We start from the raw sequence: 55,206 nt of genomic DNA on the forward strand, positions 1-55,206 counted from the left end.
TCTGCGTCTGTACCCGGACCCGAACAGCGACTTGCTCAAACAAGCGGTGGCCAAGTACTACGGCGTGCAGGGTAATCAGGTGTTCCTCGGTAACGGTTCCGACGAAGTCCTGGCACACATCTTTCACGGCTTGCTGCAGCACGATAAGCCGCTGCTGTTCCCGGATATCAGCTACAGCTTCTACCCGGTGTACTGCGGCTTGTATGGCATCACGTTTGACGCCGTACCGTTGAATGAGCAGTTCCAGATCGATCCGTCGGACTACACCAAGCCGAACGGCGGGATCATCTTCCCCAACCCGAACGCGCCGACCGGCTGCCTATTGGCCCTCGAGGCGGTGGAGCAGATCCTTAAGGCCGGTCCGGACTCAGTCGTCGTGGTGGACGAAGCCTATATCGACTTCGGTGGTCAGACGGCGATCGGCCTGGTGGACCGTTATCCGAACCTGCTGGTAACCCAGACCCTGTCCAAGTCGCGCTCGCTGGCCGGCTTGCGGGTTGGCCTGGCGGTGGGGCATCCGGACTTGATTGAAGCGCTGGAGCGGATCAAGAACAGCTTCAACTCCTACCCGCTGGATCGCTTGGCCATCGTCGGCGCGGCGGCGGCTTTTGAAGACCGCGAGTACTTCGAGAGCACCTGCCAGCGAGTGATCGACAGTCGCGAACAGGTCATCGCCCAGTTGCAGGAGAAAGGCTTCGAAGTGCTGCCGTCGGCGGCCAACTTCATCTTCGCCCGCCACCCGCAGCATGACGCAGCCGGTCTGGCAGCCAAGTTGCGCGAGCAGGGAGTGATCGTGCGGCACTTCAAGCAGGAGCGGATTGCCCAGTTCCTGCGTATCTCCATCGGTACGCCGGAGCAGAACCAGGCGCTGATCGATGGCTTGGGCGACCTCTGAATCGCTGATAACCCTGCTGTGGGAACCCTAATGTGGGAGCGGGCAAGCCCGCTCCCACAGGTTTTTACAGGGCTGAGATCTTAGTTCTCTTCTTCCTTGGCCATCGGTGCCGGCGGTGGGCGCAGGCCGATTTCCGCGGTCAGCTTCAGCTCCTTGCCGTTGCGAATAACCACGATGTTGACCTTGTCGGTAGGCTTGATCCGCGCCACCTGGTTCATCGAACGGCGGCCATCGCCGGCCGGTTCGCCATCGATGCTCAGAATCACATCACCCAATTGCAGGCCGGCTTTTTGCGCCGGACCGTCGCGGAAAATTCCCGCCACCACAATCCCCGGACGACCAGACAGGCCGAATGACTCCGCCAGTTCCTGGCTCAGCGGCTGTACCTCAATCCCCAGCCAGCCACGAATCACCTGGCCGTGCTCGATGATCGACTTCATCACTTCCATGGCGAGCTTGATCGGAATGGCGAAGCCGATGCCCTGGGATCCGCCGGATTTGGAGAAGATCGCCGTGTTGATTCCGGTCAGGTTGCCATTGGCGTCCACCAGCGCACCACCGGAGTTGCCGGGGTTGATCGCCGCGTCGGTCTGGATGAAGTCTTCGTAGTTGTTAAGGCCCAGTTGATTGCGCCCGGTGGCGCTGATGATGCCCATGGTCACGGTCTGGCCGACGCCAAACGGGTTGCCGATGGCCAGTGCGACGTCGCCGACGCGGATGCTTTCCGAGCGGCCGACGGTGATTGCTGGCAGGTTCTTCAGGTCGATTTTCAACACTGCCAGGTCGGTTTCCGGGTCGCTGCCGATGACCCGGGCGAGAGTCTCACGGCCGTCCTTGAGGGCGACCACGATCTGGTCGGCACCAGAGGTCACATGGTTGTTGGTCAGCAGGTAACCTTCCGGGCTCATGATCACGCCGGAACCGAGGCTCGATTCCATGCGCTTCTGCTTGGGCGCGTTGTCGCCGAAGAAACGCCGGAACTGCGGGTCTTCAAACAGCGGGTGGCTGGTTTTGTTGACCACTTTGGTGGTGTAGAGGTTGACCACCGCCGGTGCGGCGATTACTACCGCGTCGGCGTAGGACACCGGACCCTGTTGCGTCAGCGTGGTCTGCGGGGCCTGCTGGAGGTTGACGTCCAGGCTTGGCAGCCCGACCCATTGCGGATAACGCTGGATAATCAGCAACGCAATCAGCACGCCGGCCAACAGCGGCCAGCCAAAAAAACGCAGACCCTTGAGCATTGAACAAATCCTGGGAGGTTACGAGGGGCCCGAGACGGCCCATAATGTCGCGCATTATACGAGGCCGCGCGCGCCTCTGAACGGGATATTTAGGAGTCTTTGATGGCCGTTGCCCTGAGCACCCTGGTAGAAGAAGCAGATCGTTATCTGGGCAGTTCGCGAATTGCCGATTATTGCCCCAATGGCCTGCAGGTCGAGGGCCGGCCGCAGGTCATGCGGATCGTCAGCGGGGTCACCGCCAGTCAGGCCTTGCTCGATGCTGCGGTGGAGGCCAATGCCGACCTGATCCTGGTCCACCACGGTTATTTCTGGAAGGGCGAAAACCCCTGCATCACCGGCATGAAACAACGTCGGCTGAAGACCCTGCTCAAGCACGATATCAGCTTGCTGGCGTATCACCTGCCGCTGGATCTGCATGCGGACGTCGGCAACAACGTGCAACTGGCCAGGCAACTGGACATCACCGTCGAAGGCCCGCTGGACCCGGATAATGCCAAAGTGGTCGGCCTTGTGGGTTCGTTGGCTGAGCCGATGACCGCGCGCGACTTCGCTCGGCATGTGCAGGAAGTGATGGGCCGTGAGCCGTTGCTGATCGAAGGTGAGGCGATGATTCGTCGCATTGGCTGGTGCACCGGTGGCGGCCAGGGTTATATCGATCAGGCGGTGCAAGCGGGTGTCGATCTGTACCTGAGCGGCGAGGCTTCCGAGCAGACCTTCCATAGCGCCCGGGAAAATGGCATCAGCTTCATTGCCGCTGGTCATCACGCCACCGAGCGGTATGGCGTGCAGGCGTTGGGCGAGTATCTGGCGCGCCGGTTTGCCCTGGAGCACATCTTCATCGATTGCCCGAATCCGATCTGACGGCCAAACAGGCAGGTATATTGATATACCCTTTCGATCTAGTTGGCGTCCTGATTAGAAGAGGACGCTGTGCTAGGATTTCCCGCTCGAACACGGCCCGCTGGCCGTTCATAAGAAAGTTTTCGTGAGTAGCCATGGTCGACAAACTGACGCATCTGAAACAGCTGGAGGCGGAAAGCATCCACATCATCCGTGAGGTGGCCGCCGAGTTCGATAACCCGGTGATGCTGTACTCCATCGGTAAAGACTCCGCCGTGATGCTGCATCTCGCGCGCAAGGCATTCTTCCCGGGCAAGCTGCCGTTTCCGGTGATGCACGTCGACACCCAGTGGAAATTCCAGGAGATGTACCGCTTCCGCGACAAAATGGTCGAAGAGCTGGGCCTGGACCTGATCACCCACGTCAACCCGGACGGCGTGGCGCAGGGCATCAACCCCTTCACCCACGGCAGTGCCAAGCACACCGACATCATGAAGACCGAGGGCCTCAAGCAGGCGCTGGACAAGCATGGTTTCGATGCAGCCTTCGGTGGTGCCCGCCGCGACGAAGAAAAGTCCCGAGCCAAAGAGCGCGTGTACTCGTTCCGCGACAGCAAGCACCGCTGGGATCCGAAGAACCAGCGCCCTGAGCTGTGGAACGTTTACAACGGCAAGGTCAACAAGGGCGAGTCGATCCGCGTATTTCCGCTGTCGAACTGGACCGAGCTGGACATCTGGCAGTACATCTACCTGGAAGGCATTCCGATCGTCCCGCTGTACTTCGCCGCCGAGCGTGAAGTCATCGAGAAGAACGGCACCCTGATCATGATCGACGACGAGCGCATCCTCGAACACCTGAGCGATGAAGACAAAGCCCGCATCGTCAAAAAGAAAGTGCGTTTCCGTACCCTTGGTTGCTACCCGTTGACGGGCGCGGTGGAGTCCGAGGCTGAAAGCCTGACGGACATCATTCAGGAAATGCTCCTGACGCGAACTTCCGAGCGCCAGGGCCGTGTCATCGACCACGATGGCGCCGGCTCGATGGAAGATAAGAAACGTCAGGGTTATTTCTAAGGGGTTGTCATGTCGCACGTATCTGATTTGATCAGCGAGGACATCCTCGCCTACCTGGGCCAGCACGAACGTAAAGAGCTGCTGCGCTTTCTGACCTGCGGTAACGTCGATGACGGCAAGAGCACCCTGATCGGGCGCCTGCTGCACGACTCCAAGATGATCTACGAAGATCACCTGGAAGCCATTACCCGCGACTCGAAAAAAGTCGGCACCACCGGCGACGATATCGACCTGGCATTGCTGGTCGACGGCCTGCAGGCCGAGCGTGAACAAGGCATCACCATCGATGTCGCGTATCGCTACTTCTCTACCGCCAAGCGCAAATTCATCATCGCCGACACCCCCGGCCATGAGCAGTACACCCGCAACATGGCCACCGGTGCATCCACCTGTGACCTGGCGATCATCCTGGTCGACGCTCGTTACGGCGTGCAAACCCAGACCCGTCGCCACAGCTTCATCGCCTCGTTGCTGGGCATCAAGCACATCGTTGTCGCCATCAACAAGATGGACCTCAAGGGGTTCGACCAGGGCGTGTTCGAGTCGATCAAGGCCGACTACCTGCAGTTCGCTGAAGGCCTGAAATCGCAACCGACCAGCATGCACTTCGTGCCGATGTCTGCCCTCAAGGGCGACAACGTGGTGAACAAATCCGAGCGCTCGCCGTGGTACACCGGTCAGTCGCTGATGGAAATCCTTGAGACCGTGGAAGTGGCGGGCGATCGCAACTTCACCGACCTGCGTTTCCCGGTGCAGTACGTCAACCGTCCGAACCTGAACTTCCGTGGCTTCGCCGGCACCCTGGCCAGCGGCATCGTCAAGAAAGGCGACGAAGTCGTCGTTCTGCCATCAGGCAAGAGCAGCCGCGTGAAATCCATCGTCACCTTCGAGGGTGAACTGGAACACGCCGGCCCTGGTCAGGCAGTGACGCTGACCATGGAAGACGAGATCGACATCTCCCGTGGCGACCTGCTGGTCCACGCCGACAACGTGCCGCCGGTGACCGACAGTTTCGAAGCCATGCTGGTATGGATGGCTGAGGAGCCGATGCTCCCGGGCAAGAAATACGACATCAAGCGCGCCACCAGCTACGTGCCGGGTTCGATTGCCAGCATCGTCAACAAGGTCGACGTCAATACCCTGGAAGAAGGTCCGGCCAGTGCCTTGCAATTGAACGAAATCGGCAAGGTCAAGATCGCGCTCGACGCGCCGATTGCCCTCGACGGTTACGACAGCAACCGCACCACTGGCGCCTTCATCATCATTGACCGCCTGACCAACGGCACCGTCGGCGCCGGCATGATCGTCGCCCAGCCACTGGCGCACGGCAACGCCACGCACCACGGCAAGTTGGCCCACGTGGCCACCGAAGAACGTGCCCAGCGCTTCGGCCAGCAACCGGCCACCGTGCTGTTCAGCGGCTTGTCCGGCGCTGGCAAAAGCACCCTGGCCTATGCGGTCGAGCGCAAGCTGTTCGACCTCGGTCGTGCGGTGTTCGTGCTGGATGGCCAAAACCTGCGTCACGACCTCAACAAAGGTCTGCCACAGGATCGCGCCGGACGTACCGAGAACTGGCGTCGTGCTGCTCACGTGGCGCGTCAGTTCAACGAAGCGGGCCTGCTGACCCTGGCCGCGTTCGTTGCGCCAAGCGCAGAAGGTCGCGAGCAAGCCCGTGACTTGATCGGCAAGGAGCGTCTGTTGACGGTCTACGTCCAGGCCTCGCCAGCGGTCTGCGCGCAACGTGACCCGCAAGGCCTGTACGCGGCAGCCGGGGATAACATCCCGGGCGAATCCTTCCCGTACGACGTGCCGCTGGATGCCAATCTGGTGATCGACACCCAGTCCGTGTCACTGGAAGAGGGCGTCAAGCAAGTGCTGGATCTGCTGCGCCAGCGTGGGGCGATCTAAGCCTTAGCGGTTAAAGAAAAACCCGCCGATGAGTGATCATCGGCGGGTTTTTTTGTGTCTCTTGGATTGCCCGCGATTGGGCCTGTACCGGCGCCTCAGGACTTTGCCGGATATTCTCGATGCATCTGCGCGAGCAGAGCATCCTTGTCCTGCCACAACTGGTTAATCCAGCCCTGGAACTGCAGGCGGTAGTCGCCGTCCTGGTCGTAGTTCTTGCCGATGAACTGCGGAGGGATCTTCAGTTCTTCGAGGTGCACCACCACGTCTTCAACATTGCCGCACAGCAGGTCCCAGAAGCCGGGGCGGCCGGCGGGGTAGTGGATGGTCACGTTGACGATGGATTCCAGTTGCTCGCCCATGGCATCGAGAACGAAGGCAATGCCGCCGGCCTTGGGTTTGAGCAGGTATTTGAATGGCGATTGTTGTTGCTTGTGCTTGCCCTCGGTGAAGCGTGTGCCTTCGACGAAGTTGAAAATACCCACGGGATTGTTGCGAAACTTCGCACAGGTTTTGCGGGTGGTTTCCAGGTCCTTGCCTTTCTTTTCCGGGTGCTTCTCCAGGTAGGCCTTGGAGTAGCGCTTCATGAACGGAAAGCCCAAGGCCCACCAGGCCAGGCCGATCACCGGGACCCAGATCAATTCCTGCTTGAGGAAGAACTTCAGCGGCTGAATGCGCCGGTTGAGCACGTATTGCAGCACCAGAATGTCGACCCAGCTCTGGTGGTTGCTGGTGATCAGGTAGGAGTGCTGGTAGTCCAGGCCTTGCAGGCCGCTGACGTGCCAGCGGGTGCGCCGGACCAGATTCATCCAGCCCTTGTTGAGGCTGATCCAGGCTTCGTGGGTGTGACTCATCAGCCAGCCGGCAATGCGCTGGGTGAATGCGAACGGCAAGGCCTTGACCAGCGCCACGCAGAACAGGAACGAGCACAGCAGGATAGTGTTGAGTGCCAGTAACAGCGCCGCAATCACGCCGCGGACAGGAGCAGGGAGAAAATCCAGCATTTAGACATCCACAGGTCGGTTGGCGGCTTGAATCGCGGTCAGGGCGATGGTGTAGACGATGTCGTCGACCTGGGCGCCGCGCGGCAAGTCATTCACCGGTTTGCGCAGGCCTTGCAGCATTGGGCCAAGGCTGACGCAATCGGCGCTGCGCTGCACGGCCTTGTGGGTGGTGTTGCCGGTGTTCAGGTCCGGGAAGATGAACACTGTGGCGCGACCGGCCACCTGGCTGTTGGGCGCCAGTTGCCGGGCCACGTCGGCATTGGCGGCGGCGTCGTACTGCAGCGGGCCATCGATCAGCAGGGTACGTTGCGCCTCATGGGCCAGCAGGGTCGCTTCGCGGACCTTCTCGACTTCCTCGCCACTGGCGGAATCGCCGCTGGAATAGCTGAGCATCGCCACCCGTGGGCTGATGCCGAACGCGGCTGCAGAGTCGGCGCTTTGCAGGGCAATTTCCGCCAGTTCGCTGGCGCTCGGGTGCGGGTTCATGATGCAGTCGCCGTAGACCAGCACTTCTTCCGGAAACAGCATGAAGAACACCGACGACACCAGGGTACAGCCGGGCGCGGTCTTGATCAGTTGCAGCGCCGGGCGAATGGTATTGGCGGTGGAGTGGATGACCCCCGAGACCAGGCCGTCGACCTCATCCAGCGCCAGCATCATGGTGCCGATCACTACCGGATCTTCAAGCTGCTGTTCGGCCATCGGGGCGTTGAGGCTCTTGGTCTTGCGCAGGGCCACCATCGGCTCGACATAGCGCTCGCGGATCAGGTCCGGGTCGAGGATTTCCAGCCCCGGTGGTAATTCAATGCCTTGGGCGCGGGCCACCGCTTCGACGTCGGCCGGCTTGGCCAGCAACACGCAGCGGGCAATGCCTCGGGCCTGACAGATCGCCGCCGCTTGCACGGTCAGTGGTTCGCTGCCTTCAGGCAGGACGATTCGTTTGTTCGCCGCCTGGGCGCGCTGGATCAACTGGTAGCGGAACACCGCTGGCGACAGACGCATCTCCCGCGGCGTGCCGCAGCGCTGGTGCAGCCAGTTGGCGTCGAGGTGACTGGCGACGAAATCGGTGATGATTTCCGCCCGCTCGCGGTCGTCGATCGGGATTTCCTTGTTCAGGCCGTTCAACTGGTTGGCGGTGTCGTAGGAACCCGTGCTCACCGACAACACCGGCAAACCGGCCTGCAGGGCTCCACGGCACAGCTCCATGATGCGCGGATCGGGCAGGGTGTCGCTGGTCAGCAACAGGCCGGCCAGGGGTACCCCGTTGAGTGCAGCCAAGCTGACAGCCAGGATAATGTCGTCGCGATCGCCCGGGGTCACCACCAGCACGCCGGGCTTGAGCAGCTCAACGGTGTTGCGCATGGTTCGAGCGCAAATGATGATCTTGGTCATGCGCCGTGTTTCGTAGTCGCCGGCATTCAGCACTTGTGCGCCCATCAGGTCGGCCACGTCGCGGGTGCGCGGGGCATTCAGTTCAGGCTGGAACGGAATGCACCCGAGCAGGCGGAAATCACCACTGCGCAGCAGAGGCGAGTGTTCTTTCAGGCGTGCGGCGAAGGCTTCCATGCTTTCATCGGTCTTCACCTTGTTGAGGATCACGCCGAGGACTTTCTGGTCTTTCGGCCCGCCGAACAGTTGCGCCTGCAATTCAACCCTGCCGGACAGCTCGGTGAGCACTTCGTTTTCCGGGGCCGAGACCAGGATCACCTCGGCATCCAGGCTTTTCGCCAGGTGCAGGTTGACCCGCGCGGCGTAACTGGCGCTGCGGGTGGGCACCATGCCTTCGACGATCAGCACGTCTTTGCCGATCGCGGCTTGCTGGTACAGGGTGACGATTTCTTCCAGCAACTCATCGAGCTGGCCGTCGCCGAGCATCCGCTCGACGTGCGCCAGGCCCAGGGGTTGCGGTGGTTTCAAACCGTGGGTACGAGCCACCAGTTCGGTGGAGCGTTCCGGGCCAGTGTCGCCGGGGTGGGGCTGGGCAATCGGTTTGAAGAAGCCGACTTTGAGGCCGGCCCGTTCGAGGGTGCGCACCAGTCCGAGGCTGATGGAGGTCAGGCCCACACCAAAGTCGGTGGGTGCAATAAAAAAAGTTTGCATGCGAATTCTCTGCGGGTGCATGGCAAGGTGTCGGCCCAAGCCTGGCCGACGACCGAAATTCAGACGACAAGGTTAGCGCTAACCGCGCCTTGAGCGCACCAACCGCACGCGAAGGGCTGGCCAATTTTTTCCTGGCGTTGCAGCGGGTCTTCGACCCAGGCCCGGGATTGCCAGGGTGGCTGGTGCCGCAGGTGCTGGGTGTGGCCACAGGATAGCTCGGCCACCCAGTGGCCTTCTTCGTCCTGATGGAAACCGGTGATCATCGATAGGGTCGACGCGGGCCGTTGGTCCGGGTTCCGTTCGCTTTCGGGCGATTGCTTCGCTAAACTTGTCCATTCTTTATTCTTCTGCAAAAGGTCTCGCCCCATGCTGATCGCCGCCAATAAGGCTGTCTCCATCGACTATACCCTGACCAACGACGCTGGTGAGGTCATCGACAGCTCCGCCGGCGGCGCACCGCTGGTCTACCTGCAAGGCGCAGGCAACATCATTCCAGGCCTGGAAAAAGCCCTGGAAGGTAAAGCAGTCGGCGACGAGCTGAAAGTGTCCGTTGAGCCTGAAGACGCTTACGGCGAGTACGCTGCTGAACTGGTCAGCACCCTGAGCCGCAGCATGTTCGAAGGCGTCGACGAACTGGAAGTGGGCATGCAGTTCCACGCTTCCGCGCCGGACGGCCAGATGCAAATCGTCACCATCCGTGACCTGGACGGCGACGACGTCACCGTTGACGGCAACCACCCATTGGCTGGCCAGCGCCTGACGTTCGAAGTCAAGATCGTGGCTATCCGTGACGCCAGCCAGGAAGAAGTGGCTCACGGCCACGTTCATGGCGAAGGTGGTCACCACCACTGATATCTGCGCTAAGCTCAGATATCTGGAGAGGCGCCCGAGGGGCGCCTTTTTAGTCGGCGACGTTCAACGGACGCCGGAGCATAGCGTGCTAAGGGCTTTTCGAGAAAAACACGGGATATCTGGAGTTTGCCATGAGTGCTTTTCACGACCTTACATTGAAAACTCTGGACGGTGCGGCATTGCCGCTGGCGCCTTTCAAAGGCCATGTCGTACTGGTGGTCAACGTCGCGTCCAAGTGTGGTCTGACCCCACAATATGCTGCTCTGGAAAACCTCTATCAGCAATATAAGGGGCAGGGTTTCAGCGTCCTCGGTTTGCCGTGCAACCAGTTTGCCGGGCAGGAGCCGGGCACTGAGAGCGAGATCAAGGATTTTTGCAGCCTCAACTATGGCGTGAGCTTCCCGTTGTCGAGCAAGCTGGAGGTCAACGGTCACGAGCGTCACCAACTGTATCGGCTGTTGGCCGGCGAAGGAGCGGAATTTCCCGGGGACATCACCTGGAACTTCGAAAAATTCCTGCTGGGTAAAGACGGCCGCGTTCTGGCGCGTTTCTCACCGCGCACTGCTCCGGATGATCCTACGGTGGTGCAAGCTATCGAGAAGGCGTTGCGCTAGTTTGCCTTTGCTGGCGCCGGGATTCCGGCCCAGCAAATTCTCCCTTCGTTTTAAACCTTAATCATTCAAATCAATAGTGCTACCCAAAGCATTCATCGCTCCATATTATGCTCGTCATAAACCTCGCGTCCCTGTGGAGTGCCGCATGCCTGTTCAAGCCTTGTTCAAACCTTTCCACCTCGCCAATCTTGAGCTGCCTACCCGTGTGGTCATGGCGCCGATGACCCGTTCGTTTTCCCCGGGTGGCGTGCCGAATTCCAAAGTGATCGAGTATTACCGTCGTCGTGCGGCGGCTGGCGTGGGTTTGATCATCACTGAAGGCACTACGGTGGGTCACAAGGCAGCCAATGGCTACCCGAACGTTCCGCAGTTCTATGGCGAAGCGGCTCTGGCCGGCTGGAAGAAAGTCGTCGACGCGGTGCATGCCGAAGGCGGCAAGATCGTCCCGCAACTCTGGCATGTCGGTAATGTGCGACGCATAGGCACTGAGCCGGACGCCAGCGTTCCAGGCTACGGCCCGTCGGAAAAACTCAAGGACGGGCAGGTTGTGGTGCACGGCATGACCCATCAGGATATCCAGGACGTCATCGCGGCCTTCGCCCAGGCGGCCAAGGATGCGCAAAGCGTCGGCATGGACGGCGTGGAAATCCACGGTGCCCACGGTTATTTGATTGACCAGTTTTTCTGGGAGCAGAGCAACCAGCGTACCGATGAATACGGCGGCAGCCTGGCCAACCGCTCGCGCTTTGCCATTGAGCTGATCCAGGCGGTGCGCGCTGCGGTGGGCGAAGGTTTTCCGATCATTTTCCGTTTCTCACAGTGGAAGCAGCAGGACTACAGCGCGCGACTGGTGCAGACGTCCGAGGCACTGGGTGAATTCCTCAAGCCGTTGTCCGACGCCGGTGTGGACATTTTCCATTGCTCGACACGGCGTTTCTGGGAGCCGGAATTCGAAGGGTCTGACCTCAACCTCGCTGGCTGGACTCGCGTGTTGACCGGCAAACCGACCATCACCGTTGGTAGCGTTGGTCTGGACGGCGAGTTCCTGCAGTTCATGGTCAACACCGACAAAGTCGCGCAACCGGCTAGCCTGGAAAACCTGCTGGAGCGCCTGAACAAGGACGAGTTCGATCTGGTGGCGGTGGGGCGTGCGCTGCTGGTCGACCCGGATTGGGCACAGAAAGTCCGTGACGGACGCGAAGGCGAGATTCTGCCATTCAGTCGCGAAGCGTTGATGACACTGGTGTAAGCGGCGTCTCAACGGACGTTGGCGCGGGGCCCTGGCAGGCGCCGCGCAACTGCCCCTCGAACTGCTCGATGATCGCCGCCCAGCCCTGACGGCTGGCGTGCTGGCGGGCATTGAGGCGGATGCAGCGCAGGGTTTCCGCTTGTTCCAGCATCCAGCTGGCGGCGTCGCAAAAAGCTTCTTCATCACCCGGCATCGCCAACACCCCGTTGTAGCCATGGCGGATGTGCTGCGCGGCGGCGGCCTGATCGTAGGCCACCACGCCCAAGCCTGAGGCCAGCGCCTCAAGCACCACATTGCCAAAAGTTTCGGTCAGGCTGGGGAACACAAACACATCCCCCGAGGCGTAGTGGCAAGCCAGCGCTTCGCCACGTTGTGAACCACAGAAGATTGCCTCTGGCAGTTCTTTCTCCAGCGCCGCCCGTTGCGGACCATCGCCCACCACAATCAGCTTCATCCGCCGTTGTGGATAACTCGCGAGCAGGTGCTCGTAACAGCGTTTGAGCAACCCCAGATTCTTCTCCGGTGCCAGTCTGCCGACGTGGATCACTGCGATATCGTCAGCGCCAAGCCCCCAACTTTCCCGCAACGACGCCAGCCGTTTGGCCGGATGGAACAACTGACTATCGACACCTCGGGACAGCAGCGATAGGCGCTCGAAATGCCGCCGTTCCAGTTCCAGTTGCTGGCTCGCGCTGGGCACCAGGGTCAGGGCCGAGCGATTGTGGAACCAGCGCAAATAGTGGGTCAGCAGGCGCGTCAGCAAACCGAAGCCATATTGACTGGAGTACTGCTGGAAGTTGGTGTGAAAGCCGCTGACCACGGCGATTCCCAGGCGCCGTGCGGCGCGCAACGCAGACAGGCCCAAAGGCCCTTCAGTGGCGATGTACAGCACGTCCGGACGCTGACGTTTCCAGCGCCGCAGCAACTTGTGCATCGACGACTGGCCCCACTGCAGACCGGGGTAGCCCGGCAGTGGCCAGCCTCGGCACAGCAACACGGCATCGTCGCTGGTGGCTTGTTGGTCGCAATCCTGGCGCGGGCGGACCAACTCTACCTGGTGTCCCCGCGCGCGCAAGCCATCGCACAGGCGGCCCAGAGTGTTGGCCACGCCGTTGATTTCCGGTGGAAAGGTTTCTGTGATCAGGGTGATATGCAGGGCTGTCGTCATGACCTCAGTGTCGGCTGAGGCCATGTCGTCATTGTGACGAGGTGATGACGAATAGGTGACCGACTCAGCGCTGGCGAGCGACCAGATTCTCCGCCCCACGCTCACGCACCCAGAACAGCGTGGCCCCGGCCACGGCCGCCGGCATCATCAGGATGTTGACCACAGGAATCAGCAGCACCAGGTACACGCTGCCGCCGAAACTCATGCTCTGCCAGCGCTTTTCCCGCAGCCAGGCGAGCATCTCGTTCCAGCCCAGTTTGTGGTTGTCTGCCGGGTAGTCGATGTACTGGATCGCCATCATCCACACGCCGAAGATCAGCCACAGCGGCGCGGCGATCAGGTTGACCACCGGGATGAACGACAGGATGAACAGCGCCAGCGCCCTGGGCAGGAAGTACCCCAGTTTGCGCATCTCGCGAGCCAGGGTGCGTGGGACCATGGCCACCAGTTCACCCCAGCTGAAGGCGGGGAAGTCATCGGTGCCACGCACCACCACTTCGACTTTTTCCGCGAGAAAGCCGTTGAACGGTGCAGCGATGATGTTGGCGAGCATGGTGAACGTGAAGAACACCATCAGCAGCACCAGCACCACGAACAGTGGCCACAGCACATAACTGAGGAAACTCAGCCAGTCAGGCAGCGATGGCATCAGCGTATCGACCCACAGGCTGAACTGATGACCGGCCAGGTAGATCAATCCGACGAACAGCAACAGGTTGATGGCCAGCGGCAATAGCACGAACAGACGCAGGCCGGGACTCAGGACCAGCTTCAGGCCTTCGCGCAGATATTGCGGGCCGGACAGAACAGGGGCGGGCATAGGGTGCTCCGGGCAATGGGAAAACGCGCCGACCTTACCGGCTTTGCCCAGCAGGCGAAAGCACGGCAGCGGGATCGACATTAACTGTAACAAAGGCGCCGTGAATTCGACCTCCAGCACATAGAGACCGCCTATGAGCTGGATTGTTAATCCGTATTTCCTTAATCTTCGCCTCCTCGATACGCTGCACCCATTATTTTTCAGGGCTGTCCTACTACAGCGCTTCCCCAAGTGCAGGCACGGTCCTTTTTTATTCCAGCCGGCAATCCGGCAATCCGCGCCCGTTAACAGCGGCCGGTCGACAGGAGTGAGTCATGTCTGATGTACGTCATTCGCGTGTAATTATTCTCGGTTCCGGCCCTGCCGGTTACAGCGCTGCGGTCTATGCTGCCCGCGCCAACCTCAAGCCGCTGCTGATCACCGGCATGCAGGCAGGCGGTCAGTTGACCACCACCACCGAAGTCGACAACTGGCCGGGCGACGTCCATGGCTTGACCGGCCCGGCGCTGATGGAGCGGATGAAAGAGCACGCCGAGCGCTTCGAGACTGAAATCGTCTTCGACCACATCAACGCCGTCGACTTCGCTGCCAAGCCTTACACCTTGACCGGTGACAGCGGCACTTACACCTGCGACGCACTGATTATCGCCACCGGCGCCAGCGCGCGTTACCTGGGTCTGCCGTCGGAAGAAGCCTTCATGGGCAAGGGCGTTTCCGCCTGCGCCACCTGCGACGGTTTCTTCTATCGCAACAAGCCAGTGGCCGTGGTCGGTGGTGGCAACACCGCCGTGGAAGAGGCGCTGTACCTGGCCAACATCGCCAGCACCGTGACCCTGGTTCACCGCCGTGAAACCTTCCGCGCCGAGAAGATCCTGATCGACAAGCTCAACGCTCGTGTGGCTGAAGGCAAGATCATCCTCAAGCTCAACGCCAATTTGGATGAAGTGTTGGGCGACAACATGGGTGTGACCGGTGCGCGTCTGAAAAACAACGATGGCAGCTTCGACGAGCTGAAAGTCGACGGCGTGTTCATCGCCATCGGCCACACGCCGAACACTTCGCTGTTTGAAGGTCAGTTGACTTTGAAAGACGGTTATCTGGTTGTGCAGGGCGGCCGTGATGGCAATGCTACTGCCACCAGCATCGAAGGTATCTTTGCTGCCGGTGACGTGGCTGACCACGTTTACCGTCAGGCAATCACCTCGGCTGGCGCCGGCTGCATGGCCGCACTGGATGCCGAGCGTTATCTGGATAACCTGAAGAACGCTTGAGTCTGAGCGAAAGAAAAAACCGGCCAAGCAGACTGTGTGAAAACCTAGCAATCTGCGCAGTGCTCAAAGAAAATGCTCCGTATCGAAAGATACGGAGCATTTTTCGTTATGGCCTACATCCAAGGTGAGTCCCGCAGCCAGACCAGCCTATTCCCGGTCTCGTTGGAAGAGTTGATCCCCGAGGATCACCTCGTTCGCGTCATTGACCTGTACGTTGCCAAGCTGGATCTGGTGCAACTGGGCTTCGATAAAGCGATTCCAAAAAGCACGGGGCGCCCTGCTTATGATCCCGCCGATCAGCCAAAACTCTACCTCTACGGCTATTTTCAGCGGATTCGCTCATCGCGACGCCTTGAAGCCGAGTGTCAGCGCAACATCGAAGTGATGTGGCTGATCAACCGGCTCAAGCCCGACTTCAAGACCATCGCCGATTTTCGCAAGAACAATAAACCCGCCTTCATCGCGACCTGCCGTGCTTTCGTTCGATTTTGCCGCACGGCAGGCCTGATCGCAGGTGACTTGGTGGCCATCGATGGCAGCAAGTTTCAGGCGGTCGCATCCTCACGACATGCCCATGAAGAGGCTTTTGAGCGGATGGAGCAAAGGATGCAGGCGCATCCTGAGATGATGGCCAAGCGAAGATCCATCGTTGAGCACCCTTTCGGCAACCTCAAGCAATGGCTATTTGGTAATGGCCGTTTCTTGCTGCGACAACTGGAGGGGACAAAAGCTGAAATGGCCTTGGCGGTGAATGCTTATAACCTGAAACGAGCGATTAAAGTGCTCGGTGTGCGCCATCTGATGGCTTTGATGGGCTGAGAGGCCTTTTTCGTCTGCTGCCAATACAAAACAAAACGCCCCGAACAAGTCGGGGCGTTTGCTTGGGCCTTCATCAGTGTGTTTTCACACAGTCTGCAAGGCCGGTTTTTTCTTGTCCGCGATTCAGGGCTCAGCGGCGAGTCAGGGGCTGGGTGGTGAACTTCACACCGGCCAGTCCGTGGGCAATCAGCGCGCGGATGTTGCCGTGGTCGGTGCCTTCTGGCGTCGCCAGTACCGAGCGGTAGTGTTCGCCGAACGCCAGCAGGGCCTCTTTATCGCTCAGGCCTTCGAGCAGGGCCAGGCCCAGAGTCTTGCATGAGCCTTCGTTCTGGCCGGCGGCGTTTTCCACGCCGCCGTTGTTGAAGGCTTGTGGCTGGTAATCGTAGCCTGCAGCGATAAACGCCAAGGTATCGGCAAATGCATGTTCGCCGTTGTTGAGGCTGGCGCGCAGGGTGTTCAGGTCAGTCATGGGTTTTTCCTTTGGCGAACGCCGCCTGTTGTTCGGCGCTGGCTTCTTGCTGGTATTGGGCTTTCCACTCGGCGTACGGCATGCCATAGACGACTTCGCGGGCATCATCGAGGCTGACCTCGATCTGGCGCTCGTCAGCTGCGGCCTTGTACCACTTGGACAGGCAGTTGCGGCAGAAGCCGGAGAGGTTCATCAGGTCGATATTCTGCACATCCTTGCGGCTGTCCAGGTGGGCGACCAGCCGGCGAAAGGCGGCGGCTTCGAGTTCCAGTTGTTCTTGGGGGGTCATGGGGAGTCCCTGGGACAGCGGCAAGCTTCAAGCTTGAAGCTGCAAGATGGGTGACGGTGGCTACTAGCTTAAAGCTTGAGGGCTATAGCTCCAAGCTCAGCGGCTCGCCGCGAGCGTAATCGAAACCGACTCGGCAAAGCGCAAGGCGTGAGGTTTGTCGACTTCAACTTCGGCGTACAACACGCTCTGGTTGGCCATGACCAGGTCGAGCAATTCCTGGGTCATGCGTTCGAGCAGGGCAAAACGGTTGCCCTCGACATGGGCGATGATTGCCTTGGTGATGGTGCGATAGTTCAGCGCGTGGTCGATGTCATTATCGCGCACTGCTTCCTGGGCTGCGTAGAGGATGGTCAGGTTGATCAGCACATCCTGCTTGTTGAGGATTTCGTCCTCATTGATGCCAATGAAGGTCCGCAAACACAGGTCTTTTACCCGGATCCGGGCCATTCCCGGTTGAAGTTGTGGCATTGCTACTTGCTCCGTCCAATCAATTGCAGGAACTCCTGGCGCGTGTTGCTCGAGTCGCGGAAGGCGCCGAGCATCACCGAGGTGTTCATGGTCGAATTCTGTTTCTCGACGCCGCGCATCATCATGCACATGTGCCGGGCCTCGATCACTACGGCTACGCCGGCGGCGTTGGTGACACCTTGCAGCGCCTCGGCGATCTGCCGGGTGAGGTTTTCCTGGATCTGCAGGCGCCGCGCGAACATGTCGACGATTCTGGCGATCTTCGACAGGCCCAGCACCTTGCCTGTAGGAATATAAGCTACATGGGCCTTGCCGATGAAGGGCAGCAGGTGATGTTCGCAGAGTGAGTAGAGTTCGATGTTGTCGACGATCACCATTTCATCGTTGTCAGAGGCGAACAATGCACCGTTGACGATCTCTTCGACGCTTTGCCCATAACCATGACACAGGTACTGCATGGCCTTCGCCGCGCGTACTGGCGTGTCGAGCAGCCCCTCGCGATCGGGGTTCTCACCCAGGCCAATGAGGATCTCGCGGTACTGCTGGGGCAGGGTCGAGCTCATGCTGTTTCCTCGCGAGTCGGCTTACTTGACGTGCCGGCCGCCGTTGACGGTGAGGGTGGTGCCCGTGACATAGGGGTTGTCCAGCAGATAGCGCAGGCTCTGGTAGACGACCTCGCTGCCGGGCTCGAAGCCCAGCGCCGACTTGGCCAGGGCCTTGGCGCGGTAGGCCGCGTCGTCGTCAGCATTGAACAGTAGCAGGGCCGGGGCGATGCCGTTGACCTTGATTGCCGGCGCATAACGAGCGGCGAACGACAGGGTCAGGCTGTCTAACCCGGCTTTGCTGGCGCAGTAAGCAATGTGCTTGCTGCTGCCCTTGCGGGTCACATCGTCGCTGATGTGAACGATGTCGGCCGGGCTTGAGCGCTGCAGCAGCGCGGCGCAGTGCAAATTGATCAGGTAGGGCGCGAGCATGTGGACGTTGACCATCTGTGCGAAGGCGGCTGCTTCGTTGTCAGGTGTTTCCGCAATCCATGCCGAAGCGTTATGCACAATGGCGCGCAGGCAGGGTGTATGGCGCTTGAGTTCATCGATGAACGCGATAATTCCGGTTTCGCAGGAAAAATCCGCATACAAGGTGATGGCCCCCTGTTCACGCAAGGTCTGCACGCCCGGGCGCTCGGTGCGATAGCTGATGATCACCGAATGGCCGTCTTCCAGCAGGCGCTGCGCGCAGTGCAGGCCGACGCGCTGGCTGGCGCCGGTGATCAGGATCGGGGCAGGGGAGGAGGTCATGGACGGCTCGCTTCGCAGGTAGGGCAAAACTATACCAGTGCCGCGAGCCGGTTACCTCAAAGGCTGGAGTCAGTGATTTTGCGGTGCAACTTCGGCCGGCATTGACCGTGCAGGTGCACGGTGCAGCCAGTTGGCCAGCAAGCGGGTCGACAGTGGAATGAAAAAATAGACCATCAGCGGTGTCAGGGCCAGGGTGCTGATTAACACCCGTGCGAGCATGTCCAGTTCACCGAGCAGCGGACCCAGGACAAAGTTGAATAGCAGCGACACCGGGAAGAACGCCAGCCAGATCGCCACGGCCTGCTTCCAGCGTGGAGGGCGTTGATCTGCCGCGCCGAACCAGCCGTCGATGCCGCTGACCCGGTGCTCCGAGGGATGGGCAAACAAGTCGCTGCCGCGTTCCAGCCATGCGGTACGCGAGGCGGAGTGCTCCCAGGCATGCAGGGTGTGCTCATCAGCGAAGCGGAAGATAATCTGGAATTCGTCATCACCGGGCGGCGGGGCCAGCACGCCGGAACCGAGATAACCGCTGAAGTCGGTGGCCAGTTGTTCGCCTTCGCGTAACCAGGCGATCAGGTCTTGATAGCGCCCGCTGGCAACGCGGCGCGCCACCATCAGGGTGACGGGGGAGGTCGACATTTTATATCTCCGTAGGACTCGCACGTGATTCCGGGTAGGAAGCGTGCACAGCGCAGCGCCGGGGTAGTGGGCTGCACCTTGGGACAAGCAAGGAATATTCCAGATTTTAGCAAAAAATAGCGTCGATATTCGTCGGACGTGCTGCCTACTTGTGTAGGAGGTAGCATTGCCCGCTAAAATAGGATCCAAATCGCTCCAGAGTTTTTCTCTCATGCCTGAAATCATTGAGCCTGCCGGATTGTCGCTCGAAGATCGCGCAGCCAGACAAGTGAGTCTGGTTCCCATCCGAGATGTCGCGCGCTTGACCGGTGTTAACCCGGTGACCTTGCGTGCCTGGGAGCGACGTTACGGCTTGATTCAGCCGACACGCACCGAAAGTGGTCACCGGCTCTATAGCGAGAGCGATATCCGTGCGATTCGCAGCATTCTCGGCTGGATTGCGCGGGGTGTACCCGTCGGCAAGGTGGGCCAGATCCTGGCGCGGACTCAGGTCAATGAGGCGTTGTCGGACTTTATTCCCGATGAGTTGGTTCAGGCGGATTACGCGCAGTGGCAAGGACAGATTCGCACAGCAATGGTCAATTATGACGACCTTGAACTGACACGCATCTACGGTCAGGTGTTCTCTACCTATGCTGCGCCTGTGGTGTTCCAGAACATTTTCATGCCGGTCTGGAGTCAGGCTCTGCAGCACAAGGATCATTTTGCTCGAGCCAGTGAGTGGGTGATGCTTGATGCGTTCCTGCGTTCCCGGGTGATGCAGCGCCTGATGATAGCGCGGGGACCGAAAACCGCGCAGGTGGCAGTGGCCGGGATTGAAGGGCATTGTCTTGAGTTGGAGTTGTTGCTGGCCGGCTTGTATTTGAGCAGTGAGGATATTACGGTCAGGGTCCTGGCGCTCGGTAACCCCATTGATGAGTTGACGCTGATCTGTGAAAAAATCCAGCCGCAGGCGTTGGTGCTGGTTTCCAATCGCGCACCCGCTTCCGATTTCATGCGGCGCTTGAACCGCCTGGCAATGAGTGTGGATTGCCAAACGCTGTTGGCGGGGTCGGCTTCGGAATTGGCGCAAGACAAGCTGGCCGGTTCGTCGATCGGCTGCCTGGGTAATGAAGGGATGGGGATGCGCCAGCGTCTGCAGCACTTTCTCGGCGGAACGCTGGATACTTGATGCTCAGAGGTGCAGGGCGGGATGGCTCAGGCGATGCTGCTGGAGAATGTACTGGCGTAACCGCTCGGTTTCGCCGGTATTGCCCTGATTGAGTCGGTACGCATAAAAGCCTTGCTCGTTCTGCCGTTCGAAGGTCCCGCGCAACGCAATGCGCTCATACCCTGAAGGACTGAACCACAGCGAAAAGCCTTTCGGCGGCTTGGTGCGATTGCGCACTTCCAACAAGACACCCTTGAACGAAATTTCGTGCACCCATAATGCGCTTGGCTGACCTTTGGCATTATCCAGGGCGACCGGCTCTTCAAGTGCCAGGCGCCAGGGTCGCACCATCGGCCCACCTTCATAAATGCTGGGCACGCCCAAGCGTAAATGCAGCGCATGAAATTCATCTTCTTCCAGGTGCAGGGGGAAGGTGATCTGCTGGTTTTCGAATTGCGCCTGGATAGTGACTTGTTCATTTGCCGCCAGGCGGGTGAGCAGATCCCGGATTTGCGAACCGCCATTAACCAGCAGGCTCGACGACGCATCACGCACGTTGAGCTGCGGGTTGTGTTGCATGGTTCGGATGAAGTCCAGCTCATCCTGGGTCAGGAGGGCGTCGCGCTGCATGGCTAGCTCGAAGGATATAGTTACAAAGTTATTGGTGATTGTAGTTAGTGACCATTAATTCGCTAACTGGTTCTGACCGCTGGTCGCCTTCAGTGCGCGAATTTCCGCCTGGGCTTCAGCCAGTTGTGCTTCCAACTGAGCAACACGTAACTGGGCCTTCACCTGCACGGTCACATCTTTTTGAACGCCGACAAAATATGTCTGACCGTCGCTCTCGTTGTAAACCGAGGAAAGCGACAGCTCATTCCAGAATGGTGTGCCGTCCTTGCGGTAATTGCGCAGGATTTCGCGGCACGAGCCATTGCTCTTAAGGGTTTCACGAACCGTATCGAGCGCCCCTTGCTCACGATCACCTGACTGTAGAAAACGACAGTCCTGGTAAAGAATTTCTTCAGCGCTGTAACCCGTAAGCTTTTCGAACGCCGGATTCACGTAAATCAGAATGGCGTCTTCGCCTTCCTTTTCAGAAATCACTATCCCGTCGTTCGAAGCATTAATCACCATTTGCAGCAATTGCGCATTGATCATCGGGGCATCCACTGGGGGTTGAAGGGTGCCATTTATTTTAAGGCATGGCCGACGGCTGTCCACATGCCATCAGTGCTCGTTGAGACTCAATCGCAGTTTTTTTTTGCCAGCTGTTAAGATCGCCGGTCTTTGACTCAGCTTCAGGATCAGATTGATGAAAGTCGCCATCCTTTCCGGCTCGGTGTACGGCACAGCAGAAGAAGTTGCCCGGCACGCGTGCAAGTTACTCAATGATGCAGGTTTTGAGGGCTGGCATAACCCGCGCGCCAGCCTTGCCGATGTGCAGGCGTTTGCTCCCGAGGCTTTGCTTGCCGTGACCTCGACCACCGGCATGGGCGAGTTGCCTGACAATTTGCAGCCACTGTACTCGACGCTGCGTGACCAACTGCCGGGCGCCTTGCGTGGGCTGCCCGGGGCGGTGATCGGTCTGGGTGATGCCAGCTATGGCGATACCTTCTGCGGTGGCGGCGAACAGATGCGTGAGTTGTTCGGCGAATTGGGCGTGCGCGAGATCCTGCCGATGTTGCGTCTGGATGCCAGCGAAAGCGTGACCCCGGAAAGCGATGCCGAGCCGTGGCTCAATGAGCTGATCACGGCATTGCGCGGCTGACCGGGTATTCGCGCAGCAGCGCGAGCCAGGCCTGGGCGGCTTTCGACAGATAGGCGCCCTGCCGCCAGATAAAGGTAATGTCCCAGCGCAGATAGTCAGGCGCCTGCAGGGCCAGGCGCGCGACACCTGGACGTTGCAGTGCGCGTGCAACCACCCTGGGCAGCAACACTACGCCCTGACCGGCCGCCACCAGGGCCACGAGAAAATCCGCCTGGCCGCTGCGGCCGCCTTCCTTGGGCGTGAAGCCGACCTGCTGGCAGGCCTGGAGCAAGCGTTCATTAAGCACGAAACTGCGCTGATAAAGCAGAAAGGGAGTCTCTGCCAACTCTTCCAGTCGCACGCTGGTATTGCCGGCCAATGGGTGTTCAGTCGCTGGCTCTATAAACGCAGCGGACGTTACCTGCTGTCACCCTTGATTCTGGTGCCCGCCATCCTGCTGCTCACGGCTATTGCGCTGCACGCGACCTATAGCGAATACGCAAAAAATACCCATTGGCTGATGGCCGTGCTGGGTCCCGTCACCGTGGCCTTTGCGGTGCCGATCTGGCAGCAGCGACAGATGTTGATTCGCCATTGGCCAGCATTGCTCCTGGGCATGCTGGCGGGCAGCGCTGCTTCAATGGGCAGTTCGTTTGCCCTGGCTCGTGCACTGGCGCTGGACAGCTCGGTGACCCTGTCGTTGCTGCCGCGCTCGATCACCACGCCCTTCGCCATGCCCCTGGCCCATGACATGGGCGGCGTGCCGGAGTTGACCGCGGTGTTCGTGATGTTCACCGGGGTGTTTGGGGCCATGCTCGGTGGGATCCTGCTCAAGTGGCTGCCGCTGCGCAGTGCGCTGGCGCGTGGCGCGTTGTTCGGCGTTGGTGCCCACGGTGCTGGCGTCAGCCGTGCCCATGAAGTGGGTGGCGAAGAAGGTTCGGTGGCGGGTCTGGTGATGGTTCTGACCGGCTTGCTCAATCTGTTCGCGGCGCCGCTTTTAACCCATTGGCTGTGATCCGCATCACGTCATATGAGACTTATCAGCTGACTGACTCGTTGGGTCAGTAAGCTGGCTGCCAATGCAACTACCCTAATCAACACTCCTGACTAGACTGCGATCACTGCCAGAAAATAATAAGAATCTCGAGGTCCTTGCCGTGAGCGTAGCCCCCGTCCAGAGCGTGAAAAACCAGGTCAGCGCCGCTGAATGGCAAGCCCGTGTGGATTTGGCTGCCTGTTACCGGCTGGTGGCCGCCCATGGCTGGGACGATCTGATCTTTACGCACATCTCGGCCAAGGTGCCAGGCACGGAAGATTTCCTGATCAACCCCTACGGCATGATGTTTCACGAAATCACTGCCTCGAGCCTGGTCAAGGTCGATCAGGCCGGCAACAAACTGATGGACAGTCCCTACGAAATCAACCCAGCCGGCTACACCATCCATAGCGCGGTTCACGAAGTGCGGCACGACGTGGTCTGCGTGCTGCACACCCACACTGCAGCCGGCGTGGCGGTGTCCGCGCAGAAGCAGGGCGTATTGCCGATCAGCCAACAGGCGCTGTTTGTGCTGTCGAGCCTGGCCTATCACGGTTACGAGGGGGTTGCGCTGAATCATGAGGAAAAGGCCCGGCTGCAGGCCGACCTCGGTGACAACAACTTCCTCATGCTGCACAACCACGGCCTGTTGACCTGCGGTGCCAGCATCGCCGACACCTTTCTGATGATGTTCACCTTCCAGCGTGCCTGCGACATCCAGGTCCTGGCCCAGAACGGCGGGGCTGAACTGATTGCCATCGAGCCGCAGATCCTTGCGGGCGCCAAGGCGATGATCGCTGGTGTGACCCGCAGCGCACAAGGCATGGGCGGCGCACTGGCCTGGCCGGCATTGCTACGCAAGCTGGATAAACAAGACCCGGGGTACAGACTCTAATGCCACTCACCGAGATACCGCTATGCGTCTGGCGCAAACGCAGCCAGAGTCTGGTCTTCCGTGGTCATACCATTCGCTATTGGGTGGCCGGGCAGGGTGAGCCCCTGCTGTTGATCCACGGCTTTCCTACCGCCAGTTGGGATTGGCACTACTTGTGGCAGCCCTTGGCCCAGCACTATCGGGTGATCGCCTGCGACATGCTCGGTTTTGGCGATTCGGCCAAGCCCCAGGATCATGACTACTGCCTGCTGGAACAGGCCGACTTGCAACAGGCATTGCTGGCGCACCTGGGAATAGACCAGGGGGTGCACGTGCTGGCACATGACTACGGCGACAGTGTCGCTCAAGAATTGCTCGCCCGGCATGTCGAGGCGCGTGCAGAGATTGCCAGCTGCGTGTTCCTCAACGGCGGCCTGTTCCCCGAAACCCATCGGCCGGTGTTGATGCAAAAACTGCTGCTCAGCCCCTTGGGCTGGATGATCGGGCGCGCCTTTTCGCGTGATGCGCTGGTCAAGAGCTTCCGCCAGATCTTCGGCCCGCAGACTCGCCCCAGCGAAAGTGAGCTGGATGATTTCTGGAGTTTGATCGACAGCAATCGCGGCACGCGGGTGCTGCACAAGTTGATCAACTACGTGCCGCAACGCCGTGCCCAGCGCGACCGCTGGATCAGTGCAATGCAGTCGGGAGGCGTGCCGATGCGGGTGATTGACGGTGAAGTGGATCCGGTATCCGGCAGTCATATGGTCGAGCGTTATCGGGAATTGATCCCCAAAGCCGACAGCGTGCTGTTACCCGGTATCGGTCATTACCCGCAGATCGAAGCACCGGCGCAGGTGCTCCGGCATTACCTGGCGTTTCGTGATCAATTGGACTCGCCGTCGCTGAAAATCGCCTGCTCTTGATCGTCAGTCGCGGCCGCAACGGCCGCGACTGCGCAATCATCCCTGTACCTTATTGCCCACCATTCAGCCCCCGCCCAGTTGATTGTCGGCCCCCGTCCGGTGCCTGACACTGAGGTCACTGTCCCTTGGCCTGCTGGAGTTGGGTAATGAATGAGTCTGTGCGCTTTGAAGATAAAGTCGTGATCGTCACCGGTGCCGGTGGTGGCCTGGGACGGGCCCATGCCTTGTTATTCGCCAAACAGGGGGCCAGGGTGTTGGTCAACGACCTCGGCGGTTCCACCCAGGGCGAGGGCGCCAACGCCTCGGCGGCTGACCGGGTGGTCGCCGAAATCCGTGAGGCGGGCGGCACCGCCGTGGCCAACCATGACTCGGTGACTGATGGCGAGAAAATCGTCCAGCACGCCCTCGACGCTTTCGGCCGTATCGACGTAGTGGTCAACAACGCCGGCATCCTGCGGGACAAGACGTTCCACAAGATGGACGACAGTGATTGGGATCTGGTTTACCGGGTCCATGTCGAAGGCGCCTACAAAGTCACCCGCGCCGCCTGGCCGCACATGCGCGAGCAGAACTACGGGCGGGTGATCTTCACCGCGTCCACTTCGGGCATCTACGGCAACTTCGGCCAGTCCAACTACGGCATGGCCAAACTCGGCCTGTACGGTCTGACTCGCACCCTGGCCCTCGAAGGCCGCAAGAACAACATCCTGGTCAACGCCATCGCCCCCACCGGCGGCACGCGCATGACCGAAGGCCTGATCCCGCCGCAAGTCTTCGAACAACTGAAACCGGAACTGGTCAGCCCGCTGGTGGTGTACCTGGCCAGCGAAAACTGCCAGGAAACCTCGGGTCTGTTCGAGGTCGGCGGCGGCTGGATGGGCAAAGTGCGCTGGGAGCGCAGCCTCGGCGCCGGCTTCGATCCACGCGAAGGTTTCTCCCCGGAAGACGTCGCCGCCCACTGGCAACAGATCTGCGACTTTGAGGGCGCGGCGCATCCAAAGGACAACATTGAAGCGTTGAAAGAGATGATGGGTAATTTGCAGAAGTATGCGTTGTAAGCGGGGGCCTGGATCGAGCGCAAGGGAGGGCTTGCGCTCGATGTTTTTTACGATAGATCGTCGGCTTTGAAGCCCGGTTTGTTGTTGGCTGCACGCCAGGTTTTTATCGCGTTGAGTACGCCGGCGGGACTGTCTTCCACGCCTTCTTCCGGGTAGTACAAAACGCCGTTTCCGTAAGGGTGCTCGGAAGTTCTCGCGATGTTTTCAACAAATGAGTCGCGCTCTTCTTCGGACGAAAAGCCCCCCTGGAACAAGCGTTCTATAAGGCCCAGGTATTCGGCTTCTGTGTACTCTTCAAGTTTCTGTTTGAATTGCATTTCACTGCCCTCCCTTGTTTGAGTGGGTTTCGATGTGCTGCTTGGGTGTTAGCAGGCGAAGATTGTCCATATCGTAAACCTGGCCCCCTCCACTGATCTGTTCGACGTGATGGATCTCGAATTTTGTCCGCCTTCCCACTTGCTCAGACGGAGGGGCAAAAGGAGAGTGCCCCTCACTCATACCGATTTTGTTAAGCCTAGTAAATTGGTCTCTCAGTAATGCATCTTCAGCTATCGCTTTCCAAAAAGCCTCTCGAAAAGCCCGAAACGTTTTGAACTCCCGCCCTTTTAGCTGAGCTGCAATCTGCGATGGCACCGCCGCGCCTGCCGGCTGTGATGCTGCTCCCAACCATGCGCCGGACACCTCCTGTCCACTGCCGCTTGCGACACCCGGCTCGTTCCGTCGGTCCCTGAACATTGTGTAGATCGGCGGGATACCGGAATCGCTTGGGAATACGGTGATGAATCCGCCGAAGTTGTATAGATCCAGTTGCGGGAACTCATCGCCCCGTCCTTGTGCCGGGGTGACGATGGCGCCTTGGTAAATCTGCGGGTCTGTTTCGACGACTGGAAAGGCAGTCACTACGCCCGGCACGTCGACCAGAGGTGTCCAGGTCAGCTTGATGGACTGCGGACCGGTTCCGGTCGAAACGTAGAGATTTTTCTCCGAATCAAACTGTGCAAGTCGCACCGGCACATCGGCAGGCACGGATACACCGTCGGTAGTCGCGACAACGAACCGGGTTTGATTGCCCGATGTGCTCGAACCCAGCCTCACCTTCAATGTGATGTGCCCTTGCACTGCCGCCGTTTCGTGCAGGTTGTTGGGCTGTTCGGGGCTAAGATCGGACAGCGGAACACTCAGCGAGTAAAGGTCGCTATTACCCAATGGCGAAGGGGCGAGGAGTGCGGCGAAGCCGGCGATAATCGGCGTTGCTGAGGTGGCAAGTGCGGTGAGTGCACCGGACACTGCGGTGCGCAGTGCATTTTGCAGTGCGAGGGTCGTAACAGGGTTGGCAAGGACGCTGCCTGCCGTGGTGGCAAAAACCGGACCCACTGCCGACATCGCGCCCGATTGAGCGAAGGTGGGTGATTGCTGATGAGTCTGCTCCTGTAGGCGTTTTTGCGCTTCCTGATGCTCTCTTTCCAGGCGCAGTGTCTCGGCTTGGCGTTGCGCTTGTGCCAGCAGTTCAAGGCGAGCCTGTTCTACCGCTAGCTGCTGCGCGGCGGCTGCAGCCGCTAGTTCGGCCTGTTCGTTGGCCAGTCGCTGAGTCTCTGCCAGCGCTGCAAGTCGAGCTTGCTCCCGGGCTTGGGCTTCTGCCTGTTCAGCGGCAAGGCGCTGTTCGTTGGCCACCTGCTGTTCAACGACGATGCGCCGTGCTTCAGCCTCTGCTGCCATACGCGCCAACTCCGCAGCCACCCGTTGAGCTTCCTGCTCCGAAATCAGTCGCGCCTGTTCGTCCGTTTGTACGGCTGCAAGAAAGTTCTGTACCGCAATCTGCTGCTGATTCAAACGTTGGATGGTTTCTTGAAGCAGGCGTGCTGACCATGCTGCTTTGTACGATCGAGTCCATTGCTCGACAGCTTGTCCATTAGGTGTCTGTACAGCGGCGAATCTTTTGGCTTTGGCGAAAAAGTCCGTTCGACCTATAGGGTCTGCGCCGTAAAACGCGTTGGCAAGGGCGGTTTGAACGTGGTATTCGGCGGTTTTGCGCAGCAGCAGGGTATTGCGAACCTGTAGCTCCCGTTGAATCGCTTGAACGGGAGGCAAGGGGTGGGTTGTGCCTTCGGTGCGAACCGCCGCAAGGTCATCTTCAATTGTTTGGGCGAGGGTTTGGAGTTTGACCTCGTGCTCCTGAAGGACCGTTTCAACCGTTGCATCCAGTGCGTCAGCTGTCAGCTTCGTCAGATGCTTGTGGAGAGGTTCCATGGCGCCTGGCGACGGCGAAAATCTGGGGCCAGAGTTGTTGCCGAAGCCTCCCCCTATTTCATCCTTGCCCGGGGAGGGTTGGGCTCCGATATAAGTAGCGGGCAGATACAACGTTCCTTGTTGATAACTCATGTATTCATTTCTCTCGTTCGAGCTATTTGCGGTGTGCTCAGTCACGGTCTAGTGGGGCGGCTTTTTCGTTTTTAAGGTTACAGAGAATTTCATGTTGCTTGGGCGCAGAGAGTTGTGCGAAATATCAATGAATTTCGTATGTTTTCGGGAATAGTTAGAGATATTTCGTAATTTGTTCGCGGGTTCTTACAATTGGTTTTGCTGAATATAACTAAAACTTAATCACTGAGTTTGCAGTGATTAAGTTTGTTTTTTTTGCGGCAAATAGTGCGTCGTGCTCAACTCACGTATTTGCTCACCAACGCCTCCAGACGCGCCGCCGTTTCCGCATCCATTACCCCGTCATATTTCTCCGCGCGAAAGTGCAATTGAAACCCGCGCACCAACTGTTTGAACCCAGCCTCGGTAGTCGCCCCTGACGTGTCATAGCCATAGTCCTTGAAGCGCTTGAGCAAAGTCGCTCGATCCGGCAAGCCGGATTGCCGGTATTGCGCCAGGTAGCGGTCGCGGCAGGCGTCGTCGAACCAGGCACCGATGCCCTTGAGGTACAGCGCATGCCAGGGGAAGGCGGCGCCGGGGTCACTTTTACGCCCGATGGAAATGTCCGAGTGGCCGACGACGTTGCGTGGGCCGATGTCCGGGTAGCGTTTGAGAATGTCCTTCGCCAGTTGCTCGATGGCGGCGATCTGATTGGGTTCATAGCGCGGGAAGGTAAATTGGCCGCCATTGTCGATGGCCACATTGACGATCTCGATACCAATGGACGTGTCGTTGAGATTACTGCGTCCAGCCCACTGGCTGACGCCGGCATGCCAGGTGCGTTGTTGTTCATCAGCCAGTTTGAAAATTTCCAGGTCACGAAATCCGGCTTGCCGATAGCTATCGTCTCCGGTGTCCGGAATCAGATAGTGAGCGCTGACGGCAGGGCCGGTGAGGGCGATGATCGAACTGGAAAAGTTGGCGGCGGTGTAATGGAAGACCAGGAAGCGGATACGTTGATTGACGGCCTTGGCACGATACTGAGCGTTGATTGCGAACATGGTTGAATTCCCTTTCGTTAGTTGAGTGGTGAGTGGCACGTCACCAACTATCGGAAGGTAGCAACCCGGTCAGGATTGAGTTGTCGTGTCTTTCTGCAAGTTATGTAGGACAACATCGCCGCGTAACTGAGTAAATTTTTCCATAAAAAAGGCCGCTGCACAGGCAGCGGCCAAAGTAAGACGTTGGATCAAGGAGCTACAAATCAACGTCAGTGAACAGCGGGAGACGAATTGAACAATCAGCGTGCAACCCATCGAAATCGGCTGGCGGGGCAACTTGCCGCGACCACCAATAAAGCTTAAGTCCTTATCGCCAAAGGAAAAATAGCGATTCGCGACATGCACTGTTACGTCATCGGCAACAGTCGGCCGGATCATCGGTTTGATTGATGCCCCTCCATCCAGCCAATCCATACCCGGCGCAAAGCCCCGCCAGCTAAGGGCATTCACTCTTTGGAGCGACACCGCGAATACCTCCTTGGTGCGCTTATCGACCCTGATGGGCGGCAGTAGGGTGTGGCCTTCAGTCACTCACCGGGGAAGACGCATGACAAAAACAACAATGCGCGCCATCTTCACGCCGCACGCGCTTGCCGTGGCGGTGGCCTTGGGCTGCTGTGCCCAGGCGCAGGCGGTTGATTTCAATCTGGGGGAAATCGAGGGCACGTTCGACTCCTCGTTGTCGATCGGCGCGAGCTGGGGCATGCGCGACGCCGACAACGCGCTGGTGGGCACGGTCAACGGCGGCTCCGGGCAGTCATCGACGGGTGACGACGGCCGCCTGAACTTCAGCAAGGGTGAAACTTTTTCGAAGATCTTCAAGGGGGTCCATGACCTGCAACTGAAGTACGGCGACAGCGGTGTATTTGTCCGCGGCAAATACTGGTACGACTTCGAACTCAAGGACGAGAGCCGGCCATTCAAAGACATCAGCGACCACAATCGCAAGGAAGGCGCGAAATCTTCCGGTGGGCAGATCCTCGACGCGTTCGTTTATCACAACTACTCGATTGCCGACCTGCCAGGCACCGTGCGCGCCGGCAAGCAAGTGGTCAGTTGGGGGGAAAGTACCTTCATCGGCAACTCGATCAACAGCATCAACCCGATAGACGTGTCCGCGTTCCGCCGTCCGGGCTCCGAGATCAAGGAAGGCCTGATTCCGGTCAACATGCTGTTCGCCACCCAGAGCCTGACTGACCGCTTGACGGTCGAGGGCTTCTATCAGTTGGAGTGGGACCAGACCGTTGTGGATAACTGTGGGACCTTCTTCGGCAACGACGTGGTCGCCGACGGCTGCGTCAACAATTACACGGTCGCCAGCCCGGCGATCCGTCCGCTGCAGCCGATTGCCGCAGCCTTTGGCCAGGGTTTCGAAGTGACCTCGGAAGGCGTGGTGGTACCCCGTGGTGGCGACCGTGACGCGCGCGATTCGGGGCAGTGGGGCACCGCGTTGCGCTGGCTTGGCGATGACACCGAGTACGGCCTGTACTTCATGAATTACCACAGTCGTACGCCCACGGTCGGCACGGTCACCGCAGGGCTGTCGACGCTCTCGGCGTTGCCTGGCATCGTCGGTACGGCCAACGCGATTGCCCCCGGCACCGGCTCGGCGCTGGCGCAGAGCGTGATGCTCGGTCGCGGCCAGTACTACCTCGACTACCCGGAGGACATTCGCCTGTATGGCGCGAGCTTCTCCACCACCTTGCCCACCGGCACCGCCTGGACCGGTGAAATCAGCTACCGGCCCAATGCCCCGGTTCAGGTCAGCACCAATGACTTGACTCTGGCCCTGCTCAACCCGATTGCCGGCGGCGCCTTGTCGCCGATCAGCACCACGCCAGGAGCCGACAACAAGGGCTACCGCCGCAAGGAAGTGACCCAGGTGCAAAGCACTCTGACGCACTTTTTCGACCAGGTCATGGGTGCCCAGCGCCTGACCCTGGTGGGTGAGGCGGCGGTGGTGCGGGTCGGTGGTCTGGAGTCGCGCAGCAAACTGCGTTACGGGCGTGACTCGGTTTACGGCCAGTACGGTTTTGGTGGCGACACCGATGGCTTCGTGACTTCCACCTCCTGGGGCTACCGCGCCCGGGCGATCCTCGATTACGCCAACGTGATCGGCGGGATCAACCTCAAGCCCAACCTGTCCTGGTCCCACGACGTCGCCGGTTATGGCCCCAACGGTTTGTTCAACGAAGGCACCAAGGCGGTCAGCGTCGGCGTCGATGCCGACTACCGCAACACCTACACCGCGAGCCTCAGCTACACCGACTTTTTTGGTGGCGACTACAACACCCTTGAAGACCGCGATTTCCTGGCCCTGAGCTTCGGCGTGAACTTCTGATCTGGCTGAAAAGGATGACCTTATGCGCAAGATGATTCTGCAATGCGGTGCCCTGGCCTTGACCCTGCTGGCGGCCAACGTGATGGCGGCAGTGTCGCCGGAAGAAGCCAACAAGCTCGGCACCAGCCTGACCCCACTGGGTGCGGAAAAGGCCGGCAACGCTGACGGCTCGATCCCGGCCTGGACGGGTGGTCTGCCGAAAAATGCCGGGGCGGTGGACAGCAAGGGCTTCCTCGCTGATCCGTTCGCCAGCGAGAAACCCCTGTTTACCATCACCGCGGCCAACGTCAACCAATACAAGGACAAGCTTTCCGAGGGCCAGGTGGCGATGTTCAAGCGCTACCCCGAGACCTACAAAATCCCGGTCTACCCGACTCACCGCAGTGTGGCGCTGCCGCCGGAAATCTACGAGTCGGCCAAGCGCAGCGCGCTGAATGTAACCAGCATCAACGACGGTAACGGCCTGGCCAACTTCACCGGCAATCGCTACTACGCCTTCCCGATTCCGAAGAACGGCGTCGAGGTGTTGTGGAACCACATCACCCGTTATCACGGCGGCAACCTCAAACGCATCATCACCCAGGTGACCCCGCAGACTAACGGCGCCTACACGCCGATCCGCTTCGAAGAAGAAATCGCCGTGCCGCAACTGATCAAGGACCTGGATCCGGAAAAAGCCGCCAACGTACTGACCTTCTTCAAGCAGTCGGTGACCGCCCCGGCGCGCCTGGCCGGTAATGTGCTGCTGGTCCATGAGACCCTTGACCAGGTCAAGGAACCGCGCCTGGCCTGGATCTACAACGCCGGCCAACGCCGGGTGCGTCGCGCGCCACAAGTGGCCTATGACGGGCCGGGCACGGCGGCGGACGGACTGCGCACCTCAGACAACTTCGACATGTTTTCCGGTGCGCCGGATCGCTATGACTGGAAGCTGATCGGCAAGAAGGAAATGTACATCCCGTACAACAGCTACAAGCTCGATTCGCCGAGCCTGAAGTACGACGACGTGGTCAAGGCCGGGCACATCAACCAGGACCTGACCCGCTATGAACTGCACCGGGTCTGGGAAGTGATTGGCACGGTCAAGCCGAGCGAGCGGCACATCTATGCCAAGCGGCACATGTACCTCGACGAGGACAGCTGGCAAGTGGCGCTGGCCGATCACTACGACGGGCGCGGGCAACTGTGGCGCGTCGCCGAAGGTCACGCGCAGTTCTACTACGACCACCAGAACCCGGCCTACACCCTGGAAGCGCTGTACGACATCATTGCCGGCCGCTACATCGCCCTAGGGATGAAAAACGAAGAGAAGCGCAGTTTCATATACGGCTTCGAGGCCAGGGCTGCGGATTACACGCCGGCGGCGCTGCGGGCGGAGGGGGTGCGTTAAGCCTCGTGTTCCCGGTTCAGGCCGGGATATTTGTGGCTAGCTTTAAACCCCTGTGGGAGCGCCGCCCGGGCTGCTCCCACAGATTCAACAGTGGCATCGCTCACGTGGCTGGCAGGACAAATGGCGACCCACCGGTCGCCATTTTTTATGGCACTCGATCAGCCTGCTGAATCTTTCTCAACAAGGCCACCGTTGAGGGCTAGGGTGGCGGCACAACTATAAAAAGGTCCGCTGCAATGACTGCCATGACACGCTGTCTGGATCGCCCGGGATCGGTGCCACGTTTGTCGGCCTTGCACGTCAATCGCGCGCGCCTGGCGCAGCCGCTGCTGAACTCGTCGGCGCGGGTGAAATTACTCTGTGCCCCGGCAGGCAGCGGCAAGAGCGCGCTGTTCGCCGAGTGCCTGGCGCAAGCTCCCGCAGGGTGCACGGTGCACTGGCTGGCGCTGCACGGCATGGCGCAAAGTCCGGAGCAATTGTGTAGCGCGCTGGCCCAGACGCTGGGGCTGGAGGCACAGGACGAAGTACAGTTGCTGGCCAGCCTGGCGCAGCTGACGACCCCGGCCTGGTTGTTTATCGACGACTACTGCCGAGTTCCGGCACCTGAACTGGACGCCTTGCTCGATCGCCTGTTGAGCGCCAGCAGCCCGGCGCTCACCTGGTGGCTGGCTGGTCGGCGGCGACCACACTGCAATTGGCCCCGCCTGTTGCTCGACGACGACTTGTACGAGGGGGCGGCGAGCGAGCTGGCCTTCAATCGTGGCGAGATCCAGCAGTTGATCGCGCAACTGCCCCATGACCTGTGTGCCAATGCCTGCGAGCGGATCTTCCAGCGCAGCGGTGGCTGGTGCGCGTGCGTCAGGGTGGCCTTGCAGGACAGCAATGGCCGCAGTGCCGATGAACTGAAGAGCGGTCGCTCGGCAATCATGCTCGATTATCTGCACCATGAATTGTTCAGCAGTCTGTCGCCGGAACTGGCCCAGGCCTGGCGCGTGCTGGCGCACCTGCCGCGATTCAACCTGGGCCTGTGCGAGCACTTGTTCGGCGCGGGCGAGGGCGGGCAATGGCTGCGCGCCTTGCAGGAACGGGGGTGTTTCATCGAACCCTGGGAGCAATCGGATGACTGGTTGCAAGTATTCCCGCCACTGGCGCAACTGGTCCGCGACGATGGTTGGGAAGCCGGACGCTCCTGGCATCGACGGGCTTGCCAGTGGTTCGTCGCCCAGCAGGATTGGCAGGCAGCGTTCGACCAGGCGCTGCAGGCCGAAGCGTTCGAGATGGCGATCAGTCTGCTGCAGCATTTCGGCTTCGAGCAGCTATTCGAGCAGCGCAACGCTGTCCTGCTGTTGCATCTGTACGAACAGCAGGGCGCCGATCTGTTGCTGTGCAGTGCCCACCTGATCGGCCTGGTGACCGCCGCCTTGTTGTTTGCCGGACGCTTCGAGGAAGCCGCGGCGTGCATCGAGCACATGGCCCGATTTTCCCCGCAACCCACGGCTGATACCCAGCGCGAACTGGTTGCACGCTGGCAGGCGCAACAGGGTTGGCTGCTGCACCTGCAAGGGCGGATGGCGCCGGCGCGTGAGCACTTCATCGAGGCGCTGGAGGCGTTGCCGACTCACGCCTGGCCGGCGCGCTTGCTGTGTTTGTCGGGGCTGACTCAACAAGCCTTGCTGTGCGGCGAACTGGAGGTTGCCCAAGGCTTGAACCGGGATGCACTGTGCCTGGCGCGCGCCCAGGGGGCGTTGTTGTTCGAAGGGCTGCTGGAGCTCGACCACGCGCAAATCCTCGAGCAGCGTGGTGCCCCCCATCGAGCGCAAAACCTGCTGGATGGGATCCAGCAGTTGCTGGCCCGCCAGGCCGGTTCAGCGACGCCGCTGCTGGGACGGATCGCCCTGCGCCGCGGCCGGTTGGCCTTGAGTCTGGGGCAGGACGACGAGGCCACCGAGTTTTTCGAGGCGGGACTGCAAGAGTGTCTGCGCAGCCATGACAAGCGGGTGCTGTACGGCTATCTGGGGCTGGCAGAAGTTGCGGCCAATCGCAGCGATTTCGCCGAGGCTTTCGTTTACCTGCGTGATGCCGAGCGGATGATGCAGCGCCGGCATATTCCCGAAACGGTCTACCGTGGCGTCCTGTTGCAGGTCAGCAGCGACTTCTGGCTGCAGCAAGGGCGTGCCGAACTGGCCCTCGAGGCGCTGACCCGAGTGCTGCGTCACTTCCACGGGGCACAGGCCCGGCAAGCCCCGCCGGCGACTCTCGAACTGATCCCGCGCCTGCGCTATCTGCGGGTGTTGGCCGAGGTGCAGCTCAAGCAGGCGAGCCAACCTCTGGCCCAGCTTCAGACGCTGCTGCAAGAAGCCCGGCAATCGGCAATGCTCGGGCTGGAGGTGGAATTGCTGCTGATCATCGCGCAGGTGACATGGCTGCTGGAGCGTCCACTTGATGCACGGCAAGCGTTGCAGGAGGCTCGACAACTGGCCGAGCGCTGTCACCTGCAGCAACCGCTGAACGCCTTGCAGCGGCAAGTGCCGGGTTTATTCGCGGCCGTTCAGCCGGTGCCGGCATCGAACCAGGCCTGTCGCGGCGACAACCCGCTGAGTCAGCGCGAGATGGAGGTGCTGCAGTTGATTGCCCAGGGCAACTCCAATCTGCAGATCGCCGAGCACTTGTTCATTTCCCTGCATACCGTCAAGACCCACGCCCGGCGCATCAACGGCAAGCTCGCGGTGGAGCGGCGTACCCAGGCGGTGGCCAAGGCCAAGGCGCTCGGGTTCTTCGCCTGAGATCAGCCCTGGCTGGCGATGCCGTCGTGGCCCATGCGCCAGCTCACTGCCCGGGCCGCCGCCAGCAGGCGCCGGGCTGCCGGACCGTTTTCGTCGGCGTGAAACAACGAGGCCGGGCCGACGATGGTCAGCACTGCAGCGATCTGTCCGACGGCGTTGAACACCGGCGCCGACAGCGCATCCACGCCGGGCATCAGCAAACCATGCACATGGTGCAGGCCGCGTTCACGAATCTGTTCACACAGGCTCGCGTAAGCCTGTGCACTGGCCAATGGATGGGGCGCTGAAGCGGCGACTTCCTGTTCCCGCAGTTCGTCGGTTTCGCGATGCGGCAGGTAGGCGCCGAACACCAGTCCGGTGGATGAGCTGAGCAGTGGCAGCACCGAGCCCAACTGAGTGACCACCGTCACGGCGCGCACCGCCGGTTCGATGTGCACCACGGTGGCGCCCTGATTGCCCCAGACCGCAAGGAAGCAGGTTTCATTCAGTTCGTCGCGCAACTCCGAGAGGGGCAGGGTGGCGACTTTCAGCACGTCCATGCTGTTCAGCGCAGCCAGGCCGACGCGCAACGCCTCACGACCGAGGCCGTAGTGGTTGGTCGCCGCGTTCTGCTCGGCAAAGCCGCTGGCAATCAGCGCCTGCAGGTAGCGGTGGACCTTGCTCGCGGGCATCTGCACATGTTCGGCCAGGCGCGACAGCGAGGTCGACGGTGACAACTCGGCAAGCGCCTTGAGGATGTCGGTGCCGACCTCGGCCGAGCGGACTTTCTGTTTGCCGGTGCTGTCGGCGGTAGGGCGCGGCTTTTCCATGGTTCGGTCATGTCTGCAGATGAATGGGCGTCTTTATAGCTTGACGGTCAATACCAATCAAATTACGTTATGCGTAATTGGATTACGACAAAAATAACCGGGACGTGCCGAAACCCTGATCAGTGGGCGCGAAGGCCACGGTCCTCTCCCTGTTCAGGAGGCTCCATGAACCCCGATTCAACGACGCCAGCGCTGGCCTATCAGTCAGGCTTCGGCAACGAATTCAGCAGCGAGGCCTTGCCCGGTGCATTGCCGGTCGGCCAGAACTCGCCGCAGAAAGCCCCATACGGTCTGTACACCGAGCTGTTCTCTGGCACCGCGTTCACCATGGTCCGCAGCGAAGCACGGCGCACCTGGATGTACCGCATCCAGCCGTCGGCCAACCACCCGGCGTTCGTCAAGCTGGAGCGTCAGTTGGGCGGTGGCCCGCTGGGCGAAGTCACGCCCAATCGCCTGCGCTGGAACCCGTTGGATATCCCTGGCGAGCCGACCGATTTCATCGATGGCCTAGTGAGCATGGCGGCCAACTCGGGCGCGGAAAAACCGTCCGGGATCAGCATTTATCACTACGCTGCCAACCGCTCGATGGAGCGCGTGTTCTTCAACGCCGATGGCGAGTGGTTGCTGGTGCCGCAACTGGGGCGCCTGCGTATCGCCACTGAACTGGGGGTTCTGGAGCTGGAGCCGCTGGAAATCGCCGTGCTGCCCCGAGGCTTGAAATTCCGCATCGAATTGCTCGACCCGCAGGCCCGTGGCTACCTCGCGGAAAACCATGGCGCGCCACTGCGCCTGCCGGACCTGGGGCCGATTGGCAGTAACGGCCTGGCCAATCCGCGGGACTTCCTGACTCCAGTTGCGCACTACGAAAACCTGCAGCAACCGACCACCCTGGTGCAGAAATTCCTCGGTGAATTGTGGGCCTGCGAGCTGGACCATTCGCCGCTGAACGTGGTCGCCTGGCACGGCAACAACGTGCCGTACAAATATGACCTGCGTCGCTTCAACACCATCGGCACCGTCAGCTTCGATCACCCGGATCCATCGATCTTCACCGTGCTGACCTCGCCGACCAGCGTGCATGGCCTGGCCAACCTCGACTTCGTGATCTTCCCGCCGCGCTGGATGGTGGCCGAGAACACCTTCCGTCCACCGTGGTTCCACCGCAACCTGATGAATGAATTCATGGGCTTGATCCGTGGCGAATACGACGCCAAGGCCGAAGGCTTCCTGCCCGGCGGCGCCTCGCTGCACAGCTGCATGAGCGCCCATGGTCCGGATGGCGAGACCTGCACCAAGGCGATCAACGCCGAGCTGGCACCGGCCAAGATCGATAACACCATGGCCTTCATGTTCGAGACCAGCCAGGTGCTGCGCCCAACGCGCTTCGCCCTGGACTGCCCGCAATTGCAAAACACTTATGACGCTTGCTGGGCTTCGCTGCCCGCCACTTTCAACCCGAATCGGAGATAACCCATGACCCAGATCACCCCCACTCGTAGCTGGGTTGCCTCCGCCAACGGCCACGCCGATTTCCCCCTGCAGAACCTGCCGCTGGGCGTGTTCAGCACCCAGGGTTCGGCCCCGCGTAGCGGCGTAGCGATTGGCGAGCACATCTTCGACCTCGAGGCGGCGCTGGCGGCCGGCCTGTTTGAAGGCGCGGCCCGCACTGCCGTGGAAGCCACCCGTGGCGGCCAGTTGAACGCCTTCTTCGAGCTCGGCCGCAGCGCCCGCGTGGCCCTGCGCGAGCGTCTGCTGGAACTGCTGGCCGAAGGCAGCAGCCTGCACGGCAAGCTCGAAGCCCAGGGCACGAAACTGCTGCCGTTGGCAGCCAATTGCCAGATGCATCTGCCGGCCCGCATCAACGACTACACCGACTTCTACGTCGGCATCGAGCACGCGCAGAACGTCGGCAAACTGTTCCGTCCGGACAACCCGCTGCTGCCGAACTACAAATATGTGCCGATCGGCTACCACGGCCGCGCCTCGACCATTCGCCCGTCGGGCACCGACGTGCGTCGCCCGAAAGGCCAGACCCTGCCGGCCGGCCAGACCGAGCCAAGTTTCGGCCCTTGCGCGCGTCTGGACTACGAACTGGAACTGGGCATCTGGATCGGCCAGGGCAACGCCATGGGCGACTCGATCGCCATTGGCGATGCGGCTGAACACATTGCCGGTTACTGCCTGCTCAACGACTGGTCGGCGCGTGACATTCAGGCCTGGGAATACCAGCCGCTGGGTCCGTTCCTGTCGAAAAGCTTCATCACCAGCATCTCGCCATGGGTCGTGACCGCCGAAGCCCTGGAGCCGTTCCGCCGTGCACAACCGCCGCGTCCGCAGGGCGATCCGCAGCCGCTGCCGTACCTGTTGGACACGCGTGACCAGGCCGCCGGTGCCTTCGACATCGAGCTGGAAGTGTTGCTGCTCACCGAAACCATGCGCGAGCAGAACCTGCCGGCCCACCGCCTGACCCTGAGCAACACCCAACACATGTACTGGACCGTGGCGCAGATGGTCGCGCACCACAGCGTCAACGGCTGCCAGTTGCAGGCCGGCGATCTGTTCGGTTCGGGCACCTTGTCCGGCCCCGAGAATGGTCAGTTCGGCAGCCTGCTGGAAATCACCGAAGGCGGGAAAAAGCCGATCGAACTGGCGTCCGGCGAAGTACGCAAGTTCCTTGAAGATGGCGATGAAATCATCCTGCGCGCCCGTTGCAGCCGCGAGGGGTTCGCCTCCATCGGCTTCGGCGAGTGCCGTGGCAAGATTCTGCCGGCACGCTAAGGGGGCAGGGGCATGGAACTCTTTACCTACTACCGCTCGACCTCGTCGTTTCGGGTGCGGATTGCCCTGGCACTCAAGGGCCTGGATTACCAGGCACTGCCAGTCAATCTGATTGCTCCGGCCGGCGGCGAACACCGTCAGCCGGCGTACCTGCAGATCAATCCACAAGGCCGGGTGCCGGCCCTGCGCACCGACGACGGCGAGTTGCTGATCCAGTCGCCGGCGATCATCGAGTACCTGGAAGAACGTTATCCACAGGTGCCGCTGCTCGCCGAGGACCTCGCCCAGCGTGCCCATGAGCGGGCCGTGGCGGCGTTGATCGGTTGCGACATCCATCCGCTGCACAACGTCAGCGTGCTCAATCAGTTGCGCCAGTTGGGTCATGACGAAACCCAGGTGGTGCAGTGGATCGGGCACTGGATCAGCCAGGGGCTGGCGGCGGTCGAGCAGCTTATTCGTGACGAGGGCTACTGCTTCGGCAGCGCGCCCGGGCTGGCGGATGTCTACCTGATACCGCAGCTTTATGCAGCTGAGCGCTTCAACGTCGATCTGCAGGCCTATCCACGAATTCGTCGGGTAGCAGCGCTGGCGGCGGAGCATCCGGCGTTCGTCAAGGCGCATCCGGGCAATCAGCCGGATACGCCGTGAACCTCAGTGGACGATCGAGTTGGGCGGCAAATGGCCCAGGCGTTCGGTCAGGCGTATGCGCTGGATCGGATCGTCACTGAGCAGCAGGGCGTGCTCCAGGTCGAAGCGTTCGGCATTGGGGCACTCCAGCCGCTGGTAAATGCTGGCGCGGGCGAGATAATCGCTGGCGCTGCCATTGCCCAGTTCAAGGACTCGCTCGGCATCGATCAAGGCGCCGATGCAGTCGTCGTTGGCCAGGTGTAACTGGCGCAGGTTGCGGGACAGGCGCTGGAGCATCTGCAGCGGTTCGCTGGTCTGCAGATGTTCGGCGTTGAGTGACATCTGTGCGCCGTACTGGCGATGCAGCAGTTCGCGGCAATCAGCAGGATACAAGCGGCGACCGCCGCAGGGGTCGAGCAGATGGTCGGCGCCCGGTACGCGCAGCAGAAAGTGGCCGGGGAAATTCACCCCGACCATGGGAATTTCCAGGCGCCGCGCCAGTTCCAGAGTAATCAGACCCAGGGCCAACGGCTGTCCTCGCCGTCGTTCCAGTACCTTGTTCAGCAGCGCCGCCTGCGGGCGCAACGGTGTCGCTTCGTCCTGTTGATAACCCAGGTCGTTGAGCCGACGCAGCAACGGCTGTCCCAACTCGTTGACCGGCAACATCGGCAGGCCACTGCTGACACGCTGCTCAAGTTCCTTGAATTGTGCGAGCACGGCCTCTGGCCTGACCTCGGTATCGTGCTCGACAGCAATCCACAGCGCCGCCTCGAAGAGCGCCGGTGGCGAGTGTTGCAGGCAGGCGAAAAAGGCTTGGCGCGGCTTCATCGAAATCTCCGGTGAATGCCTCGTTTTAGCCCTGTCGCAAGCGTTCGTCCAGTGCCGCAAGCAGCGCCGTTGAAGATATGTCACAAAGCGTTGGCGGCGGCCTTTGCTTATTCCGGTGCGCTTCAGCAATTTTCAGCCGCACGCCTATACTGGCGACTACTGGAAGTGATTCGGGAGCCTTACGATGTTCGCTCTCATGCAAAGCACCCGCCTTGAATCGCTGCACTTGAGCGTTGACCCGGCAACCGGGTTGAAGGCGGTGATCGCCATTCATTGCAGCCGCCTGGGACCTGCCCTCGGCGGATGTCGTTACCTTGCTTATCCCGACGATGAAAGCGCCGTGACCGATGCTGTGCGCCTGGCGCAAGGCATGAGTTACAAGGCGGCCCTGGCCGGCTTGCCCCAGGGCGGCGGGGTGGCGGTGATCGTGCGCCCGGCCCATGTCGAAAGTCGCAGCGCATTGTTTGAAGCGTTTGGCCGTTGTATCGAGCAACTCGACGGTCGCTACATCACGGCAATCGACAGCGGCACTTCGGTGGCCGACATGGACTGCATTGCCCAGCATACCCAGCACGTCACCAGCACCACCGTCTCGGGTGATCCATCGCCGCATTCGGCCATGGGCGTGTTCACGGGTATTCGCGCCACCGCGATGGCGCGCCTGGGCAGCGATAATCTCGAGGGCTTGCGGGTCGCGATCCAGGGCCTGGGCAATGTGGGTTTTGCCCTGGCCGAGCAACTGCATGCCGCCGGAGCGGAGTTGCTGGTCAGTGACATCGACCCGGGCAAGGTGCAGTTGGCGATGGAGCAGTTGGGAGCGCACCCGATTGCCAACGAAGCGCTGCTCAGCACGCCTTGCGACATCCTCGCGCCCTGCGGCCTGGGGGGCGTGCTCAACAGCCACAGTGTTGCGCAACTGCGGTGTGCCGCAGTGGCCGGCTCGGCCAACAATCAACTGACCCACCTCAGCGTGGCTGATCAACTGGAGGGGCGCGGCATTCTCTACGCGCCTGACTATGTGATCAATTCCGGCGGGCTGATCTATGTGGTGCTCAAACATCGCGGAGACGAGTTGTCGAGCATCACCGGACACCTGTCGAAAATCGGCTCGCGCCTGACCGAAGTCTTCGCCCACGCGCAGGCGGAAAAACGCTCCCCGGCGCGAGTGGCCGACGAGTTGGCGGAACGCCTGCTGTACCGTTGAACCCCTGTGTATGAAAAAGGCCCTGACTCAATGAGCCAGGGCCTTTTCATATCAACTGCCGTTTACTTCGCAGCCTTGACCGTCTTGGTCGGCTTGATGGCCTTGACCGGTTCGGCAGGCTCGTCTTCAGTCGCCGGTTCAGCCACTTCGACCTCGGGTTCAACCGGCGCCGGCGCACTGAGCAGCTCGGACAGGGCGTCCGGCTGGCTCTTGAAGGCCTTGGCGAAGACATCGCGGTTCTTCGCCATGTAGATGCCGGCCTCTTCTACTTGCTGCTCGGTCAGCGACGGCACCGCTTTTTGCAGCACTTCAGCCAGCAATTCGGCCAGCTCGAGCATTTTGTCATGACGGTCAGCTTCGGCTTTATCCATGAACAAGCGCTCCAGATCTCGGCTGCTGCGGTATACCACTTCGACGGCCATTTACCACCTCATATGCCTTCACAATAGTTGTCTTTTGCGACCACTGTATTTATATACAGCAAAAAGGATAAGCGAATATTGTCGCTTTGGGTAGTCGCTTTTTAATCTAGACCGGTTTCGGGGTTTGTCAGCTGTCAGGCAGTGGCAACGTGCCTCATCGACGCCGGCCATCATCTCAATCGATGATCACTGGCCTTTTTTCTGCATGCAGAACAACCGTCACGTCCAACTCGCATTATTCGGTCGAATCGACCTAAGGAAGAACCACCGTGAAAATCCATTGGGCGGAGCGTCTTCGCCAGAACGTGCATGAGCTGGCCGAATCCCTGGGCAACCTGTTCGTCGAATCCTTCCACTACCTCGCCCTGTTCGCCATTGGCGCCGTCACGGCCTGGGCAGCGGTGATGGAATTTCTCGGCATGCTCGAGAAGGGCCACATAAAGATCGACGACATTCTGCTGTTGTTCATCTACCTGGAACTGGGGGCGATGGTCGGGATTTACTTCAAGACCAACCACATGCCGGTACGGTTTCTGATCTACGTGGCGATCACCGCATTGACCCGCCTGCTGATCTCCAACGTCTCGCACCACAATCCGCCGGACGTGGGGATCATTTACTTGTGCGGCGGGATCCTGCTGCTGGCGTTCGCGATTCTGGTGGTGCGCTATGCCTCTTCGCAGTTCCCGTCGGTGAAGATCGAAAACCCGCAGCGCAAGGTGGGTGCGGGTTCGGCGGAACATCCGGAAGTCGAGAAAGGCGAGCTCTAAGGCCGGGCTGACAGGGCGTTCGGGCGCTTGCGGATCGGCGGTGGCAACTCGAGGTTGGCACTGTCGGTCATGGCTTCGAGGATCGCCACGGCACTGTGGCCTTGCTCGATGGCAATGCCGAACTGAATGCTTTGCACCAGCCGTTTCAGGCGCTGCGGATCGTTGCGTTGCTGGGCGCTGATCATGCGCTTGGCAACCACCCGGCCGGCGTTGGACAGGGTCAGCATGATGCCGCCGTCGAGTCCCTGGATGCTCAGGTTGATCTGATAATCCTCGGCGAAGGCGTCGGTAATCAGTTGGAAAGGATTGTCCATGATGCGTCACCGCTTGATTGGCTCGTGCATGCATTGACCGGCCGTGGCCGGGATTGGTTCGCTTTTCCAGACCGTCGGCGGCTGGTGGGCTGCACACAGGACAAAGCAAAGGACATGCCGGGATGCCACCTGCCGCAGGCGCAGGCGTGGCAGCACCTGCGGCGGGTGGTTGACTGAGCTATTTCAGGGCATCACGGAATAGATGATCGCAGACAGTGCGATCAGTCCGACCAATACCACGAACACGTTCGACGCCTGACCCGAGTACTGGCGCAGAGCTGGCACGCGTCGAATGGCATACATCGGCATCAGGAACAGCAGGCAGGCGATCACCGGCCCACCGAGGGTTTCGATCATGCCCAGGATGCTTGGGTTGAAGGTCGCCACGGCCCAGCAGCTCAGAATCATGAACAGCGCCGTGGCCCGGTTCAGCCAACGGTTGGACACCACTCGGCCACGGCCGCGCAAGCTTTTCACAATCAAGCCCTGGAAGCCTTCGCTGGCACCGATGTAGTGGCCGAGGAAAGACTTGGTGATCGCCACCAACGCAATCAGTGGCGCGGCGTAGGCAATGACCGGGGTCTGGAAGTGGTTGGCCAGGTACGACAGGATCGAGATGTTCTGTGCCTTGGCCGCTGCCAGGTCGGTGGGCGACAGCGCCAGCACGCAACTGAAGCAGAAGAACATCACCGTCACCACCATCATGCCGTGGGCAGCCGCGAGGATGCCGCTGCTCTTCGCCTCGGCCTGGGCGCCATAGCGTTGTTTCTGATCGACCGCAAAGGCCGAGATGATCGGCGAGTGGTTGAACGAGAATACCATCACCGGGATCGCCAGCCACAGGGTCTTGAGGAACACCGGCATGGCCATGCCCTCACTGGCGGAGGCGAAGAATGCGCCGTTCCAGTTGGGGATCAGGCTGAGCGCCAGCAACAGCAAGGCCGCGACGAACGGGTAGACCAGCACGCTCATGGCCTTGACGATCACGCCCTGGCCGCAGCGCACAATGGCCATCAGACCAAGGATCAACGCCAGCGACAATACCGCGCGTGGTGGCGGGGTGATGTGCAACTGGTGCTCCATGAAGGAGCCGAGGGTGTTGGTCAGCGCTACGCTGTAGACCAGCAGGATCGGGAAGATCGCAAAGAAGTACAGCAGGGTGATCAGCTTGCCGGCGCCGACGCCAAAGTGTTCTTCCACCACTTCGGTGATGTCGCCGGAACGTCCGGACAGCACAAAACGGGTCAGGCCGCGGTGGGCAAAGAAGGTCATCGGGAAGGCCAGCAGCGCCAGGATCAGCAACGGCCAGAAGCCGCCGACGCCAGCGTTGATCGGCAGGAACAGGGTGCCCGCGCCGATGGCCGTGCCATAGAGGCCGAGCATCCAGGTGCTGTCGTGCTTGCTCCAGCCTTTGTGGCTGATGTCGGTGGTACGGGTCAGATCTACAGCAGGGTTTTCGGCAGCAGGTGTACGTGCATCGGTCATCGTAAAGGCCTCGTTATTATTGTTGCTCGGGCTCACGTGGGACAGGTTGGTGCGGTTTAACCACACCGACCTATCAGGGACAATCAGGCAGTGCTCCTCAGCACTCCACCCAGCTCACAGCCAGGCCGCCCCGTGAAGTTTCTTTGTATTTGTCGTGCATGTCGGCGCCGGTATCGCGCATGGTGCGGATCACCCGGTCGAGGGAAATGAAGTGCTTGCCGTCGCCGCGCAAGGCCATCTGGGTGGCGTTGATCGCCTTCACCGCAGCAATTGCGTTGCGCTCGATGCACGGGACCTGCACCAGCCCGCCGACCGGATCGCAGGTCAGGCCGAGGTTGTGTTCCAGGCCGATTTCGGCAGCGTTTTCCAACTGCTCGGGAGTGGCGCCGAGGACCTCGGCCAAGCCGGCAGCGGCCATGGCGCAAGCGGAACCGACCTCGCCCTGGCAGCCGACTTCGGCGCCGGAGATCGAAGCGTTCTTTTTGCACAGGATGCCCACGGCCGCAGCGCCGAGGAAAAACGCCACGACGTCGTCCTCCGACGCCTCTGGGTTGAACTTCATGTAGTAATGCAGCACCGCCGGAATGATCCCGGCGGCACCGTTGGTCGGCGCAGTCACCATGCGCCCGCCGGCAGCGTTTTCTTCGTTCACCGCGAGGGCGTAGAGGTTCACCCACTCCATCGCCGACAGGGTAGAACTGATGACGTTCGGCTTGCCGATTTCCAGCAGGCTGCGGTGCAGTTTCGCCGCGCGTCGTGGCACATCCAGGCCACCGGGCAAGATGCCTTCATGGCGCAGGCCTTGCTCTACGCACTCGCGCATCACCGACCAGATATGCAGCAGACCCTGGCGGATCTCGGCGTCGCTGCGCCAGGCCCGCTCATTGGCCATCATCAGTTCGCCCACCCGCAGGCCGTGCTGCTTGCACAGCGACAACAGTTCGGCGGCGCTGGAAAAGTCGTACGGCAGTTGCACCTCCGCTGTAGCCGGCGCACCCGCTTCGACTTCGGCGGCTTCGACGATGAACCCGCCGCCCACCGAGTAGTAGGTTTGCTCGAACAGTAGGCCGTTTTCGCCAAAAGCACTCAGTGCCATAGCGTTGGGGTGGTAAGGCAGACTCTCGTCGAGCAGCAGGACATCTCGCTGCCAGTCGAAGGCAATGCTCAGGCGTCCACCGAGCAGCAATTCGCCACTGTCGCGCAACTGTTGGATGCGCGGGTTGATGCTGGTGGGGTCGATGCTGTCGGGCCATTCACCCATCAGGCCCATGACGCTGGCGCGGTCGGTGGCGTGGCCGACGCCGGTGGCAGACAGCGAGCCGTACAGGCGTACTTCGACGCGCTTTACCTGGCCCGCCAAATCCTGGTCGAACAGGGCCTGGACGAAGGTCGCGGCGGCGCGCATCGGGCCGACGGTGTGAGAACTGGACGGACCGATGCCGACTTTGAAGAGATCAAAAACACTGATAGCCATGCTAAAGCCTTACAAGCAATGGAGTAGGAATCGCTGCCATTTTTTGTAGGCCAAGCGCAATGTCGGCGATACTGCCTACCATGGTCCGCGGTGACCAACGAAACTTCCTAAGACAGGCTTTAGCAGGACTAAACGATGAGTCGTCAATTTCACGCCCAGACTTATGTCTGGCTGCATGTGTTTTCCTGCGCGGCGCGGCATCTGTCATTCACTCGCTGTGCCGAAGAGCTGCACATCACCCCGGGGGCGGTGAGCCAGCAGATTCGCCAGTTGGAGGAGCGCCTGGGTTTTCGCCTGTTCCATCGCCGCGCGCGCGGGGTAGAACTGAGTGCCGAAGGCCAGCGCCTGGCCCTTACCGTCAGCGAAGCCTACGGCAGCATCGACGCCGAATTGCGTCGGCTGGACGCCGGGATGATCAGCGGCATTTTGCGTCTGCGCTCGATTCCGTCGTTCCTCGGTAAATGGCTGACCCCGCGCTTGCCGCGCCTGCAACAGCGTTACCCGGATATCCAGTTGCGCCTGGTGGCCGAAGACAGCAGCGTGGCTTTGCACGAAGGCGACTTTGACCTGGCCATTGACCTGAACGACGGCAGCTACCCGGGCCTGTTATCCACAGCCTTGCTCGATGAGCAGATCTTTCCGGTGTGCGCGCCGAGCCTGTTGCGCGGCCGTCCGCCGCTGCACGGCCCGGCCGACCTCGGGCACTTTGCGTTGTTGCACGACATCACCGCCTGGCGGGGCAGCTACGAATACGCGGAGTGGGAGTTTTATCTGAATGCCATCGGCTTCGACGGTGCCGATGTACGGCGTGGGCACACCTTCAATCGCAACCACCTGACCATCGAGGCGGCGATTGCCGGCATGGGCGTGGGGATTGCCCGGCGTACCTTGCTCAACGATGAACTGGAGCGTGGCACTTTGATAGTGCCGTTCGGGGTCGCGGTGCCGAATCACAAACGCTACGTATTGCTGTATGCCCCCGGTGCTTTAAGCCACCCGGGCGTGCGTGCGGTGCATGATTGGCTGGTGGAAGAGGCGGAAATCTTTCGTGGATTGCACCCCTTGGGTGAGGGGCAGTTGTGAGCAATTGTTGCAGTATTACAAGCCGACCCAACTCCCGACCTTACCAGCGCTTTTACCCTTTGTCCGGCTTTTTCGCCGTCGAAAATTTATCTTTTTTTAGGGGTTGAATTGTTTCCGGATCTGCCCAACTCTGTAAGTAAGAGGTCACGGTAACTGGGTTTTTCGAGACCACCCCGGACCTCTCGCGAGCTAGCTGAAATAAGGGATGAACTATGCAAATCCAAGTCAACAGCGATAACCATATTGAAAGCAGCATCCGACTGGAGGAGTGGGTACGTACTACCATTGAGAGCACGCTCGAACGTTATGAAGAAGATCTGACCCGTGTTGAGGTCTACCTGCGGGATGAGAACGGCGACAAGCCCGGTCCCCACGATTTAAGTTGCCGCCTGGAAGCACGGCCAAAAGGCCATCAACCACTGTCGGTGTCCGCCAAGGGCGATACCCTGGAACAGGCGATTGACAGCGCGGCCACCAAACTGGAACACGCGTTGGAACATCTGTTTGGTCGACTGCAAGGCAAGCCACGCGCTGCCGGGAAAAACCAGCCAATCAACAAAGTGAATGAAGACGCACTGGAGCAGGAATTCCTGGAAAACGAAAATGCTGTGATCAACGGCTGACCGGTTTTTCATCCTCTACAAGCGGGCCTGCATTTGCAGGCCCGCTTTCATTTAGCTGCGTCGGAAAAAATACCGACTCAGCAGCGCCAGCCCACACGCACCCAACCCTGCAAACAACATCGCCCAACCGGCGCCATGGCGCAGTGCTGCCTGGGCATCGTTGAGTGCCAGCCCCGGCGAATCCAACTTACCCGCTGCAATGTTTTGGCTGATGGCCGGCCAGTCCAGTGCAGTGCTCGCAGGCAACACCTCAGCCAGTTGATGGCTGATGCCCAGCAACAGCACCAGGCCCATCAGCGCGATGTTGATTGCCAAGGTAATTAATCGTGCGCTCAGGTCGATGCCCGACGCCATGCCCGCGCGGTCGGCGGACACCGAGCCCGTGGTGGTGTTGGTAGTGGGCGAGTTGGTCAGCGCCAGGCCCACGCCCGTCAGCACGCAGCTAGCCAGTATCAGCCTGATATCCGGGTGTTCGGCCATGTTGATGGCGGCCATGGCCAGAAACCCAATAGCCATCAGTCCCAGACCCAAGGGGATGACGCCTTCGGCGCCATAGCGCAGGGCGAGGCGCTCGGCCAGCGGCGGAACCAGCAGGGTCGGCAAGGTATAGGCGAGCAGGGCCGCGCCAGTGGTCAGGGTGTCGTAACCGAGGCCGGCCTGGAAGTACAACGGCAGGTAGATCATGAAAGGCCAGAAGCTGAAGTTCATGCCGATCGAGCCCATCAACGCACCGTTGAAACGGTGGATGCGAAATACCGCGAAGTCGAACATCGGGTGCGCGCTGCGGCGCTCAATCACGATAAACAACAGCAACGCAGCCAGCGCCAGGCCGGCCCAACCCGTTACAAAGCCATTTTCGCTGCCTTGGGTGATGAAGTAGACCAGTGCAAACACCGACAGCGTCAACGTCAGCATGCCGGCGATATCGAGGCGATGAGTGGCCGGGTCGCGGGATTCTTCCACGCTGACGCGCAGCAGTACCAAGGTGAACAATGTCAGTGGCACATGCACCAGGAACACCCAGCGCCAATCCGCCACGGCCAGGATCAACGCGCCGACCATCGGCCCGAAGCCGAGGCCCACGCCGGCAATCACGCCCCATATGGCAAATGCCCGCGCCCGCGCTGCCGGGTCGCGGAACAGGTGCGAGAGGATGGCGAACTGACAAATCATCATCGCCCCACCGCCAATGCCCTGGACAAACCGCGCGACAATCAGTGTGGAGGCGCTGTCGGCCAGCCCACACACCAGCGAAGCCACGGCAAATACCCACAGGCACAACACCAGCATGCGTCGACGGCCAAAGCGGTCGGCCAATGTGCCTGCCGCCATCAGCACGCTGGTGCAGGCCAGGGTGTAGGCGTTCATGATCCATTGGGCGTCCTGGAAACCGGTGCCCAGTTGCTGTTCCAAGGTGGGCAGGATGATCGGCACGCTGGAAATTTCCAGGCCGAACATCAGTGCCACCAGGCACACGGCGGTGAGAGCCAGGTTGTTTCTGGCGGTGCTGGGTGTGCTGGCGCCCGATAAGGTGGCGGCGGGTGGCATGGGATTCTCCTGTGGATAAACGATGGGAGTCATTCTCGCGGGAACCTGGTTCTTTATTCGTGATAAGTTTTCTTTGCATAGGGGACTCAAGGGCGACAATTGCACCATGGCCACACCACGTTTTGATGGCGTTGAACTCTTTCTGCAGATCGTCGAAAGCGGCAACCTGACCGAGGCCGCCGAACGGCTCAATCTCACGCGCTCGGCGGTGGGCAAGGGTTTGGCGCGGCTGGAGGCGCGGCTTGGCACGTGCCTGTTGCAGCGTTCGACCCGTCGCCAACGGCTCACCGAAGACGGCCAGGTCTATTACGAACATTGCCTGCGCGCACTGGCGGAACTGGAGGCAGCGCAATCCGTCCTGGAAAGTGGTCGCCAACAACCGCGGGGACGCTTAAGGGTGAGTTTGCCGCTGGCATTCGGGCATCACTACGCGGCGCCCGCACTGTGGGGCTTGATGGCGCGTTATCCAGAGCTGGAAATCGAGATTTGCTTCGCCGACCGGCTGGTGGATTTGGCCCAGGAAGGCTTCGACGTGGCCGTGCGAATCGGCCCGCTGCCCGACACCGACCGCCTCAGCGCGCGCCGCCTGGGTGAGCAGTCCGTGTGCCTGGCGGCTGCGCCGGCGTATTTGCAACGTGTGGGGCCAATTGAATCGATCGACGACCTCGCCGGCCACCGAGGTATCGCCTATCGCAGCAACACCCCAAACCGTTCCCGGGTGGTTTCGCTGCTGCTGATGGACGACCTCCAGGCCGTGGCCGATGCCGCTATCGCGGGTGTGGGCCTGGCCAGGTTGCCGAGTTGGCTGGTGGCGCACTATGTGCTGCGTGGACAACTGGAAGCCGTGTTGCCCAGCTACCGTGAGCAGCCTTCACCGATCCATGTGATCTGGCCCACGGCGGCCCATATGCCGGCCAAGACGCGCTGTGCCATCGACGCGTTGGTGGCCGGCACGCCGTCGTGCCTGGCGGGCAGTTGATCAGAACGCGATGGACGTCTGCACATACACTGTACGCGGCTCGCCCACGTATTTGCCCTTGTTGTTGTCGTCGAACGAGCGCGTGAAGTACTGGGTGTTGAAGACGTTTTTCACGCCGACCGCGACCGTCAGATCCGACAGCTGTGGGCCGAAATCGTAGGCGGCGCGGCTGCTGAACAGCATGTAGCCGGGGATCTTGCCAGTGCTGCCGTCGGCGCTTTCGGTGCCGGTGTTGGCGTTGTCGGCGTACTGATTGCTCTGGAAGCTGCTATCGACATTCAGCTGCCACGGACCTTCGGTGTAGCCGACACCCAGGGTGCCCTTGTGTTTGGAAGAGAAGGGCACGCGGTTGCCCTTGTTCGGGCCATCTTCGCGAATGGTTGCATCGACGTAGGCGTAGGTGGCATAGACATCGAAGCCGGCCAGTGCCGGATTGAGGCCCTCAAGCGCATAGTTGACGCTGGTCTCGATGCCTTGGTGGCGGGTCTCGCCACGGGCAATCACCGAATCGTTGGTCTGGTTGCTTTCGTACTGGTTGTCGAAGTTGATCAGGAAGGCGCCAATTTCTGCCCGCAGGTTGCCGCCGTCATAGCGGGTGCCGAGTTCCCAGGTCCGGGCTTTCTCCGGTTTCACTTCGCCGCTGGTTACCCGGTTGGGCATCTGGCTGTACTGCACGCTGCCGAAAGAGCCTTCGGTATTGGCGTACAGGTTCCACTCGTCGGTCAGGTGATACAGCACATTCAAGGCCGGCAGCGTGGTGCTGTAGTCGCCCTTGTACTTCACATCGGTCAGGTTGTTGGATTGCTGCGAATCGATCATCTCGTAGCGCATGCCCGGGGTAATGGTCCACTTGCCGATATCGATGCGGTCGTCGACGAAGAATGCATTGGCCTCGGTGCCGCCACGGGTATCGCGGTCGTTGCGGCTGTCGGTGGTGGGCAATTGCTGGTTGGCGCTGATCGGCGTGCGGTAGCGCAGTTCGTGACCGGCTTCGTTGATATAGCGGTAGCCGACGCCGACCTCATGGCTGCTCTGGCCAAGGTCGAAACCCTGGGCAAAACGGGTTTCCAGACCACGCACCCAATACTCGCGGGGTGACAGCGAGAGGAACGAGCCCTGATCCAGATAACCGCTGCGCAGGGTCTTGGTGAAGAAGCTGTTGACGGTGAATTCGCGGCGATCCTGCTCATAGCGGTAGCCGACGTTGAACATCGTGCGGCGGCCCCAGAACTTGTCGTAGGGGCGGGTCGACTGGTACGGATCGGCATCGTAGTCGGCAACATTGAGGCCGCCGGGCATGTCGGCGTTGCCTTCGTAGTACTGGGCCATCGCATTGAAGCTGTTGGCGTCGTCGAGCTGGTATTTGCCCTTGAGGATCAGGTCGTCGATTTGCGTGTCGCTGTGCTCGCGCCAGTCGCCGCCACGGGTGCCGGAGTACAGGAGCGCGCCGCCCAGGCCGTTATCCGCGGTACCGCCGGCCAATAGATTGCCAGTGCTTTTGAAGCCATCATGGCTGGAGGACGGACTGGTCTCGGTCTGCAACCCGCCTTTGACGGTCGGTTCGTCGGGAATCGCCCGGGTCACGAAGTTGACGATGCCGCCGACGTTCTGCGGGCCATAACGTACCGCGCCGCCGCCACGCACCACGTCCACTGCGTCCATGTTGCCCATGCTGATCGGCGCGAAGGACAGTTGTGGCTGGCCGTAGGGGGCGAACGGCACGGGAATGCCGTCCATCAGTACCGTCGAGCGCGAGGCCAGGCGCGGGTTCAGGCCACGGATGCCGAAGTTCAGCGCCATGTCGTGACTGCCGGTGCCGTTGTTGTCCGGGGCATTGACGCCGGGGACGCGGTTCAGCACGTCGCGGGCCTGGGTCGCGCCCTGGCGTTCGAATTCTTCACGGCGCACCACATCCCGCGCACCGGGGTGTTCAAAGACGTTGATCGCCGCCGCATCCCCCAGCCAGTCGCCGACCACACTCGACTCACCGAGCTCCAGAGTCTGGGGCGCGATCGGGTCAGCGGCAGGCTGCAGGCTGAACGCGTTATTGCCCTCGGCGCGGGCTTGCAGGCCGGTGCCTTCGAGCAGTTCGTGCAAGCCGTTTTCGGCGTCATAGCTGCCGCGCAGGCCCTGACTCTGCAAGCCGCTGGTGACCTGGGAACCGAACGAGATCAGCACCCCGGCTTCACGACCGAACTGATTCAGCGCGCTTTCCAGCGACGTCGGGGCGATCTGATAAACCTTTGTCTCACTGGCCAGTGCCATCGGCAGGGCGGCGAAGCTGAGGCTGGCGCCCAGCACAAGCTGGCGCAACGAGCGGGCGAGGGGAGTCAGGCGAGTAGCAGGGGTGGACATGGGGACGATCCTGAGAAGGGGCAATCAAGGTGGCTTTCCTTCTCTGTCACGCCAGATCTGAAAAACAGCTCACACAGATTCAAAATAATGTTGCGAGGCGAGGGTTACGCTCGCGCCTGCACCGTCACCCAGTAGCGGGTAAAGCGCTGCACTTTCACCGGCAGGCTGATTTCCAGCAGTTCGAGGACGCGCTCACTGTCGTCCAGTGGGTAGCTGCCGGAGATCAGCAGGTCGGCGACTTGTGGATCGCAGTTGAGCTGGCCGCGTCGATAGCGGCCCAACTCGTCGAGAAAGTCCGCCAGGCGCATGTGAGCCGCCACCAGCATGCCGTCGGTCCAGGCGCCGCTGTTGGCATCCAGGGCGCGTGGCGCGTCCCAGTGCTGGTCGGTGAATGCCAATTGCTGGTTGGGCCCGATCGACAGCGAAGCACCGCTGTTGGCAGTGAGCTCGACACGCCCGGCGAATACCGCTACCTGGGTGCTGTTGCGCAGCTGGCGCACGTTCAGTCGCGCCGAATCGCTGCGTAACAGGCCCTGGGCGGTTTGCAGGTGCAGGCTTTTGCTTGCGGTCAGCATGATTTCGCCGTCGAGCAGGCGAATCAGCCGCTGTCCGGCCTCGCTACGCACGTCCACCGAAGTATTGGTGTTGAGTTGCAACTGGCTGCCATCTTCCAGTTGCAGCTTGCGCCGCTGGCCGATCGGGCTGCGGTAGTCGGCCAGCATCGGCATCAGCGGCTCGCGCAGGCCCCAGGTCGCGGCACAACCGGCGCCAAGGATCAGCAGCAACTTGAGCGCCTGGCGCCGGCTGCCGGACTTCGGCGCATTGAGGGCCGTGTGCGCCAACGGCGACGACAAGCCACGCAGGCGCTGATTGACCCGTTGCATATGATCCCAGGCACGCTGATGTTCGCTGTGGGCGTTCAGCCACTGTTGAAAGGCGTGCTGTTGGCGCGGGCTGAGGGGGCCGTTCTGGATTTCCAGGAGCCAGTGGACCGCCTGCTCGGCGACCTGTGCAGAGAAGTCACCTGCGCTATTCATACCCGCCATCATTGGGCGAAGTAGCAGCGCATGGCTGCCATGGTCAGGTGGCGTTTTACCGTGGCGATGGAAATCCCCAGCTCCTGGGCAATTTCGCGATGCTTCAGGCCATCGACCTGGGCCAGCAGGAACGCACGTTTGACCGGGCGCGGCAGGCCGTCGAGCAGTTGGTCGAGTTCGACCAGGGTTTGCAGGATGATCGCTTTTTCTTCTTCGCTGGGAATGACCTGCTCCGGCATCTGCGCCAGCGCATCGAGATAGGCGCGCTCAAGGTCCTGACGGCGGTAGTAATTGAACAGCACGCGCTTGGCGACAGTAGTGAGGAATGCACGAGGCTCGATGATGGGGCTGGCCTCGCGAGCGGTCAGAACCCGGATGAAGGTGTCCTGCGCCAGGTCGGCGGCGTTGTGCGGGCAGCCGAGCTTGCGCCGCAACCAACCGGTGAGCCAGTTGTGATGGGCGTGGTAGAGGCTTTCAACGGTATTGGCTGGAGGCAACGCGACCACTCCGCAAACATGCAGATGCTTTAGAGAACAAGAATTGTTCGCATTGTAGAGGGCGATGCTGTCATTCGGCAATCAGCGCTGACCGAAGGCGGTGGGCTTTTTCATCGGAGTATTTTGCACATGAGAATATTTATCATTATTATCGCCGTCTGTTGACCCTGCGCTGGCACGGACCGCGCGCAGATTCCCTTCCGTTTCAAGGTTGAAACATGAAAAGCCTTCCCATGTCCTATCGCCTGGCTGTCACTTCACGGGTGCTGGCCGCCTTGTTTGGCGGCTATCTGCTTGCGGCACTGGCCAGCATCTGCCTGAGCCTTTGGCTGCCGATGCCCCGTGCCGAAGCGGTGGTCAGCGGCATGATGACCTCGTTCCTGGTGTACCTGGTCGCGGTGCTCTGGTGCTTCGCCAGTCGCAGTGCCTGGCAGGCCTGGTTTGGATTGGCGGTGCCGGGCCTGGTGCTGGCCGCATTCGGCGGTTTGGGTTACTGGCTGGGGCAATCATGAAAGAGGGCTTTCGTCAGGCAATGGCCTGGCTGCACACCTGGACCGGCTTGATCTTCGGCTGGATTCTGTTCGCGATTTTCCTCACGGGTACCCTGTCGTATTTCAAGGACGAGATCAGCCACTGGATGC

The 55,206-nt window shown here is 60.6% G+C and carries 55 protein-coding genes and 2 pseudogenes (2 of these 57 only partly in view); 28 read left to right on the top strand and 29 right to left on the bottom strand.

Annotated elements, in window-relative coordinates; all coding sequences use genetic code 11:
* Positions 1–895: the 3' portion of a histidinol-phosphate transaminase gene (hisC, locus tag NR126_RS07695; protein ID WP_256829969.1), read on the top strand. Its footprint begins 158 nt before the window's first position; only the last 895 of its 1,053 coding nucleotides appear in the window; its start codon lies off the left edge, out of view; it ends in the stop codon at positions 893–895.
* Between the two features lie 80 nt (positions 896–975).
* On the opposite strand, the gene algW is transcribed toward hisC, so the two are convergent.
* The gene (gene algW, locus NR126_RS07700; protein ID WP_027618540.1) at positions 976–2,136 is read right to left on the bottom strand and encodes a Do family serine endopeptidase AlgW; all 1,161 of its coding nucleotides are present in this window, start codon (positions 2,134–2,136) and stop codon (positions 976–978) included.
* A 102-nt stretch (positions 2,137–2,238) separates the two neighbouring features.
* Here algW and NR126_RS07705 point away from each other — a divergent pair, with 102 nt between their 5' ends.
* The 3 genes from NR126_RS07705 (at position 2,239) to cysN (ending at position 5,957) form a co-directional block, all read left to right on the top strand.
* The gene (locus NR126_RS07705; protein WP_027618541.1) at positions 2,239–2,997 is read left to right on the top strand and encodes a Nif3-like dinuclear metal center hexameric protein; all 759 of its coding nucleotides are present in this window, start codon (positions 2,239–2,241) and stop codon (positions 2,995–2,997) included.
* A 134-nt stretch (positions 2,998–3,131) separates the two neighbouring features.
* Positions 3,132–4,049, top strand: a complete 918-nt coding sequence (cysD, locus tag NR126_RS07710) for a sulfate adenylyltransferase subunit CysD (RefSeq protein WP_027618542.1) — start codon at positions 3,132–3,134, stop codon at positions 4,047–4,049.
* A 9-nt stretch (positions 4,050–4,058) separates the two neighbouring features.
* Positions 4,059–5,957 carry a sulfate adenylyltransferase subunit CysN gene (gene cysN, locus NR126_RS07715; protein ID WP_256829970.1) on the top strand — a complete coding sequence of 633 codons (1,899 nt, stop codon included), beginning with the start codon at positions 4,059–4,061 and terminating at the stop codon, positions 5,955–5,957.
* A 95-nt stretch (positions 5,958–6,052) separates the two neighbouring features.
* Here the strand turns inward: cysN and NR126_RS07720 are convergent, their stop codons facing one another.
* From NR126_RS07720 to NR126_RS07730, 3 genes are read right to left on the bottom strand one after another with little or no spacing between them, the layout of a single operon-like run.
* Complete coding sequence (locus NR126_RS07720; RefSeq protein WP_256829971.1) at positions 6,053–6,958, bottom strand: acyltransferase; 906 nt, start codon at positions 6,956–6,958, stop codon at positions 6,053–6,055.
* Positions 6,959–9,058 (bottom strand): phosphate acetyltransferase, encoded by a 2,100-nt coding sequence (gene pta / locus NR126_RS07725; RefSeq protein WP_256829972.1) that lies wholly within the window; start codon positions 9,056–9,058, stop codon positions 6,959–6,961. It lies immediately after the preceding gene.
* Positions 9,059–9,117: 59 nt separating this feature from the next.
* Complete coding sequence (locus tag NR126_RS07730) at positions 9,118–9,456, bottom strand: DUF3565 domain-containing protein (RefSeq protein ID WP_027618546.1); 339 nt, start codon at positions 9,454–9,456, stop codon at positions 9,118–9,120.
* Between NR126_RS07730 and NR126_RS07735 the strand changes: the two genes are divergently transcribed.
* The 3 genes from NR126_RS07735 to NR126_RS07745 all read left to right on the top strand — a co-directional run bounded on the left by NR126_RS07735 (position 9,425) and on the right by NR126_RS07745 (position 11,773).
* On the top strand, positions 9,425–9,910 hold the full coding sequence (locus tag NR126_RS07735; RefSeq protein ID WP_027618547.1) for a peptidylprolyl isomerase: 486 nt from the start codon (positions 9,425–9,427) through the stop codon (positions 9,908–9,910). The genes NR126_RS07730 and NR126_RS07735 overlap by 32 nt on opposite strands.
* Before the next feature lie 131 nt (positions 9,911–10,041).
* The gene (locus NR126_RS07740; protein ID WP_027618548.1) at positions 10,042–10,524 is read left to right on the top strand and encodes a glutathione peroxidase; all 483 of its coding nucleotides are present in this window, start codon (positions 10,042–10,044) and stop codon (positions 10,522–10,524) included.
* 145 nt (positions 10,525–10,669) lie between these two features.
* Positions 10,670–11,773 (top strand): NADH:flavin oxidoreductase, encoded by a 1,104-nt coding sequence (locus tag NR126_RS07745; RefSeq protein WP_027618549.1) that lies wholly within the window; start codon positions 10,670–10,672, stop codon positions 11,771–11,773.
* On the opposite strand, the gene NR126_RS07750 is transcribed toward NR126_RS07745, so the two are convergent.
* Both NR126_RS07750 and cysZ read right to left on the bottom strand, forming a co-directional pair.
* A complete protein-coding gene (locus tag NR126_RS07750) occupies positions 11,742–12,965 on the bottom strand; it encodes a glycosyltransferase family 1 protein (RefSeq protein ID WP_256829973.1) in 1,224 nt (407 codons plus the stop codon). The two genes, NR126_RS07745 and NR126_RS07750, sit on opposite strands and share 32 nt — an antisense overlap.
* Before the next feature lie 40 nt (positions 12,966–13,005).
* Positions 13,006–13,761 carry a sulfate transporter CysZ gene (gene cysZ / locus NR126_RS07755; protein WP_027618550.1) on the bottom strand — a complete coding sequence of 252 codons (756 nt, stop codon included), beginning with the start codon at positions 13,759–13,761 and terminating at the stop codon, positions 13,006–13,008.
* 314 nt (positions 13,762–14,075) lie between these two features.
* On the opposite strand from cysZ, the gene trxB reads away from it, so the two are divergent.
* A complete protein-coding gene (gene trxB / locus NR126_RS07760) occupies positions 14,076–15,032 on the top strand; it encodes a thioredoxin-disulfide reductase (protein ID WP_027618551.1) in 957 nt (318 codons plus the stop codon).
* Positions 15,033–15,140: 108 nt separating this feature from the next.
* A complete protein-coding gene (locus NR126_RS07765) occupies positions 15,141–15,851 on the top strand; it encodes a transposase (RefSeq protein WP_256829974.1) in 711 nt (236 codons plus the stop codon).
* Positions 15,852–15,981: 130 nt separating this feature from the next.
* On the opposite strand, the gene NR126_RS07770 is transcribed toward NR126_RS07765, so the two are convergent.
* From NR126_RS07770 to NR126_RS07795, 6 genes are all read right to left on the bottom strand, one after another.
* Positions 15,982–16,320: a HopJ type III effector protein gene (locus NR126_RS07770; RefSeq protein WP_027618553.1), complete on the bottom strand. Its 339-nt coding sequence runs from the start codon at positions 16,318–16,320 to the stop codon at positions 15,982–15,984.
* Entirely contained in the window at positions 16,313–16,609 is a 297-nt protein-coding gene (locus NR126_RS07775; protein ID WP_027618554.1) for a DUF1244 domain-containing protein, read from the bottom strand. The genes NR126_RS07770 and NR126_RS07775 overlap by 8 nt, the downstream gene beginning before the upstream one ends.
* A 96-nt stretch (positions 16,610–16,705) precedes the next feature.
* Positions 16,706–17,077 carry a dihydroneopterin triphosphate 2'-epimerase gene (gene folX / locus NR126_RS07780; RefSeq protein WP_027618555.1) on the bottom strand — a complete coding sequence of 124 codons (372 nt, stop codon included), beginning with the start codon at positions 17,075–17,077 and terminating at the stop codon, positions 16,706–16,708.
* A 2-nt stretch (positions 17,078–17,079) separates the two neighbouring features.
* Positions 17,080–17,640 carry a GTP cyclohydrolase I FolE gene (folE, locus tag NR126_RS07785; RefSeq protein ID WP_256829975.1) on the bottom strand — a complete coding sequence of 187 codons (561 nt, stop codon included), beginning with the start codon at positions 17,638–17,640 and terminating at the stop codon, positions 17,080–17,082.
* A 21-nt stretch (positions 17,641–17,661) separates the two neighbouring features.
* Entirely contained in the window at positions 17,662–18,372 is a 711-nt protein-coding gene (gene folM, locus NR126_RS07790; protein ID WP_105755078.1) for a dihydromonapterin reductase, read from the bottom strand.
* 69 nt (positions 18,373–18,441) lie between these two features.
* Positions 18,442–19,011: an antibiotic biosynthesis monooxygenase gene (locus NR126_RS07795; RefSeq protein WP_027618558.1), complete on the bottom strand. Its 570-nt coding sequence runs from the start codon at positions 19,009–19,011 to the stop codon at positions 18,442–18,444.
* A 211-nt stretch (positions 19,012–19,222) separates the two neighbouring features.
* Here NR126_RS07795 and NR126_RS07800 point away from each other — a divergent pair, with 211 nt between their 5' ends.
* Positions 19,223–20,182 carry a MerR family transcriptional regulator gene (locus tag NR126_RS07800; protein WP_027618559.1) on the top strand — a complete coding sequence of 320 codons (960 nt, stop codon included), beginning with the start codon at positions 19,223–19,225 and terminating at the stop codon, positions 20,180–20,182.
* 3 nt (positions 20,183–20,185) lie between these two features.
* On the opposite strand, the gene NR126_RS07805 is transcribed toward NR126_RS07800, so the two are convergent.
* Both NR126_RS07805 and NR126_RS07810 read right to left on the bottom strand, forming a co-directional pair.
* Entirely contained in the window at positions 20,186–20,791 is a 606-nt protein-coding gene (locus NR126_RS07805; protein WP_256829977.1) for a hypothetical protein, read from the bottom strand.
* Positions 20,792–20,845: 54 nt separating this feature from the next.
* A complete protein-coding gene (locus NR126_RS07810; protein ID WP_027618561.1) occupies positions 20,846–21,319 on the bottom strand; it encodes a PAS domain-containing protein in 474 nt (157 codons plus the stop codon).
* A 154-nt stretch (positions 21,320–21,473) separates the two neighbouring features.
* Between NR126_RS07810 and NR126_RS07815 the strand changes: the two genes are divergently transcribed.
* Positions 21,474–21,929: a flavodoxin gene (locus tag NR126_RS07815; protein ID WP_027618562.1), complete on the top strand. Its 456-nt coding sequence runs from the start codon at positions 21,474–21,476 to the stop codon at positions 21,927–21,929.
* Here the strand turns inward: NR126_RS07815 and NR126_RS07820 are convergent.
* A pseudogene (locus NR126_RS07820) lies at positions 21,910–22,296 on the bottom strand (LysR substrate-binding domain-containing protein); the annotation flags it as partial. The gene NR126_RS07815 and the pseudogene NR126_RS07820 overlap by 20 nt on opposite strands.
* On the opposite strand from NR126_RS07820, the gene NR126_RS07825 reads away from it, so the two are divergent.
* From NR126_RS07825 to NR126_RS07840, 4 genes are all read left to right on the top strand, one after another.
* A complete protein-coding gene (locus NR126_RS07825) occupies positions 22,276–22,923 on the top strand; it encodes an LrgB family protein (protein WP_256830056.1) in 648 nt (215 codons plus the stop codon). The pseudogene NR126_RS07820 and the gene NR126_RS07825 overlap by 21 nt on opposite strands.
* Before the next feature lie 142 nt (positions 22,924–23,065).
* Positions 23,066–23,839: a class II aldolase/adducin family protein gene (locus NR126_RS07830; protein ID WP_027618564.1), complete on the top strand. Its 774-nt coding sequence runs from the start codon at positions 23,066–23,068 to the stop codon at positions 23,837–23,839.
* Complete coding sequence (locus NR126_RS07835) at positions 23,839–24,741, top strand: alpha/beta fold hydrolase (protein WP_027618565.1); 903 nt, start codon at positions 23,839–23,841, stop codon at positions 24,739–24,741. Before NR126_RS07830 ends, NR126_RS07835 begins: the two co-directional genes overlap by 1 nt.
* A 146-nt stretch (positions 24,742–24,887) precedes the next feature.
* Positions 24,888–25,799 (top strand): SDR family oxidoreductase, encoded by a 912-nt coding sequence (locus NR126_RS07840; protein WP_105755082.1) that lies wholly within the window; start codon positions 24,888–24,890, stop codon positions 25,797–25,799.
* A gap of 47 nt (positions 25,800–25,846) precedes the next feature.
* Here the strand turns inward: NR126_RS07840 and NR126_RS07845 are convergent, their stop codons facing one another.
* The 4 genes from NR126_RS07845 to NR126_RS07860 all read right to left on the bottom strand — a co-directional run bounded on the left by NR126_RS07845 (position 25,847) and on the right by NR126_RS07860 (position 29,683).
* The gene (locus NR126_RS07845; RefSeq protein ID WP_105755083.1) at positions 25,847–26,116 is read right to left on the bottom strand and encodes a bacteriocin immunity protein; all 270 of its coding nucleotides are present in this window, start codon (positions 26,114–26,116) and stop codon (positions 25,847–25,849) included.
* A gap of 1 nt (position 26,117) precedes the next feature.
* Positions 26,118–28,178 carry an S-type pyocin domain-containing protein gene (locus NR126_RS07850; protein WP_256829978.1) on the bottom strand — a complete coding sequence of 687 codons (2,061 nt, stop codon included), beginning with the start codon at positions 28,176–28,178 and terminating at the stop codon, positions 26,118–26,120.
* A gap of 278 nt (positions 28,179–28,456) precedes the next feature.
* The gene (locus tag NR126_RS07855) at positions 28,457–29,218 is read right to left on the bottom strand and encodes an N-acetylmuramoyl-L-alanine amidase (protein WP_027618568.1); all 762 of its coding nucleotides are present in this window, start codon (positions 29,216–29,218) and stop codon (positions 28,457–28,459) included.
* Between the two features lie 69 nt (positions 29,219–29,287).
* On the bottom strand, positions 29,288–29,683 hold the full coding sequence (locus NR126_RS07860) for a hypothetical protein (RefSeq protein WP_033866149.1): 396 nt from the start codon (positions 29,681–29,683) through the stop codon (positions 29,288–29,290).
* 82 nt (positions 29,684–29,765) lie between these two features.
* Here NR126_RS07860 and NR126_RS07865 point away from each other — a divergent pair, with 82 nt between their 5' ends.
* From NR126_RS07865 to NR126_RS07875, 3 genes are all read left to right on the top strand, one after another.
* Positions 29,766–31,559, top strand: a complete 1,794-nt coding sequence (locus NR126_RS07865; RefSeq protein ID WP_256829979.1) for a DUF1302 domain-containing protein — start codon at positions 29,766–29,768, stop codon at positions 31,557–31,559.
* A gap of 22 nt (positions 31,560–31,581) precedes the next feature.
* Entirely contained in the window at positions 31,582–32,949 is a 1,368-nt protein-coding gene (locus NR126_RS07870) for a DUF1329 domain-containing protein (protein ID WP_105755086.1), read from the top strand.
* Between the two features lie 236 nt (positions 32,950–33,185).
* Complete coding sequence (locus NR126_RS07875) at positions 33,186–35,732, top strand: LuxR C-terminal-related transcriptional regulator (protein ID WP_256829980.1); 2,547 nt, start codon at positions 33,186–33,188, stop codon at positions 35,730–35,732.
* A gap of 2 nt (positions 35,733–35,734) precedes the next feature.
* Here the strand turns inward: NR126_RS07875 and NR126_RS07880 are convergent, their stop codons facing one another.
* On the bottom strand, positions 35,735–36,541 hold the full coding sequence (locus tag NR126_RS07880) for an IclR family transcriptional regulator (RefSeq protein WP_027618573.1): 807 nt from the start codon (positions 36,539–36,541) through the stop codon (positions 35,735–35,737).
* Positions 36,542–36,706: 165 nt separating this feature from the next.
* Between NR126_RS07880 and hmgA the strand changes: the two genes are divergently transcribed.
* The 3 genes from hmgA to maiA are packed head-to-tail and all read left to right on the top strand — an operon-like array spanning position 36,707 to position 39,967.
* Positions 36,707–38,011: a homogentisate 1,2-dioxygenase gene (hmgA, locus tag NR126_RS07885; protein ID WP_027618574.1), complete on the top strand. Its 1,305-nt coding sequence runs from the start codon at positions 36,707–36,709 to the stop codon at positions 38,009–38,011.
* A 3-nt stretch (positions 38,012–38,014) separates the two neighbouring features.
* Complete coding sequence (fahA, locus tag NR126_RS07890; RefSeq protein WP_256829981.1) at positions 38,015–39,319, top strand: fumarylacetoacetase; 1,305 nt, start codon at positions 38,015–38,017, stop codon at positions 39,317–39,319.
* A gap of 12 nt (positions 39,320–39,331) precedes the next feature.
* Positions 39,332–39,967, top strand: coding sequence for a maleylacetoacetate isomerase (maiA, locus tag NR126_RS07895; RefSeq protein ID WP_027618576.1), 636 nt, complete (start codon positions 39,332–39,334; stop codon positions 39,965–39,967).
* Positions 39,968–39,970: 3 nt separating this feature from the next.
* Here maiA and NR126_RS07900 read toward each other — a convergent pair whose 3' ends face one another.
* Complete coding sequence (locus NR126_RS07900; RefSeq protein WP_027618577.1) at positions 39,971–40,774, bottom strand: SirB1 family protein; 804 nt, start codon at positions 40,772–40,774, stop codon at positions 39,971–39,973.
* Positions 40,775–40,958: 184 nt separating this feature from the next.
* Between NR126_RS07900 and NR126_RS07905 the strand changes: the two genes are divergently transcribed.
* On the top strand, positions 40,959–41,978 hold the full coding sequence (locus NR126_RS07905) for a Glu/Leu/Phe/Val dehydrogenase dimerization domain-containing protein (RefSeq protein WP_027618578.1): 1,020 nt from the start codon (positions 40,959–40,961) through the stop codon (positions 41,976–41,978).
* A 158-nt stretch (positions 41,979–42,136) separates the two neighbouring features.
* On the opposite strand, the pseudogene NR126_RS07910 reads toward NR126_RS07905, so the two are convergent.
* Positions 42,137–42,400, bottom strand: a pseudogene (locus tag NR126_RS07910) (YebG family protein); the annotation flags it as partial.
* A 269-nt stretch (positions 42,401–42,669) separates the two neighbouring features.
* On the opposite strand from NR126_RS07910, the gene NR126_RS07915 reads away from it, so the two are divergent.
* Positions 42,670–43,170 (top strand): phosphate-starvation-inducible protein PsiE, encoded by a 501-nt coding sequence (locus tag NR126_RS07915; protein ID WP_027618580.1) that lies wholly within the window; start codon positions 42,670–42,672, stop codon positions 43,168–43,170.
* On the opposite strand, the gene NR126_RS07920 is transcribed toward NR126_RS07915, so the two are convergent.
* From NR126_RS07920 to NR126_RS07930, 3 genes are all read right to left on the bottom strand, one after another.
* Positions 43,167–43,484 carry a DUF3509 domain-containing protein gene (locus NR126_RS07920; RefSeq protein WP_256829982.1) on the bottom strand — a complete coding sequence of 106 codons (318 nt, stop codon included), beginning with the start codon at positions 43,482–43,484 and terminating at the stop codon, positions 43,167–43,169. The two genes, NR126_RS07915 and NR126_RS07920, sit on opposite strands and share 4 nt — an antisense overlap.
* A 183-nt stretch (positions 43,485–43,667) precedes the next feature.
* The gene (locus NR126_RS07925) at positions 43,668–44,969 is read right to left on the bottom strand and encodes a serine/threonine transporter (RefSeq protein ID WP_027618582.1); all 1,302 of its coding nucleotides are present in this window, start codon (positions 44,967–44,969) and stop codon (positions 43,668–43,670) included.
* A gap of 97 nt (positions 44,970–45,066) precedes the next feature.
* Complete coding sequence (locus NR126_RS07930; RefSeq protein ID WP_027618583.1) at positions 45,067–46,443, bottom strand: L-serine ammonia-lyase; 1,377 nt, start codon at positions 46,441–46,443, stop codon at positions 45,067–45,069.
* A 135-nt stretch (positions 46,444–46,578) separates the two neighbouring features.
* Between NR126_RS07930 and NR126_RS07935 the strand changes: the two genes are divergently transcribed.
* Together NR126_RS07935 and NR126_RS07940 are read left to right on the top strand one after the other, a co-directional pair.
* A complete protein-coding gene (locus tag NR126_RS07935) occupies positions 46,579–47,526 on the top strand; it encodes a LysR substrate-binding domain-containing protein (RefSeq protein WP_256829983.1) in 948 nt (315 codons plus the stop codon).
* A 212-nt stretch (positions 47,527–47,738) separates the two neighbouring features.
* Positions 47,739–48,149, top strand: coding sequence for an HPF/RaiA family ribosome-associated protein (locus tag NR126_RS07940; protein WP_027618585.1), 411 nt, complete (start codon positions 47,739–47,741; stop codon positions 48,147–48,149).
* A 51-nt stretch (positions 48,150–48,200) separates the two neighbouring features.
* On the opposite strand, the gene NR126_RS07945 is transcribed toward NR126_RS07940, so the two are convergent.
* Complete coding sequence (locus NR126_RS07945) at positions 48,201–49,697, bottom strand: MFS transporter (protein WP_027618586.1); 1,497 nt, start codon at positions 49,695–49,697, stop codon at positions 48,201–48,203.
* A 106-nt stretch (positions 49,698–49,803) separates the two neighbouring features.
* On the opposite strand from NR126_RS07945, the gene NR126_RS07950 reads away from it, so the two are divergent.
* Positions 49,804–50,676, top strand: coding sequence for a LysR family transcriptional regulator (locus NR126_RS07950; RefSeq protein WP_256829984.1), 873 nt, complete (start codon positions 49,804–49,806; stop codon positions 50,674–50,676).
* On the opposite strand, the gene fecA is transcribed toward NR126_RS07950, so the two are convergent.
* The 3 genes from fecA to NR126_RS07965 all read right to left on the bottom strand — a co-directional run bounded on the left by fecA (position 50,677) and on the right by NR126_RS07965 (position 54,565).
* Positions 50,677–53,031, bottom strand: coding sequence for a TonB-dependent Fe(3+) dicitrate receptor FecA (fecA, locus tag NR126_RS07955; RefSeq protein WP_256829985.1), 2,355 nt, complete (start codon positions 53,029–53,031; stop codon positions 50,677–50,679). It abuts the gene before it with no gap.
* Between the two features lie 104 nt (positions 53,032–53,135).
* Positions 53,136–54,068, bottom strand: a complete 933-nt coding sequence (locus NR126_RS07960; protein ID WP_155953809.1) for a FecR domain-containing protein — start codon at positions 54,066–54,068, stop codon at positions 53,136–53,138.
* An 8-nt stretch (positions 54,069–54,076) separates the two neighbouring features.
* Positions 54,077–54,565 (bottom strand): sigma-70 family RNA polymerase sigma factor, encoded by a 489-nt coding sequence (locus NR126_RS07965; RefSeq protein ID WP_027618590.1) that lies wholly within the window; start codon positions 54,563–54,565, stop codon positions 54,077–54,079.
* Between the two features lie 218 nt (positions 54,566–54,783).
* Between NR126_RS07965 and NR126_RS07970 the strand changes: the two genes are divergently transcribed.
* Both NR126_RS07970 and NR126_RS07975 read left to right on the top strand, forming a co-directional pair.
* Entirely contained in the window at positions 54,784–55,077 is a 294-nt protein-coding gene (locus NR126_RS07970) for a DUF3649 domain-containing protein (protein ID WP_027618591.1), read from the top strand.
* Positions 55,074–55,206: the 5' end (the start) of a PepSY domain-containing protein gene (locus NR126_RS07975; RefSeq protein WP_027618592.1), read on the top strand. Its footprint extends 1,448 nt past the window's final position; only the first 133 of its 1,581 coding nucleotides appear in the window; it begins with the start codon at positions 55,074–55,076; its stop codon lies beyond the right edge, outside the window. The genes NR126_RS07970 and NR126_RS07975 overlap by 4 nt, the downstream gene beginning before the upstream one ends.

It is taken from the genome of Pseudomonas sp. Pse1 (assembly GCF_024519635.1).
Lineage (GTDB): Bacteria > Pseudomonadota > Gammaproteobacteria > Pseudomonadales > Pseudomonadaceae > Aquipseudomonas.

What these genes read in the sequence shown, in the direction of transcription:
- NR126_RS07795 (WP_027618558.1), bottom strand. Translation starts at nt 19,011, where the DNA reads ATGTCGACCTCCCCCGTCACCCTGATGGTGGCGCGCCGCGTTGCCAGC.
- NR126_RS07750 (WP_256829973.1), bottom strand. Translation starts at nt 12,965, where the DNA reads ATGGCCTCAGCCGACACTGAGGTCATGACGACAGCCCTGCATATCACC.
- folX (WP_027618555.1), bottom strand. Translation starts at nt 17,077, where the DNA reads ATGCCACAACTTCAACCGGGAATGGCCCGGATCCGGGTAAAAGACCTG.
- NR126_RS07775 (WP_027618554.1), bottom strand. Translation starts at nt 16,609, where the DNA reads ATGACCCCCCAAGAACAACTGGAACTCGAAGCCGCCGCCTTTCGCCGG.
- NR126_RS07805 (WP_256829977.1), bottom strand. Translation starts at nt 20,791, where the DNA reads ATGCAGCGCGACGCCCTCCTGACCCAGGATGAGCTGGACTTCATCCGA.
- NR126_RS07905 (WP_027618578.1), top strand. Translation starts at nt 40,959, where the DNA reads ATGTTCGCTCTCATGCAAAGCACCCGCCTTGAATCGCTGCACTTGAGC.
- cysZ (WP_027618550.1), bottom strand. Translation starts at nt 13,761, where the DNA reads ATGCCCGCCCCTGTTCTGTCCGGCCCGCAATATCTGCGCGAAGGCCTG.
- fahA (WP_256829981.1), top strand. Translation starts at nt 38,015, where the DNA reads ATGACCCAGATCACCCCCACTCGTAGCTGGGTTGCCTCCGCCAACGGC.
- NR126_RS07865 (WP_256829979.1), top strand. Translation starts at nt 29,766, where the DNA reads ATGACAAAAACAACAATGCGCGCCATCTTCACGCCGCACGCGCTTGCC.
- NR126_RS07940 (WP_027618585.1), top strand. Translation starts at nt 47,739, where the DNA reads ATGCAAATCCAAGTCAACAGCGATAACCATATTGAAAGCAGCATCCGA.
- NR126_RS07930 (WP_027618583.1), bottom strand. Translation starts at nt 46,443, where the DNA reads ATGGCTATCAGTGTTTTTGATCTCTTCAAAGTCGGCATCGGTCCGTCC.
- NR126_RS07850 (WP_256829978.1), bottom strand. Translation starts at nt 28,178, where the DNA reads ATGAGTTATCAACAAGGAACGTTGTATCTGCCCGCTACTTATATCGGA.
- NR126_RS07950 (WP_256829984.1), top strand. Translation starts at nt 49,804, where the DNA reads ATGGCCACACCACGTTTTGATGGCGTTGAACTCTTTCTGCAGATCGTC.
- maiA (WP_027618576.1), top strand. Translation starts at nt 39,332, where the DNA reads ATGGAACTCTTTACCTACTACCGCTCGACCTCGTCGTTTCGGGTGCGG.
- NR126_RS07935 (WP_256829983.1), top strand. Translation starts at nt 46,579, where the DNA reads ATGAGTCGTCAATTTCACGCCCAGACTTATGTCTGGCTGCATGTGTTT.
- hmgA (WP_027618574.1), top strand. Translation starts at nt 36,707, where the DNA reads ATGAACCCCGATTCAACGACGCCAGCGCTGGCCTATCAGTCAGGCTTC.
- trxB (WP_027618551.1), top strand. Translation starts at nt 14,076, where the DNA reads ATGTCTGATGTACGTCATTCGCGTGTAATTATTCTCGGTTCCGGCCCT.
- NR126_RS07960 (WP_155953809.1), bottom strand. Translation starts at nt 54,068, where the DNA reads ATGAATAGCGCAGGTGACTTCTCTGCACAGGTCGCCGAGCAGGCGGTC.
- folM (WP_105755078.1), bottom strand. Translation starts at nt 18,372, where the DNA reads ATGACCTCCTCCCCTGCCCCGATCCTGATCACCGGCGCCAGCCAGCGC.
- NR126_RS07810 (WP_027618561.1), bottom strand. Translation starts at nt 21,319, where the DNA reads ATGATCAATGCGCAATTGCTGCAAATGGTGATTAATGCTTCGAACGAC.
- NR126_RS07765 (WP_256829974.1), top strand. Translation starts at nt 15,141, where the DNA reads ATGGCCTACATCCAAGGTGAGTCCCGCAGCCAGACCAGCCTATTCCCG.
- NR126_RS07845 (WP_105755083.1), bottom strand. Translation starts at nt 26,116, where the DNA reads ATGCAATTCAAACAGAAACTTGAAGAGTACACAGAAGCCGAATACCTG.
- NR126_RS07835 (WP_027618565.1), top strand. Translation starts at nt 23,839, where the DNA reads ATGCCACTCACCGAGATACCGCTATGCGTCTGGCGCAAACGCAGCCAG.
- NR126_RS07740 (WP_027618548.1), top strand. Translation starts at nt 10,042, where the DNA reads ATGAGTGCTTTTCACGACCTTACATTGAAAACTCTGGACGGTGCGGCA.
- NR126_RS07920 (WP_256829982.1), bottom strand. Translation starts at nt 43,484, where the DNA reads ATGGACAATCCTTTCCAACTGATTACCGACGCCTTCGCCGAGGATTAT.
- cysD (WP_027618542.1), top strand. Translation starts at nt 3,132, where the DNA reads ATGGTCGACAAACTGACGCATCTGAAACAGCTGGAGGCGGAAAGCATC.
- NR126_RS07705 (WP_027618541.1), top strand. Translation starts at nt 2,239, where the DNA reads ATGGCCGTTGCCCTGAGCACCCTGGTAGAAGAAGCAGATCGTTATCTG.
- fecA (WP_256829985.1), bottom strand. Translation starts at nt 53,031, where the DNA reads ATGTCCACCCCTGCTACTCGCCTGACTCCCCTCGCCCGCTCGTTGCGC.
- NR126_RS07730 (WP_027618546.1), bottom strand. Translation starts at nt 9,456, where the DNA reads ATGGAGACAGCCTTATTGGCGGCGATCAGCATGGGGCGAGACCTTTTG.
- NR126_RS07770 (WP_027618553.1), bottom strand. Translation starts at nt 16,320, where the DNA reads ATGACTGACCTGAACACCCTGCGCGCCAGCCTCAACAACGGCGAACAT.
- pta (WP_256829972.1), bottom strand. Translation starts at nt 9,058, where the DNA reads ATGCAAACTTTTTTTATTGCACCCACCGACTTTGGTGTGGGCCTGACC.
- NR126_RS07870 (WP_105755086.1), top strand. Translation starts at nt 31,582, where the DNA reads ATGCGCAAGATGATTCTGCAATGCGGTGCCCTGGCCTTGACCCTGCTG.
- NR126_RS07855 (WP_027618568.1), bottom strand. Translation starts at nt 29,218, where the DNA reads ATGTTCGCAATCAACGCTCAGTATCGTGCCAAGGCCGTCAATCAACGT.
- folE (WP_256829975.1), bottom strand. Translation starts at nt 17,640, where the DNA reads ATGAGCTCGACCCTGCCCCAGCAGTACCGCGAGATCCTCATTGGCCTG.
- NR126_RS07900 (WP_027618577.1), bottom strand. Translation starts at nt 40,774, where the DNA reads ATGAAGCCGCGCCAAGCCTTTTTCGCCTGCCTGCAACACTCGCCACCG.
- NR126_RS07815 (WP_027618562.1), top strand. Translation starts at nt 21,474, where the DNA reads ATGAAAGTCGCCATCCTTTCCGGCTCGGTGTACGGCACAGCAGAAGAA.
- NR126_RS07800 (WP_027618559.1), top strand. Translation starts at nt 19,223, where the DNA reads ATGCCTGAAATCATTGAGCCTGCCGGATTGTCGCTCGAAGATCGCGCA.
- NR126_RS07945 (WP_027618586.1), bottom strand. Translation starts at nt 49,697, where the DNA reads ATGCCACCCGCCGCCACCTTATCGGGCGCCAGCACACCCAGCACCGCC.
- NR126_RS07925 (WP_027618582.1), bottom strand. Translation starts at nt 44,969, where the DNA reads ATGACCGATGCACGTACACCTGCTGCCGAAAACCCTGCTGTAGATCTG.
- NR126_RS07745 (WP_027618549.1), top strand. Translation starts at nt 10,670, where the DNA reads ATGCCTGTTCAAGCCTTGTTCAAACCTTTCCACCTCGCCAATCTTGAG.
- NR126_RS07720 (WP_256829971.1), bottom strand. Translation starts at nt 6,958, where the DNA reads ATGCTGGATTTTCTCCCTGCTCCTGTCCGCGGCGTGATTGCGGCGCTG.
- algW (WP_027618540.1), bottom strand. Translation starts at nt 2,136, where the DNA reads ATGCTCAAGGGTCTGCGTTTTTTTGGCTGGCCGCTGTTGGCCGGCGTG.
- NR126_RS07970 (WP_027618591.1), top strand. Translation starts at nt 54,784, where the DNA reads ATGAAAAGCCTTCCCATGTCCTATCGCCTGGCTGTCACTTCACGGGTG.
- NR126_RS07880 (WP_027618573.1), bottom strand. Translation starts at nt 36,541, where the DNA reads ATGGAAAAGCCGCGCCCTACCGCCGACAGCACCGGCAAACAGAAAGTC.
- cysN (WP_256829970.1), top strand. Translation starts at nt 4,059, where the DNA reads ATGTCGCACGTATCTGATTTGATCAGCGAGGACATCCTCGCCTACCTG.
- NR126_RS07735 (WP_027618547.1), top strand. Translation starts at nt 9,425, where the DNA reads ATGCTGATCGCCGCCAATAAGGCTGTCTCCATCGACTATACCCTGACC.
- NR126_RS07875 (WP_256829980.1), top strand. Translation starts at nt 33,186, where the DNA reads ATGACTGCCATGACACGCTGTCTGGATCGCCCGGGATCGGTGCCACGT.
- NR126_RS07840 (WP_105755082.1), top strand. Translation starts at nt 24,888, where the DNA reads ATGAATGAGTCTGTGCGCTTTGAAGATAAAGTCGTGATCGTCACCGGT.